50 protein-coding genes and 2 tRNA genes are annotated in these 52,235 nt (G+C 64.0%); 21 read left to right on the forward strand and 31 right to left on the reverse strand.

Features of this window, described 5'->3' with window-relative positions:
• The coding region (locus R3280_RS04575) for a host attachment protein (protein ID WP_318997400.1) at window positions 1–436 on the forward strand (436 nt) is incomplete at its 5' end.
• Between the two features lie 77 nt (window positions 437–513).
• Here R3280_RS04575 and R3280_RS04580 read toward each other — a convergent pair.
• Window positions 514–1,308 carry a hypothetical protein gene (locus tag R3280_RS04580; protein WP_318997401.1) on the reverse strand — a complete coding sequence of 265 codons (795 nt, stop codon included), beginning with the start codon at window positions 1,306–1,308 and terminating at the stop codon, window positions 514–516.
• A gap of 156 nt (window positions 1,309–1,464) precedes the next feature.
• Here R3280_RS04580 and R3280_RS04585 point away from each other — a divergent pair, with 156 nt between their 5' ends.
• Window positions 1,465–3,144 carry an AMP-binding protein gene (locus R3280_RS04585; protein WP_318997402.1) on the forward strand — a complete coding sequence of 560 codons (1,680 nt, stop codon included), beginning with the start codon at window positions 1,465–1,467 and terminating at the stop codon, window positions 3,142–3,144.
• Between the two features lie 53 nt (window positions 3,145–3,197).
• Here the strand turns inward: R3280_RS04585 and R3280_RS04590 are convergent, their stop codons facing one another.
• The 4 genes from R3280_RS04590 to R3280_RS04605 form a co-directional block, all read right to left on the reverse strand.
• Window positions 3,198–3,542, reverse strand: a complete 345-nt coding sequence (locus R3280_RS04590) for a YdbL family protein (RefSeq protein WP_318997403.1) — start codon at window positions 3,540–3,542, stop codon at window positions 3,198–3,200.
• Window positions 3,543–3,571: 29 nt separating this feature from the next.
• Window positions 3,572–3,742 (reverse strand): YnbE family lipoprotein, encoded by a 171-nt coding sequence (locus R3280_RS04595; protein ID WP_318997448.1) that lies wholly within the window; start codon window positions 3,740–3,742, stop codon window positions 3,572–3,574.
• Between the two features lie 108 nt (window positions 3,743–3,850).
• A complete protein-coding gene (locus R3280_RS04600) occupies window positions 3,851–6,445 on the reverse strand; it encodes a YdbH domain-containing protein (protein ID WP_318997404.1) in 2,595 nt (864 codons plus the stop codon).
• An 88-nt stretch (window positions 6,446–6,533) separates the two neighbouring features.
• Window positions 6,534–8,054 carry a BCCT family transporter gene (locus R3280_RS04605; RefSeq protein ID WP_318997405.1) on the reverse strand — a complete coding sequence of 507 codons (1,521 nt, stop codon included), beginning with the start codon at window positions 8,052–8,054 and terminating at the stop codon, window positions 6,534–6,536.
• Window positions 8,055–8,287: 233 nt separating this feature from the next.
• Between R3280_RS04605 and R3280_RS04610 the strand changes: the two genes are divergently transcribed.
• From R3280_RS04610 to R3280_RS04620, 3 genes are all read left to right on the forward strand, one after another.
• Window positions 8,288–8,614: a rhodanese-like domain-containing protein gene (locus R3280_RS04610; RefSeq protein WP_318997406.1), complete on the forward strand. Its 327-nt coding sequence runs from the start codon at window positions 8,288–8,290 to the stop codon at window positions 8,612–8,614.
• 90 nt (window positions 8,615–8,704) lie between these two features.
• Entirely contained in the window at window positions 8,705–9,259 is a 555-nt protein-coding gene (locus tag R3280_RS04615; protein WP_318997407.1) for a hypothetical protein, read from the forward strand.
• A gap of 76 nt (window positions 9,260–9,335) precedes the next feature.
• Window positions 9,336–10,205: a hypothetical protein gene (locus R3280_RS04620; protein ID WP_318997408.1), complete on the forward strand. Its 870-nt coding sequence runs from the start codon at window positions 9,336–9,338 to the stop codon at window positions 10,203–10,205.
• Window positions 10,206–10,215: 10 nt separating this feature from the next.
• On the opposite strand, the gene R3280_RS04625 is transcribed toward R3280_RS04620, so the two are convergent.
• Together R3280_RS04625 and R3280_RS04630 are read right to left on the reverse strand one after the other, a co-directional pair.
• Window positions 10,216–11,163, reverse strand: a complete 948-nt coding sequence (locus R3280_RS04625) for an NAD(P)-dependent alcohol dehydrogenase (RefSeq protein WP_318997409.1) — start codon at window positions 11,161–11,163, stop codon at window positions 10,216–10,218.
• A gap of 114 nt (window positions 11,164–11,277) precedes the next feature.
• Window positions 11,278–11,727: a DUF695 domain-containing protein gene (locus R3280_RS04630; protein ID WP_318997410.1), complete on the reverse strand. Its 450-nt coding sequence runs from the start codon at window positions 11,725–11,727 to the stop codon at window positions 11,278–11,280.
• 145 nt (window positions 11,728–11,872) lie between these two features.
• Between R3280_RS04630 and R3280_RS04635 the strand changes: the two genes are divergently transcribed.
• A complete protein-coding gene (locus R3280_RS04635) occupies window positions 11,873–12,211 on the forward strand; it encodes a hypothetical protein (RefSeq protein WP_318997411.1) in 339 nt (112 codons plus the stop codon).
• Here R3280_RS04635 and R3280_RS04640 read toward each other — a convergent pair.
• From R3280_RS04640 to R3280_RS04650, 3 genes are all read right to left on the reverse strand, one after another.
• The gene (locus R3280_RS04640; RefSeq protein WP_318997412.1) at window positions 12,182–12,853 is read right to left on the reverse strand and encodes a class I SAM-dependent methyltransferase; all 672 of its coding nucleotides are present in this window, start codon (window positions 12,851–12,853) and stop codon (window positions 12,182–12,184) included. The two genes, R3280_RS04635 and R3280_RS04640, sit on opposite strands and share 30 nt — an antisense overlap.
• A gap of 102 nt (window positions 12,854–12,955) precedes the next feature.
• Window positions 12,956–14,599, reverse strand: a complete 1,644-nt coding sequence (locus tag R3280_RS04645) for an alpha/beta fold hydrolase (protein ID WP_318997413.1) — start codon at window positions 14,597–14,599, stop codon at window positions 12,956–12,958.
• Between the two features lie 504 nt (window positions 14,600–15,103).
• The gene (locus tag R3280_RS04650; protein ID WP_318997414.1) at window positions 15,104–15,997 is read right to left on the reverse strand and encodes a methylated-DNA--[protein]-cysteine S-methyltransferase; all 894 of its coding nucleotides are present in this window, start codon (window positions 15,995–15,997) and stop codon (window positions 15,104–15,106) included.
• A gap of 173 nt (window positions 15,998–16,170) precedes the next feature.
• On the opposite strand from R3280_RS04650, the gene R3280_RS04655 reads away from it, so the two are divergent.
• Entirely contained in the window at window positions 16,171–18,174 is a 2,004-nt protein-coding gene (locus R3280_RS04655) for a hypothetical protein (RefSeq protein ID WP_318997415.1), read from the forward strand.
• A 21-nt stretch (window positions 18,175–18,195) separates the two neighbouring features.
• On the forward strand, window positions 18,196–18,714 hold the full coding sequence (locus R3280_RS04660) for a CIA30 family protein (protein ID WP_318997416.1): 519 nt from the start codon (window positions 18,196–18,198) through the stop codon (window positions 18,712–18,714).
• A gap of 26 nt (window positions 18,715–18,740) precedes the next feature.
• Here R3280_RS04660 and R3280_RS04665 read toward each other — a convergent pair whose 3' ends face one another.
• The 8 genes from R3280_RS04665 to R3280_RS04700 form a co-directional block, all read right to left on the reverse strand.
• Complete coding sequence (locus R3280_RS04665; RefSeq protein ID WP_318997417.1) at window positions 18,741–19,091, reverse strand: DMT family protein; 351 nt, start codon at window positions 19,089–19,091, stop codon at window positions 18,741–18,743.
• Window positions 19,092–19,127: 36 nt separating this feature from the next.
• Complete coding sequence (locus R3280_RS04670) at window positions 19,128–19,898, reverse strand: pseudouridine synthase (RefSeq protein ID WP_318997418.1); 771 nt, start codon at window positions 19,896–19,898, stop codon at window positions 19,128–19,130.
• The gene (locus R3280_RS04675) at window positions 19,895–20,860 is read right to left on the reverse strand and encodes a tRNA dihydrouridine synthase (RefSeq protein ID WP_318997419.1); all 966 of its coding nucleotides are present in this window, start codon (window positions 20,858–20,860) and stop codon (window positions 19,895–19,897) included. The genes R3280_RS04670 and R3280_RS04675 overlap by 4 nt, the downstream gene beginning before the upstream one ends.
• 420 nt (window positions 20,861–21,280) lie before the next feature.
• Window positions 21,281–21,502, reverse strand: a complete 222-nt coding sequence (locus tag R3280_RS04680) for a DUF2835 domain-containing protein (protein ID WP_318997420.1) — start codon at window positions 21,500–21,502, stop codon at window positions 21,281–21,283.
• Window positions 21,503–21,509: 7 nt separating this feature from the next.
• Window positions 21,510–23,396 (reverse strand): molecular chaperone HtpG, encoded by a 1,887-nt coding sequence (gene htpG / locus R3280_RS04685; RefSeq protein ID WP_318997421.1) that lies wholly within the window; start codon window positions 23,394–23,396, stop codon window positions 21,510–21,512.
• A gap of 114 nt (window positions 23,397–23,510) precedes the next feature.
• A complete protein-coding gene (locus R3280_RS04690) occupies window positions 23,511–23,945 on the reverse strand; it encodes a PaaI family thioesterase (protein WP_318997422.1) in 435 nt (144 codons plus the stop codon).
• Entirely contained in the window at window positions 23,942–24,412 is a 471-nt protein-coding gene (locus R3280_RS04695; protein ID WP_318997423.1) for a PaaI family thioesterase, read from the reverse strand. The genes R3280_RS04690 and R3280_RS04695 overlap by 4 nt, the downstream gene beginning before the upstream one ends.
• 63 nt (window positions 24,413–24,475) lie before the next feature.
• Window positions 24,476–25,192 (reverse strand): DUF599 domain-containing protein, encoded by a 717-nt coding sequence (locus R3280_RS04700; protein ID WP_318997424.1) that lies wholly within the window; start codon window positions 25,190–25,192, stop codon window positions 24,476–24,478.
• A gap of 197 nt (window positions 25,193–25,389) precedes the next feature.
• On the opposite strand from R3280_RS04700, the gene R3280_RS04705 reads away from it, so the two are divergent.
• From R3280_RS04705 to R3280_RS04720, 4 genes are all read left to right on the forward strand, one after another.
• Window positions 25,390–26,673, forward strand: a complete 1,284-nt coding sequence (locus R3280_RS04705; RefSeq protein WP_318997425.1) for a M48 family metalloprotease — start codon at window positions 25,390–25,392, stop codon at window positions 26,671–26,673.
• Window positions 26,674–26,919: 246 nt separating this feature from the next.
• Window positions 26,920–27,468 carry a hypothetical protein gene (locus R3280_RS04710; RefSeq protein WP_318997426.1) on the forward strand — a complete coding sequence of 183 codons (549 nt, stop codon included), beginning with the start codon at window positions 26,920–26,922 and terminating at the stop codon, window positions 27,466–27,468.
• A complete protein-coding gene (locus tag R3280_RS04715) occupies window positions 27,465–28,652 on the forward strand; it encodes an iron-containing alcohol dehydrogenase (RefSeq protein ID WP_318997427.1) in 1,188 nt (395 codons plus the stop codon). The genes R3280_RS04710 and R3280_RS04715 overlap by 4 nt, the downstream gene beginning before the upstream one ends.
• A 274-nt stretch (window positions 28,653–28,926) precedes the next feature.
• The gene (locus R3280_RS04720; protein ID WP_318997428.1) at window positions 28,927–29,613 is read left to right on the forward strand and encodes a substrate-binding periplasmic protein; all 687 of its coding nucleotides are present in this window, start codon (window positions 28,927–28,929) and stop codon (window positions 29,611–29,613) included.
• Window positions 29,614–29,648: 35 nt separating this feature from the next.
• On the opposite strand, the gene R3280_RS04725 is transcribed toward R3280_RS04720, so the two are convergent.
• Window positions 29,649–32,138 carry an ABC transporter permease gene (locus tag R3280_RS04725; RefSeq protein ID WP_318997429.1) on the reverse strand — a complete coding sequence of 830 codons (2,490 nt, stop codon included), beginning with the start codon at window positions 32,136–32,138 and terminating at the stop codon, window positions 29,649–29,651.
• A complete protein-coding gene (locus R3280_RS04730) occupies window positions 32,135–32,839 on the reverse strand; it encodes an ABC transporter ATP-binding protein (protein ID WP_318997449.1) in 705 nt (234 codons plus the stop codon). Before R3280_RS04730 ends, R3280_RS04725 begins: the two co-directional genes overlap by 4 nt.
• A gap of 72 nt (window positions 32,840–32,911) precedes the next feature.
• Here R3280_RS04730 and R3280_RS04735 point away from each other — a divergent pair, with 72 nt between their 5' ends.
• Entirely contained in the window at window positions 32,912–33,577 is a 666-nt protein-coding gene (locus tag R3280_RS04735; RefSeq protein WP_318997430.1) for an arylesterase, read from the forward strand.
• Here the strand turns inward: R3280_RS04735 and R3280_RS04740 are convergent.
• On the reverse strand, window positions 33,555–34,613 hold the full coding sequence (locus R3280_RS04740; RefSeq protein ID WP_318997431.1) for a YheT family hydrolase: 1,059 nt from the start codon (window positions 34,611–34,613) through the stop codon (window positions 33,555–33,557). The two genes, R3280_RS04735 and R3280_RS04740, sit on opposite strands and share 23 nt — an antisense overlap.
• Window positions 34,614–34,697: 84 nt before the next feature.
• Here R3280_RS04740 and R3280_RS04745 point away from each other — a divergent pair.
• Window positions 34,698–34,773 (forward strand) — tRNA-Asn (locus tag R3280_RS04745).
• Window positions 34,774–34,822: 49 nt separating this feature from the next.
• Here R3280_RS04745 and R3280_RS04750 read toward each other — a convergent pair.
• Complete coding sequence (locus tag R3280_RS04750; RefSeq protein WP_318997432.1) at window positions 34,823–36,121, reverse strand: M18 family aminopeptidase; 1,299 nt, start codon at window positions 36,119–36,121, stop codon at window positions 34,823–34,825.
• 158 nt (window positions 36,122–36,279) lie between these two features.
• On the opposite strand from R3280_RS04750, the gene R3280_RS04755 reads away from it, so the two are divergent.
• Together R3280_RS04755 and R3280_RS04760 are read left to right on the forward strand one after the other, a co-directional pair.
• A complete protein-coding gene (locus R3280_RS04755; protein ID WP_318997433.1) occupies window positions 36,280–36,789 on the forward strand; it encodes a hypothetical protein in 510 nt (169 codons plus the stop codon).
• A gap of 147 nt (window positions 36,790–36,936) precedes the next feature.
• Window positions 36,937–37,554, forward strand: a complete 618-nt coding sequence (locus tag R3280_RS04760; RefSeq protein ID WP_318997434.1) for a porin family protein — start codon at window positions 36,937–36,939, stop codon at window positions 37,552–37,554.
• A 30-nt stretch (window positions 37,555–37,584) separates the two neighbouring features.
• Here the strand turns inward: R3280_RS04760 and rlmKL are convergent, their stop codons facing one another.
• Window positions 37,585–39,759 carry a bifunctional 23S rRNA (guanine(2069)-N(7))-methyltransferase RlmK/23S rRNA (guanine(2445)-N(2))-methyltransferase RlmL gene (rlmKL, locus tag R3280_RS04765; protein WP_318997435.1) on the reverse strand — a complete coding sequence of 725 codons (2,175 nt, stop codon included), beginning with the start codon at window positions 39,757–39,759 and terminating at the stop codon, window positions 37,585–37,587.
• Between the two features lie 333 nt (window positions 39,760–40,092).
• On the opposite strand from rlmKL, the gene rmf reads away from it, so the two are divergent.
• Window positions 40,093–40,302: a ribosome modulation factor gene (gene rmf / locus R3280_RS04770; RefSeq protein ID WP_318997436.1), complete on the forward strand. Its 210-nt coding sequence runs from the start codon at window positions 40,093–40,095 to the stop codon at window positions 40,300–40,302.
• Window positions 40,303–40,477: 175 nt separating this feature from the next.
• Here the strand turns inward: rmf and R3280_RS04775 are convergent, their stop codons facing one another.
• A complete protein-coding gene (locus R3280_RS04775; RefSeq protein ID WP_318997437.1) occupies window positions 40,478–41,512 on the reverse strand; it encodes a quinone-dependent dihydroorotate dehydrogenase in 1,035 nt (344 codons plus the stop codon).
• Between the two features lie 175 nt (window positions 41,513–41,687).
• Here R3280_RS04775 and R3280_RS04780 point away from each other — a divergent pair, with 175 nt between their 5' ends.
• Window positions 41,688–41,882 carry a hypothetical protein gene (locus R3280_RS04780; protein ID WP_318997438.1) on the forward strand — a complete coding sequence of 65 codons (195 nt, stop codon included), beginning with the start codon at window positions 41,688–41,690 and terminating at the stop codon, window positions 41,880–41,882.
• A gap of 44 nt (window positions 41,883–41,926) precedes the next feature.
• Here R3280_RS04780 and R3280_RS04785 read toward each other — a convergent pair whose 3' ends face one another.
• Window positions 41,927–43,432, reverse strand: a complete 1,506-nt coding sequence (locus R3280_RS04785; RefSeq protein WP_318997439.1) for a RimK family protein — start codon at window positions 43,430–43,432, stop codon at window positions 41,927–41,929.
• Window positions 43,433–43,647: 215 nt separating this feature from the next.
• Between R3280_RS04785 and rimI the strand changes: the two genes are divergently transcribed.
• Window positions 43,648–44,760, forward strand: a complete 1,113-nt coding sequence (gene rimI / locus R3280_RS04790; RefSeq protein ID WP_318997440.1) for a ribosomal protein S18-alanine N-acetyltransferase — start codon at window positions 43,648–43,650, stop codon at window positions 44,758–44,760.
• Between the two features lie 17 nt (window positions 44,761–44,777).
• Here the strand turns inward: rimI and uvrB are convergent, their stop codons facing one another.
• Window positions 44,778–46,802, reverse strand: coding sequence for an excinuclease ABC subunit UvrB (gene uvrB / locus R3280_RS04795; RefSeq protein ID WP_318997441.1), 2,025 nt, complete (start codon window positions 46,800–46,802; stop codon window positions 44,778–44,780).
• Between the two features lie 166 nt (window positions 46,803–46,968).
• Here uvrB and R3280_RS04800 point away from each other — a divergent pair, with 166 nt between their 5' ends.
• Complete coding sequence (locus R3280_RS04800) at window positions 46,969–48,159, forward strand: pyridoxal phosphate-dependent aminotransferase (protein WP_318997442.1); 1,191 nt, start codon at window positions 46,969–46,971, stop codon at window positions 48,157–48,159.
• A 99-nt stretch (window positions 48,160–48,258) separates the two neighbouring features.
• A tRNA-Asn gene (locus tag R3280_RS04805) sits at window positions 48,259–48,334 on the forward strand.
• Window positions 48,335–48,393: 59 nt separating this feature from the next.
• Here the strand turns inward: R3280_RS04805 and pyrF are convergent.
• From pyrF to R3280_RS04830, 5 genes are all read right to left on the reverse strand, one after another.
• Complete coding sequence (gene pyrF, locus R3280_RS04810; protein WP_413468740.1) at window positions 48,394–49,101, reverse strand: orotidine-5'-phosphate decarboxylase; 708 nt, start codon at window positions 49,099–49,101, stop codon at window positions 48,394–48,396.
• A 45-nt stretch (window positions 49,102–49,146) separates the two neighbouring features.
• On the reverse strand, window positions 49,147–50,316 hold the full coding sequence (lapB, locus tag R3280_RS04815) for a lipopolysaccharide assembly protein LapB (protein WP_318997444.1): 1,170 nt from the start codon (window positions 50,314–50,316) through the stop codon (window positions 49,147–49,149).
• Complete coding sequence (locus R3280_RS04820) at window positions 50,316–50,618, reverse strand: LapA family protein (RefSeq protein ID WP_318997445.1); 303 nt, start codon at window positions 50,616–50,618, stop codon at window positions 50,316–50,318. The genes lapB and R3280_RS04820 overlap by 1 nt, the downstream gene beginning before the upstream one ends.
• Before the next feature lie 49 nt (window positions 50,619–50,667).
• Window positions 50,668–50,964, reverse strand: a complete 297-nt coding sequence (locus R3280_RS04825; RefSeq protein ID WP_318997446.1) for an integration host factor subunit beta — start codon at window positions 50,962–50,964, stop codon at window positions 50,668–50,670.
• 131 nt (window positions 50,965–51,095) lie between these two features.
• Window positions 51,096–52,235 (reverse strand): 30S ribosomal protein S1 (locus R3280_RS04830; protein ID WP_318997447.1); only part of this gene is annotated, 1,140 nt, incomplete at its 5' end.

Consider the following 52,235-nt stretch of genomic DNA (forward strand, 5'->3'; position numbering starts at 1 on the left):
CAATGTCCGGGTTGTCGTGGCCGATGCCAGCAAGGCCCGTTATTTCCGGGTGGACAGCCCTACCGGTGAACTCATCGAACTGGCGGAGGATGTCAATCCGGAAGGCCGGATGTACTCTCGCGAGCTGGTCAGCGACAGCCGCGGCGAGCAGACCTCTCATGCCAAGGACAGCCGCAGCGTGGTGGATGAAGCCAGTGATCCCAAGGAAGTGGAGATCCAGCGCTTTGCCCGCAGCATCACCGACAAACTGGACAAGGAACGCGCCGAGGGCTCGCTGGAAAAACTCTACGTGGTGGCGCCGCCGAAATTTCTCGGTGAGCTCCGTCACCAGATGAAACCGGCACTCAAGTCGGTTGTGGTGGAGGAAATCAACAAGGACCTGGCCAGCATGGATGCCCGGGAACTTCGCAAGCAGCTCCCCGAGCGGCTCAAGTAGCCACTCCGGAACCCGGTCCGGCGGCATGCCGGGGCGGTGGCTGCCGGCAGAACATCAGCGGGACAGGATCAGTGACCCTACTCCCGGTAGGTGTCCACCCGTTTCAGCCAGCCCGGCAGCCAGCGCTCACGCTCGATGGCCTGGCTGGCGTTTTCGGCCCGCCGGGTCAGAACCTCGGCAGCGGCCTGCCGGAACCGTTGCAGCGCCGTGCCGCTGTCCTGCTCAGCCATGGTTTCCAGAACCTGTTTCAGACCCCAGCCCTGGCCCTGATAGCGCTCGCCCTCCGCCAGACCCTCGCCCTTGAAGTTGACGTAGTCGATCAGCGCGTAGACCCCACCCGGCGTGCTCGCCAGTTCGGCAAGATCCGCCTCGATCGCCGCTCGCTGCCCATCTTCTGTGGCCGACACGACCCGGTCCAGGGCCCGTCTTGCCCGCTGGAACATGAATTCCGCCTGCAGTCCCTGGCTATCCGCCAGGAACCGGCGCAGGGACTCAGCCCGCTCGCCGTCCTGCTCCGCCAGAAACGTATTTCGGTCCGGCCAGGGGGCATCCAGCGGCTCCAGCTGGCTCAACCAGCCCGGTAGCGGCTGCCCCCGGGCGGACAGGAACCGCACAAGATCTGGAAAACTCTCCGTGAAACGGCCGGCCACGCCGGCGGGGTACCAGATGAAATGCCCGATCCCCAGCGAGGGAAAAGCCTCCCCCTGGTTCCAGTGCACCAGGCAGGTACGCTTGCCGGCGCACTCGTTCTGGAAGATCCGGTTGCCGACCCAGACCAGTTGGCGGTCACTGAGAGCAAGGGTTGCCGGGCCAGCCGGAGCCGGGCTTGCGGCCCCGGTCTGCAGCCCCGCGCTCAGGGTCAGGGCGGCCAAAAAAAGCGCCCTGGCCCATTGCCGGCCGGGCCCGGAAAAGCGGGGGAAAATCATGGAAAAGGGCTCCAAATGCTGGCTATACTGGCAAAGATGGCTCTGAAATATCGCGAGTGAACGGGGTTATCCCCGACCATAACAACAAAGAGATCATTATCCATGTCGATTGCCAAAGAAAAGCAGACGTCCGTCCATTGCCTCTACTACTGGGCGGAAAAAACACCGGACCGTCCCTACCTGACCCAACCCTTTCCCGATGGCCATGTTGAAGAGCTGACCTGGCGCCAGGCCGCCGATGAGGTGGCCCGTATGGCGGCCCACCTGATGGCCATGGACCTGCCCAAGGCCAGCAACATTGCCATCCTGGGCCGGAACAGCGCCCACTGGATCCTGTCGGACCTGGCGATCTGGTCCGCCGGCCATGTCTCGGTGCCGCTCTATCCCACACTCAACGGCGAGACCGCCGCCTACGTGCTGGAGCACAGTGAGGCCAAGCTGCTGTTCCTGGGCAAGATGGATGGCACCGCCGATGGCTGGAACGATATCAAGGGCCATCTGCCCGGCGACCTGCCCATCATCTCACTGCCCATGTCACCGCGCCAGGACACCCCGCAGTGGAAGGAAATCACCGGCCGCACCGAGCCCGCAAAACCGGTACTGCCGGACCCGGACAGCCTGGCCACCATCGTCTACACCTCAGGCAGCACCGGCAAACCCAAGGGCGTGATGCACAGTTTCCGCACCATGATCTCGGTGGCCGACGGTCTCCAGCAGCTGTTCCCGGTCAGTCAGGACGAGCGCATGCTGTCCTACCTGCCGCTGGCCCATGTGGCAGAGCGTGCCGCGGTGGAAACCCAGTCGCTCTACTACGGCTTCCACCTCTACTTTGCCAACTCCCTGGACACCTTCCAGGAAGACCTGCAGCGGGCCCGGCCGACCCTGTTCTTCTCGGTGCCGAGGCTGTGGATGAAATTCTATCTGGCCATCAACGACAAGCTGCCGCCCAAGAAACAGAAGATCCTGTTCAACATCCCGGTGCTCAACCGACTGGTGAAGAAGAAGGTACTGAAGCAGCTGGGCCTGGACCATACCCGTGCCGCCCTGACCGGGGCCGCGCCGCTGGCGCCCGAGATCATCGCCTGGTACCGCAACCTGGGCCTGGAGCTGCTGGAGGTCTACGGCATGTCGGAGAACTTCGGCTATTCCCACTGCAACCGCCCGGGCCAGGCCAAGGTGGGCACCGTCGGGGTACCCAACCCGGGTGTCGAGCAGCGCATCGGTGAGGGTGGTGAGGTGCTGGTGAAGAGTCCCGGCCAGATGCTGGGCTACTTCAAGAACGAGGAAAAAACCCGGGAGGACGTGACCGAGGACGGCTTCCTGCGCACCGGCGATATGGGTGAAATCGACAAGGATGGTTTCATGCGAATCACCGGCCGGGTCAAGGATCTGTTCAAGACCTCCAAGGGCAAGTATGTGGTGCCGGTTCCCATCGAGAGCCGCTTCAACCATCCCAAGGTGGAAGTGGTCTGTGTGGCCGGCTCCAACCAGAGCCAGCCCTGCGCCCTGCTGCTGCTTTCCGACGAAGCCCGTGCCGACATCGAGCGCGGTGGTGACCGGGCGAAGCTGGAGCGGGAACTGGCGGAGGAGCTGGATTCGGTCAATGCCGAAAGCGAGGCCCACGAAAAGCTCGCCTTCGCGGTGGTGGTCAAGGACCCCTGGACCATGGAAAACGGCATGCTGACCCCCACGATGAAGATCAAGCGCAACGTGATCGAGCAGCACTACGCCGGCAAGATGGACGACTGGTACAAACGGTCCGGCAAGGTGATCTGGGAGTAACCCTCAGCCAACCCGGCCAATCGCCGGCACCCGGACCCGGGTGCCGGCCTCCTTCACTTCTTCACCCAATTACCGTCAATCTCCACATACTGGCCCTGGGGTGTTTTCTCCACCGCCTTCTTACCCGCCACGGATTCCACCTTGGTCACGGCGATGTCGTGCTTCTCGGCGATGCGGACGTATTCCTGGCGCCGGGCCTGGTTGATGGTCTCGACGATCTCTTTGGCGTTATCGCCCTGTCTCACCACGCCAAGGTAGCCGGTGGGCTTCTCTCCCACCAGACCCTCTCGCTTGACATCGTCCAGCTGTGCCTTGGCTTCTTCCAGGGTCATGGCCATGGCCGGCAGGCTGACCAGAATCATCAGCAACAGTGCGGTCATTCTTGCCAGTGCGTTCATTTGCCACTCCTTCACCGGTCGGATTGTCATCAGAACAGGCCCTTCTCGCTGAACATCTCCTCCACATCCCGGTCCACCTTGACGTAGATCTCGTGCTGGATCTTGACGTTCAGGTTGACCGTAATGGGCTCTTTCGGCGCCGCCATCTGCACGGTGGGCGTGCAGGCCGCCATCAGCAGCGCCAGCAACGGCACCGCCATCACTCGGCCCCGGTGCACGGGATCCCTGGTTTGATTAGATGCCATAAGGCAGACTCCTCCTGGTGGGCGCCGAGGGGCGCCGGCCATCCTGATTCATGGGTCGGGGCCTCAGTTGTTGGGAATGCCGCCCTGCTGGCGTACCAGTTCCCGGACCCGCTCGGTCACCGCCTCGTTGACCCGCCCGCTGAGCTGCAGACTGGTCAGCAGCGCCGGCAGGTTCTCCTGCAAGTCGATGTTCAGCACGATGGGGTAACCATCCCGGACCTCGGGATTGCGACCCTCCAGCCGCAAGCCAAGATTCAGCGACCCATCCTGATCATAGTCTACCGTGCTGTTGAGTACGGAATAGTGGAAGTTTTTTAACGCCTGGGCAATCAGCTCCATGGCCTGGCCACCCTGACCGCCCTGGCCGATGCCGGGTATCCGCTCCGCCGGCAGCTTCAGCACACCGCCGGGCGCCAGCGCCGTCACCCGGCCCTGCTCCACCCGTATGCCCTCGCCGGTGATCAGCACCGGAACCCGGCCGCTCAGGGTCCCGGTTCCCGACAGACCCTCGGCCGGATACAGCTCCATCAGCCGGGACAGTTCCAGGCGCTCCAGCTCCAGCGGAACCCGCAATGGCATGGCGGACAGTGACCATTGCCCCGACGGTACCCGCAGCTGGCCACCGAGAAACTCCGCCACCGCCCGCTCCAGAACCAGCTGCCCCGTTGCGGGCTGATCGGCAGGGCCACTCAGGGTGCCCGCCAGGTCCAGCGGCCCCACCGGCACACCGGGATTGATTTCCCTCGCTGTCAGATCATCACTGCCGATACTGAAACGGCCGGCCTCCAGGTGGCCGTTGAGCTTGCCGGCCAGACCGGTGAAGGCGGTTCGATCCCAGGTGCCCGCCAGACCCTCCAGCTGGAGGTGACCGGAAACCACCTGAGGCCGGCCCGGCCCCTGCTGCAGGCTGGCTTCCGCCACTACCTGACCGGCCTCCAGGGCCAGGGTGTCGGGCCAGTCTGTCAGCAGGCCGGACAACTGCCGTGATGCCGCCGTTGCCGCCGCGCTGGTGCGGGCGTCCAGGACCAGGCTGTCGCCGAAGACGTAGCTGAGGGCAAGATCCGCCGCCAGACCACTGGCGGCCGACAGCCTCAGGGTACTGGCCAGCCGCTCCAGATCCAGCGCCAGCCGCCCTTGCCCCTGCCAGGCCTGGATCTTCAGGACCGGGTGGCGGACCTGGTCAAGTTGCAGGGTGACCGGACCCTTGAGGCTGGCCTGCCCCAGGTGACCGGCCCCGGTATCGTAGCTGGCGGTGAGTTCCTGGCCGGCCAGCGCCAGGATGGTGCGCCCGGCGGCCAGGGCGGAGGCGTGATCAGCTGTTCTCACGCCGCCGAATGTCAGGCGGGAGGACGCCCCCAGCCGCAACGCCAGCTGGCCCTCGTCAATACGGCCGCGGAACCGCAGGTCGACCGCCGGCTGCGCCAGCGTCACGTCCCCCAGAACCAGTTGCGAACGGCTGGCCTGCAACCGGCTGGCGGCCAGCTCCAGCTGCCACGGCGGCTCCGTCGCCAGTGCCAGCTCTGATACCAGGGTGACAGGCGTGGGGCCACCTGTGGTCAGACTCAGTTGCAGCGGCAGGGTCCCGGCCGGTGGTTCATCGCTCTCCCGCGAGTGGAGGGTCATGGCGATCCGCTCCGGACGGATCAGCTCCGGCAGCCGGTTGACCCAGTCCGCCGGCTGATCCAGGGTCAGGTCAGCATCCAGGCTTTGCGCCGCCCACTGGCCTTCGCTGGCCGTCAGATGGGCTGCCAGGTCCCCCTTTACGGCGGCCACGCCGGGCACCGGCCAGGGCTGCGGCAGGCGGAACCGCAACTGCAGGTCGCCGGTCTCGGGCCGGAGCAGTTCCCCCGGGCTTGCCGCCGCCAGTTGCCACTGGGCCGAGAGACTGGCTTCGGTGTTGGTCGGCGGCAGGGCCAGGTCCGGCAGCGGCTGCCATTGTGCCAGCCACTGCAGCACCCAGTCCGCTGTGGGCAGGGCCGGCATATCCGCCACACCGGACCAGTCCACGCCCTGACCGCCCTCCTGCCCCCGGTAGGTGCTGGTGAGATGGAGATAGGGCTCGCCATCGAGTCGGAGACTGGCCTCCAGATCCATCTGTTGCGGCACTTGGCCGGCCACCTTTGCCACAAGCGCCAGGCGGTGGCCGTCGCGGTTGAGGGTCAGGTCCAGATTCGCCGGCAGCAGCGCCTCGGCACGCTCCAGACGGACCGAGCCCGCCAGTTGGCAGTGATCGGTGGCACAGGGTAGCCGGAGCCGGAAATCGTCGATGACCACTTGCCTGGGCAGCCAGAACGGGGCCTTACCGGGCAGCTGCGGCGGCGCGCCGGCGGGCTCCGATGCGGTGGCCGCCGGGTCCAGCGCCATTTCCAGCCGCTCCACCCGCACCGCCATCAATTGCGGCAGCGGCCAGCGCCAGTCCCAGCTCAGCCTGATGTTGCCAAGCTGCGCCGTCCGGGTGCTGTCGCCTTGCTGCTGGTGAACCTCCAGGCGTTCGACGGATAGACCGCCCAGGCCTGCATCCAGACCCTGCCAGTCAAACCGCTCGATGTCGTGGCCAGTCAGCCAGGCGCGCCAGGCCTGATGGCCGGCGAAACCGGCAAGCGCCAGCAGCAGGACCAGACCCAGAAGACACAGAACAATGATCCGTCGAGCCGTCATGCCCTTTCCCGTCTGTTACCCCTGCGGGGTTTAAATCGGTGGCCTATCCTCGCCTGTTCCCGTTGTTTCGACAACGCCGGCGTCGCCGTCAGCGTGAGCCCTCCTCGTCCCGGGCCAGGGCCCGGAACAGCCCCCAGACGGCCACCAGCAGGAACACCGCCATCGGCAGGCCGGTGGTCAGGGAGGCGGTCTGCAAGGCCTGCAGGCCGCCGGCATACAGCAGCACCGCCGCCACTACGCCCTCGGTGATGGCCCAGAACAGCCGCTGAGCCTTCGGTGGGTGGCGGTGGCCGCCGGAACTGATCATGTCGTTGACCAGCGAGCCGGAGTCCGAGGAAGTGACAAAGAAGATCACCGTCAGCACCGTGGCCAGCGCCCAGGTCAGGGGCGCCAGGGGCAGGCGTTCGAGAATCAGGTAGAGGGACAGGGCGTGATTTTCCTGCACCTGCTCGGCGACACCGCCGCCACCAAACAGTTCGGTATGGATGCCGGTTCCGCCCAGCACCGAGAACCACAGAGCCCCGCCCAGGCTGGGCACCAGCAGCGCGGTAAAGACGAACTCCCGGATGGTGCGGCCCTTGGAAATCCGCGCCACGAACACCCCCACGAATGGAGCCCAGGCGATCCACCAGCTCCAGTAGAACAGGGTCCAGCTGGCCTGCCAGCCGCCGTCCACCGTCGGATCGGTCTGCAGACTGGTGAGGGGCAGTTTCTGCAGGTAATACCCCAGCCCCTCCAGGAACACCTCCAGCACGAAGACCGTGGGACCAAAGGCCAGTACGAAGAAGAACATGAAGACCAGCAGCCCGATGTTGAACTGGCTGAGGAAACGGATACCCCGGTGCAGGCCGGTGACCACCGAGATGGTGGCCACAAGCGTAATGCCGGCAATCAGCAGCAACTGGGGCCCCACTCCCTGGGGCAGGCCCAGTAGCTTGGCCAGGCCGGCATTGATCTGCATGGCCCCCAGACCCAGCGAGGTGGCAACACCAAACAGGGTGCCCAGCACCGCCAGGGTATCGACGGCATGACCGATACCGCCATGGATCCGCTCTCCCAGCAGCGGGTACAGGAGCGAGCGGGGTGCCAGCGGCAGGCCGCGGCGAAAATGGAAATAGGCCAGGGGCAAGGCAATGGCGCAATAGATGGCCCAGGGATGCAGACCCCAGTGGAAGAAGGTATACCGCATCGCCTCCTTGATGGCCCCGGGCTGGCCACCTTCTCCTTCCGGCGGATTGATGAAATGTTCCATGGGCTCGGCGGCACCAAAGAACACGATGCCGATGCCCATGCCGGCACTCAGCAGCATGGCGAACCAGGTCAGGTTACCGAACTCGGGGCGGGTGTCGTCGCCCCCCAGCCGGACCCTGCCGAAGCGGCCACAGGCCAGGGCAACCACTGCCACCAGCAGCACAGTGGCGGCCAGGATGTAGAACCAGCCCAGCTGCTGGACGATGCCGGACTGCAACGCCTGGAATACCTGCGCGGCCGTATTGGTAAAGATCGCGGAAAACGCGACGAAGAAGATCGCCAGGGTACCGGCCGGCAGGAATACCCAGGGCTCCATGCGCGCGGTGAGACGCTGGAAAACGGACTTGGGGCTTTGCATACCTTCAGCCTAGAAGATGCCGGCGGCCGGCACAATCGGCCGTCGCGGGTCAGCCGGCAGATGCCCCGGGCGATGACCACCCTCGCTCCTTGCCGGCTGCGGTTGAAATCCGCAAACAAGGAACACAAATCGTCGTATGGCCCGGCTTAGCAGCGCAGTTTCGCGTTGGGCGACGGCTGGGAGATGCCGGCGCTCCGGGTTTGCCATCGATTCGCCAAGCACAGGAGGCCGCCATGAAATCGATCACCCGTGATGACCTGAAAACCATGAACGAAACCGAGCACGAGGATTTCGTCCTGATCAACGTGCTGCCGCGTGAGAAATTCAACGAGAAGCATATTCGGACTTCCATCAATATTCCCGTAGATGACGATGATTTCGTTGATAAAGTGGAATCCATAGCGGGATCCAAACAGCGCAAGATCGTGGTGTACTGCGCCAACTTCGAGTGCGACGCTTCCCCCAAGGCCGCCAAAAAACTCGAGGATGCGGGATTCACCCAGGTCTACGACTACGAGGGCGGCACCAAGGACTGGTTCGAGCAGAAACGGGCCGCCTGACCCATGGAATGCCGGCGCCGGGTTTACCCGACACCCCACGCCGATGACCGGGAGCCGGCCCGCCGACTCGGGCCACGAGTGGTTCTCGGCTTGCTGGTTGTTGGCCTGGTGGCAGGGCTTGCCGGCTGCGCCAACCGGGTAACGGTGCCGGATCAGCCGCCCTCGGCTACCCGCGCCTTCCTGGTCAACCATGGTCGCCACGCCAGCCTGGTGCTGCCGGCACAGGACGAGGGCTGGCTGCGCTACAGCCACGGCGAGTGGCGCTGGTACGCCCTCAATGAAAAAGGCGTCTGGCGGGCTCTTCAGGCCATCCTCTGGCCGACCCGGGCCGCCATTGGCCGTGGCCGGCTGGCAGGGCCTCCGCAGGACAATCGCCCGGTGCCCGGCATTCCGGAGGGCTATGTCGAGGCCACAGGTTTTGCCGTGCCCGCCAGTCGGGTGGCGGCACTGCGCCGCCGGCTGGACGGATACTTCGAAACCGCTGACACCCGCAAGTTCCAGCCCCTGTATCAGCTGGAGTTTGTGCCCTACCCCAAGGACTACTGGTTCATGCACCAGTCCAACGAAGTGATGGCCAACTGGCTGCGGGCGCTGGGCCTGGAAGTCACCGGCCCCACCCTGTTTTCGGAGTGGCAATTCCGCTGACTGGTGTACCATGCAAAGGCACGAGACCCAGAGCCCAAACAGCCCGTGGCTGATACCCAAAGACAGGACTGAGTGAATGATCAAGCCCGCCGTTACCCTGGCCCTTGTTGTGGCCGCCCTGCTGCTGACCGGCTGCAGCCGCCCGGAAACCCCACAGTCCGTCACCGAGAGCTTCTGGCAGGCGGTGATTGCCGGCGATGCCGAGCAGGCCGCCGAACTTTCCACCCTGGTTAACGAAGGCGCCTACGATGCCTTCGAGCGGGACTGGCAGGCCGCCACCGTCACCTATGGCCGGGTGGTGATCGAGGGCGACACCGCCAGTGTCGATATCGTGGTTCAGGGCCTGCCCCAGGCCCCCGCCGATGGGCTGGAGGCCACCACCCACCTGGTCCAGGTGAATCAGCAGTGGCAGGTGGATTATTACCGCACCGGCGACAGCCTCAGCTCCGGCACCGGCTTGCAGCGTTTCATGGGCAGGCTGGAGGCGCTGAGCAAGGATTTGAGCCAGCGTTTCGAGCAGCAGTCAGACCAGGCGGCCCAGGATATGGAAGCCATGGCCCGGGAGCTTGAGCGCCTGGCCCAGACCGCCAATGAGCGCCTTGAGATCCTGATGGACGAGTACAGTCAGCTGCTGGAAGAGACCCTGGAGGATCTGTCCCGCTCGATGGAGGAGGCCCTGAAACAACACCCGGATGCCTCGGCGGAAGACAAGCGCACCCTCAATCAGGCGGTGCTTGAGCTGGAGCAGCAGCGTGACCAACTCCGGGACGCCGACCTCCAGGCCGTCGCCGAAGGCAGCCAGGTACTGGCGCAGACCGGACAGGCGCTGGACGGCCTGGGCCAGGAATTCAGTGCTGAGCGACAGCAGTGGCAGCAGACACTCAGCCGGTGGCACCAGCGCAGCAGCGAACTCCTGGCACAGCTCCAGGGCGATCGCCAGCCCTGAGGCTGCCGGCTCAGAACTCGATGCAGACCTTGCCGGTGGTGTGTTTGGTCTCCACGTGCCGATGGGCCTCGGCGGCGGCGGTCACCGGGAAGGTTTTCTCCACGTGGGGCACCAGATTGCCCTCCTCGATCCAGCCAGCCAGCACCACCAGATCCTCGTGTCGTGACCTCACCTCCACCAATCGGCTGCGGTTGCTGATGCCGGCACGGGCCAGGCCCTCGCCGAGGAACGTGGCCAGCTTGGGCACGGTACTGATGTAGATGCCCCTGCGGCCGAGCTGGCGGGTAAAGGCGGGGCGGGAAAGCTTACCGAAGACATCGAACACCACATCGAAGGCCAGCGACACCTTGTGGGCCGGCTGCTCCCTGTAACTGTAAACCGCATCTGCACCCAGAGACTCCACAAAACCGACGTTGTCGGGACCGCAGACGCCATGGACCTCCGCCCCCAGGGCCTTGGCGATCTGCACCGCAAAGTGCCCCACGCCGCCGCTGGCACCGTTGATCAGCACCCGTTCTCCCGGTTGCAGGTCGGCGCAATCCCGCAAGGCCTGGAGCGCGGTCTGCGCCGCCAGGGGAACAGCCGCGGCGGCGCTGAAGGATAGCCCCTGGGGCATTCGGGCTAGCTCACTGTGGTGGAACCGGCAGACCTCGGCGTGAACGCCACCGGCGAAATGGTTGGTCATGCCAAAGACCCGGTCCCCCACCCGGTAGCCGGAGACGTCCTTCGCCACGGCAATCACTTCACCGGCAGCGTCCAGCCCCGAGATCCGGGGCAGAGGGTCCCGGGCCAGGGTGCGGCTGAACATACCCTTGCGCAGCAGCACGTCCTTGGGGTTGACGCTGCCGGCCCGGGTCCGGACCAGGACACAGCCGGGCGCCACCTCCGGCTGCTGCCAATGGCCGCTCCACTCAAGGCAGTCGGCAGATCCGAATTCCCGGTACACAAGTGCTTTCATGGTGTCATCCTGTTGCTGGCGGTGGCAGCAGTTTAGCGCCTGGCCGGCGAAATGGCAGGAGGTTGGTCGCAAAAGTGGCGACTCGGAGGGGCCGGCAGGAGCGGCGGATCGACGTCAGTGGCTCTGTTCGAAGGCGGCCAGCAGTTCCCGGAAGTCCTGCCAGTCCTCGTCCTCAAAGAAGTGCAGGTCGATGGGAAACCGGGAACGGCCCGACATCACCTGATTGAAGCGGAACAGGAACTCGTCCCGATTGCGCAGGTAGTACACCAGTTCCTTGAGGTGGTTGCCGGTCCGGCTGTAGACGTGGCGAAGGGCGTTGGGAGTGGCCACCTCTTCCTCGATCAGGTCCTCCAGTTCGAACATGCGGAGGTTGTCCTCAGCGCTGGGCATGCCCTCGTTCCCGGAACCGTCGTAGGGCCAGGAAATGACCACCAGCCAGGGTAGGCACAATCGCTCGTAGGGCCCCGGGAGCGGTTGCTCGAGACGATAGAATACCGGCAGGCCATCCTCGTAGGCCCGGCCGGTCAAACCCGGATCTGCCAGATCCCTCTGGGGACTGATCACGTATCTCACTCCCATGGCCGAGAGGTCTTGAGTGCTGAAATCTGAACCCTCATTCACCATGCTAGTGGTTATTGCTCCACGTTTAAACAGATATGAAGAATAATGCTTATAAGGCCTTTTCCCGTTCTTGCACTGAGGGCAAGGCATGTCAGCCCTGAAGACGCCGGATGGGCGCTACATCGTGGTTCGGGGGCGGCTTTGGCGGGCTGCCAACCCACACCTGCCCGAGGCCGAGCGCCAGCAACTGACGCGGGAGCTGATGTCGGCACGGCGGGCGGTCAGGGATGCCAAGTCCGATGACGACCCCGGCGCCCTGGAGCAGGCCCGCAAACGGGTTCACGAGGCCAAGGTGGCCCTGGGGGAACGCGGCGAGGTCTGGTGGCAGGATGGCGCGCCGGACTATAACCGGCACCTGGTCAGGAACACACCCTATGCAGACTGGTTCCGGGAGGTATCAAAGCCCGAGGGTGAAGATGACCGATAGCGGCGGTTCGCCGGCGGCGCGACGGGGTTCCGCCAGCTCAAGGCAGGTATAGCCAAAGCGGTCGAACAGGGCCTGCCAGCCTGCCAGGGTCCGGAAGTACCAGGGCGGCGGATCGACAAAGCCGCCGTCAAAGCCGGCCCAGGAGCCCTCCCGCCAGCCGTCCTGATAGGGCTGGTCGCCGCAGGCGGTGACCGGGTGCAGGGTCTGTACCAACACATGCCCGCCCGGGCGCAGCAGTCCCCTCACCTGTCGGAACACCGCCTCCACGGACTCTTTGCCGATCAGCGAGAAATTGCAGACCGCCAGGTCGCAGACCGGCAGCGCCGCCGCCTCCAGCTCGCCGTAGGCACAGACCAGGAAATCGCCGCCCCCGAGCGCGCGGGCCTGGGCCACCAGTTCCGCGATGGCATCAACGCCGGTGACCCGGACACCCTCGGCAGCCAGCGCCCTCGCCAGCCAACCCTCGCCACAGCCGATGTCCAGCAGGGAGGCGGGGTTTTTCGCCAGAATGGCGGAGACAATGGCCTGATCGGTTACCGTCCGGCGGCTGGCAATACTGCCTTCACGCACCGCCTGCGCCCAGGGCACGGCGTTGCGTTGCCAGGAGGCCAGTACCTGTCGGTCAAGTTGTTGCTCGGTCATCGGGCGCTCCGCGCTGCCGCTTGCTGTCACCTCGCTTTTTATACCATGGTTCGGCCGCAGCTCCGAGATCAACCCGGAACCGCCAGAAATGCCGCCTGCAGGCTACGGCAGCCTGGATTCGATCAGGTTGCCGGCAACCACCGGTAGCTGTACATCCCCCGAGACATTGACGAAAGGTACCAGCGCGTCCCGGGACCAGCTGGCCGGATACTGCGGGTGAAAGCCATAAACCAGCAGGGCCAACTGGTCGCCTGCTGCCAGCTGTTCGGCAACACCCACCAGTTCCACGGCAGCCGCCTGTTTCAGGCCACGGAGCGGTTTGATCTGATCGTCAATCAGGGTCCAGGCGCTGTCATCTTCAGACCGTTTACCCAGGCCAATAAAAATAATCGGATCACAACCCGGGCTGCCCTCCGGCAGGCCATCCGGGCAGGCGGTCCGACCCAGCAGATCGGCTACGGTGAGTTCGGCGCTGCCAATGCCGGCCAGAACGGCACCGTCCGCTCCCGCCTGGCCAAGGACCAGTGCGGTGGGCGTCACTGCTGCGGTGGCAACGGCCTCGTAACCAACGGCTACCGGTGTCGCTGTCGACACAGTCCTGTTCACCGTGAACGGACCCGCCAGCAATCCGCCAGCCTGAGCTGGCGCCGGGAATTGGTCGTAGGCGATCTTGACTGCGTCGCCGCTGTCCGTACTCATACAGGCAGCGGTATCAGAACCGTCGAAATAACCTGGCAAAGCTTCGTCCGCCAGTTTGTGGCGCAGAAAGTCCAGTGTCGCCTGTGAAATGGAAACCTCGCCGCAAGCGAAGGTCCCGGCGGGTCCCTGGAAGCCCGGAATTTCCAGCAGCCCGGCCGTCGGATCCAGATAGGTGGCCGGCTGGGCCTCATCCGGTGCCTCCAGCGGAAGAATATGACCGCTTTGATGGGTCATAAGCCGGACATCACCACCCAAAGCCTTCAGACACTCGAAATTGCGCCAGGCCTCATTGAAATTGAAGAGGGTATCCTTCATGCCCTGTGTCAGCAGTACATCCACAGGTGCGTAGGCCACCGGCGGTACATCGTAGGCCGGCGGATCGATCTGGGCGGCCACCAGTCCAGACAGAGCCGGCGGCTCGATTTCAGTGCCGCTGCAGCGATAGGCCGGGCTGTGGTAATAGAAGAAATCCAGTCCCTCCTGCGGGAAGCGGTTGGTGGCCGCGCCCTGAGCCAGGATTTCGCGGATTATGGGGTCAAGCCCGCTGTTCCCGTTGCCCACTGAACCGGTTTCGCCACCGGCGACCAGCAGCAGATCCCAGCCAGTCTTGATCACGTTCCCGGGGTTGAGGCTATAACGCAGGTCATGCCAGGTGATGTCCGGAACCATGGCGTCCATGCGTTGACGCGGATCCTGGCCATGCAGCAGTAACTGGAAGCCGCCACCATAACTGCCGCCTATGGCGCCCACCACGAGATTGGGATTGAGCTCTGACGGCAGGTCCGGCTCTTCGCGCACCCGCAGATAGTCCAGGTTCGCCTCTGCCCAGTCCAAAATCTGGATCAGGTCCCGCCCCTCGAACTCCGGGTCCATGACCCGTACCGTACCAGTACTCTCGCCAAAGCCGCGCTGGTCTATGGAAATGACCGTAAAACCGGCTTGCCGATAGGCATCGAACCCCTCAAGGCTGCGGGAGCCGCCAAAACCGTGACCATGAAGCACCAGCGGATGGCCATTGGCGCAATCGATACCACCGATCGGTTCCAAGACCTGAAAGGCAATGGTCTCTGCGCTGGCAGACTCCAGGTAAACCGGATAACTGCGGCCTCCAGTCAGATTCTGATCATCGTTACAGGAGATCGCTGGTGGAGTTACAGCCTCCGGAGACCGGGCGGGCTGTGGAGTCTGGCCATCGCCGCACTGTGCCCCGGGATTATCGAAAGAACCGTCAGGACGTCGTTCACAGGCCTGCGCCTGCCCCGCTGCCAGAGCCTGCTCCTCCCCGGCGGGCTCCCCGCCTGCACCACCACAGGCCGCCAGCGAGCCGACCAGCATAATCATGGAAAGGTTCAGCCCTAAACGGGCAAAGGCATGTTGCGATACGCTTGAGGACATGGTGTTCTCCGTTTGTGGACCCGGCCAAGCCACGGCAACGCCCGAGTCGTTCTTGTTATGTTCGACTTACAGAACGTTACAAACAGAAACACGGTTGCAGACTCTGGACCCTGATCAGGGAAAAAGCCTGCTTTTGGCCCAAATCGACAGCTTCACTCAGCAACCCCGACCCTCGGCCGCCAGCAGCGCTCGTTTGCGCTCCAGCCCCCAGCGATAACCGCCTAGCCCGCCATCGCCCCGCAGCACGCGGTGGCAGGGCACCAGAACACTGATCCGGTTGGCGGCGCAGGCCGAGGCCGCCGCCCGTACCGCCCGCGGTCGGCCCAGGCGCCGGGCCAGTTCGCTGTAGCTGATCACCTCGCCCTCCCGGATGCCCTGCAGGCACTGCCAGACCTGGACCTGGAAGGCGGTACCCCGCAGGTCCAGCGGCAATTGGGGACAGGGAGCGCTGGCACTCAGGTGGGCGTCCAGCGCGGCGACCCAGTCATCCAGTTCGGGGGTTGCATCGGCGCCCGCGGGTTCGATCCGGGCGGCGGGAAATTCCGCTGCCAGGCGCTGGCGCAACTCGGTTTCGGTATCGCCGAACTGGGCGAAGCAGACGCCACGGGCGGTGGCTGCCATTAACAGCGGCCCCAGAGCGGTCATACGGCAGGCGTAGTGGACGGTCTCGCCCCTGCCGCCCTCGCGATAGCGCCGGGGCGCCATGCCCAGGGAGCGGGTGGCCTCACCATAGACCCGGCTGACCGAGCCATAGCCGGCGCCAAAAATGGCATCGGTGACGCCCTCCCCGGCCTTCAGGGAGGCTCGCAACCGGGCCATCCGGAGGCCATCCTGGTAGGCCCGGGGCGACACTCCGAATGCCGCCTTGAACCGACGCTGCAGGCGGGAGGCCGACAGCCCCACAAGCGCACCCAGACTGGCCAGGGTGTGGCGCTCATCCGGATAAGACTCGAGGTAGCGGGCCACCCGGGCCAGGCATTCCGTACCCGTGGCCGTGCCCCTCACAGGCATGGCGGCAGTATTGGGGTTGGGATCCCGGTGCGAAGTCATGGCTTGAACTCCTGTTGCTGTATGCCATGGTTTTACCGGGAGCCGGCACGGTTTTCCATCCGTTTCTTGCCGCCTGCGGATTTCGTTTTGTACCGATTGCCATGCCACCATACGGTGGCGCAGGATCTCCACCAAAAGGATGTCACCCATCCCCCGGAAAAGGAGCCCGCCGTATGGGCCAAAGCCAGCGTAACCCATCCCTCAGCCCGGTCCTGCTGCAGTTCGACGCGGCCCTGGGGGAGTTCGCCCTGGCCCGCAAGCGGGACCCCAAGGCCTCCAGCCTTGCCCTGCTGGAGCGCTCACGGCAGCTGATGACGCTGCCCGGCGGCTTCGATGCCCTCTACCGCCGGGTGGCGGCGCTGGAATCCGCCGGTATCTTCGGCACCAGCGACTGGTCCCAGCCCGCCATCCTGCAGCCGGCCCTGGCCCGCTATTCACTGCGGGAGGCAGGCCCGGTCACGACGGTGGTGGAGGCCCTTAGCGAGATCCGCCTGCTGGCGGTGGTGTCCGGGGACTATTTCCACCCCGGCATATCGGCGGAGCAGGCCCGGCATTTCCTGACCCAGGTCATGGCCCTCAACCTGGACCTGCTGTCCGGTCAGATGACGGAAGCGGACCGGGAGCGTCCCAAGCAGCTGGGTATCATTGTCCAGCAGCTATACCAGTACCTGATTTCCCACCTTGGCTACCACGACCTGCTGGACAGCCTGGTGGCGGAGGTCTGGCGCCTGCTGGACCAGGGCCCGGTGCAGGTGGACAGCATCTGCGACATGATCGGGCAGATCGCCAAATGCCTGTACGACCCCAGGCTAAAGACCAGTGCCACCACCGAGGCCAGCCGTCTGGTACGGGCCCTGTTCGCCCCGACCCCGGCCAGCGCCGATGACCCGGGGCTGGCCGTCTATCTGGAGCGACTCCTGGAGATGGACACCAGGGCGCTGGCGGAGGAGGCCCGCCACCTGGCCCGCAACATGCACGAGACCGGCCTGGCCTCCGCCTACCATGCCGTCATGCTTCGGCATCTGCGTCGCATCGGCGACGACCGCCATATTTCCGCGGTGCTGGGGCTGACCATGACCGGGCTTGACGATTTCTACTGCTATCACGAACTGGTGCTGACGCTGATCGACGAGGCCATCTTTCCGGAGACCTGCCAGGCCGTCTACGGCCTCACCATGATGCTGGAGCGGGGCTCACTGTTTAACCAGCAGACGGCACAGGCACTCTGGCGCCAGATCAAGCTGCCGCTGTCCCGGGAAACCTCCGAAGTACTGGCCTCCGCCTTCGGTGATGCCCAGCCGCCGCGGGTCTTCCTGCTGGCGGGTGTGCTCAACCTGCTGGGTCAACCCTTGGGGGTGGGTCAGGGCAACAACCCCAGCTGCCAGTCTGCCATCGGTCTATCCATGTGGGCGGCGCACGAGGCGGACTACCTGCTTCAGGTGCTGGCCTGGGCGGCGCGGGACAACGAGGTGCTGACCCGTTTCGAGGGCCATGCGGTGTCGTCCAAGAACCTGGCTCCGGGTCTGGTGAAGGACACCCCGGTGGATGTGGATCCGGTGTCGCTGATCCTGATCCCCCACATGGACCGCATCTACGGCGAGATGTGGCGCCGCTGCGAGGGTCGTGACGACGACGCCCACCGCTGGATCAACCCGGAGTTCTATGGCTGGTGGGTCAGCCACGGCTTCCGGGTGGTGGCGGACATCCACACCGGTGAGGTGCGGGATTACGAAGGCTTCGTGCGGCATTTCTACGCCAGCTACCACCCCTACTACAATGGCCATATGCCGGTCATCCACCCCCAGCCGGCCGGTATTGCGGTGACCGACAGTGCGGCCCGCTATGTCGGTCGCCATGCCATTACCATCCTGCGGGTGGCGCTCAGCCCCAGCAACGAGATGCGGGTGTACTTCTTCAACCCCAACAACGACAGTGGCCAGGACTGGGGCCAGGGCATCACCTGCTCCATCCGAAGCCACGGCGAGCTGCGGGGCGAAGCCTCCCTGCCGATCGCCGAGTTTGCCTCCCGGCTTTACGCGTTCCACTATGACCCGCTGGAGTTGGGTGACCTGGCAGCGGTGCCGGAGGCCGACATCCAGCAGGTGGTGGCCCTGGGCCGAGGCAGCTGGGCGTCGCCGGTGGAAAAACCCAGGGCCGGAGGGGGCCATCGTCCCTGACCATTCGTTTGCGGGAGCACCATGTTGGGCGATACTTCGGAGACAATCCTGTGCCGCTTTGACGGCAGTGCCAACGAGCCCCGGTGGCGGGCCATCAATGACGAGGTCATGGGCGGCGAGTCCGAAGGGGAGCCTCTGGTTCACGATGGCCGGCTGATATTCCGGGGGGAGACTTCCCTGGCCAACAACGGCGGGTTCTCCTCGATCCGGGCCAGTGTCCGGCATTACGACCTCAGCGCTTTCAACGCCATCAGCCTGGCGGTCAAGGGCGACGGCCGCCGTTACCAGTTCCGGCTCTACACCAGCGCCCGCTATGGTTCCTCCCGAATCGCCTACCGCGGCCAGTTCGACACCCGGGCGGGCCAGTGGCAGACCATCACCCTGCCCTTCACGGATCTGCAGCCGGTGTTCCGCGGCCGGCGCCTGAGCGGCCCGCCCTTCGATCCATCGGACGTGGTGGAGCTGGGATTCCTGATCGCCGACCGGCGGGAAGGCCCGTTCGAGCTTGTGATTGATCGCATCGAGGCCACCACCGGTTAGAAAGCCTCAATGTTTACCAGCGCGGCTCAGACAAGCTTGCTGCGGAACATGAAATAGACCGCTCCCACAAGGCAGAGTCCGGCCCAGAGATAGTCCAGTTTCAGCGGCTCCTTCAGGTACATCACCGAGAAAGGCACGAATACGGTCAGGGTAATGACTTCCTGCAGGATCTTGAGCTGGCCTACCGACAGCACCGTGTAGCCGATCCGGTTGGCGGGCACCTGGAACAGGTATTCCAGCAGGGCCACACCCCAGCTTACCAGCGCCGCAATGATCCAGGGCTTGTGGTTGAGCTCCTTGAGGTGGGCGTACCAGGCGAAGGTCATGAACACATTGCTGACGATGAGCAGCGAGATCGAGATCAGTACGGGGTGCATGGATGTCCTTCACGGCGCCAACGAGCTGGCGCCAGTTTAATCGCTTTGGCCCCTGCAAGCAGCTTCCATTGCAGCAGGGTCGCCGAATACCGATAGCACCTGCCGGAAACTGGCCTCAGGCTCCGAGTACAGCGCCAGCGGCTCGCCGGTGACCGGATGCTGCATGCTCAACGCGGTGGCCGCCAGCATCAGCCGACCGGGTGGGAAGCGCTCCGCGAAATAGCGGTTGTGACGACCCCGGCCGTGGTTGGCGTCACCGATGATGGGATGGTGGATGTGCTTCATATGGCGGCGCAGCTGATGCTTGCGGCCGGTTTCCGGATGCAGTGCCACCAGGCTGTAGCGGCTGCTGGGGTAACCCTCGATGGCCACCGGGAGTTCGGTGGTGGCCAGGCACCGGTAGCGGGTTCGGGCCTCCCGGACCGGCTGGGGCTCGCCCTTGCGCCTGCGGTCCTCCGGCTCCTCCCGCAGGGGATGGTCGATCAGCCCCAGCGCCGGCACCCAGCCCCGCACCATGGCCAAGTAGGTCTTGGTGACCCCGCCCGCCATCAGGGTCTGGCCGAGGCGGCGGGCGGCCTCCGGGTCCCGGGCGAACAGCAGCAGCCCCGAGGTGGGCCGGTCCAGACGATGTGCCGGGTAGACGTGCTCGCCGCCATTCAGGGCGCGGGCGTACTGCAACGCGAATTCGGTCTCGTGACGGTCGATGGGACTGCGGTGCACCAGCAGGCCGGCGGGCTTGTGCACCGCCAGCAGCCAGCGGTCACGGTAGACCTCGGTGAGCGGATTGGGCCGCGGGGTCTCGCTCACGCCGCCTGGCGCTTGGCAGCGGCACCGGCCAAGGTGGCATAGAGCGCGTCCAGTTCCCGGATCTTGCGGGCCTGGGGCCACACCGCCTCGGCCTCGGCAAAGCCCCGGCGCAGGTAGTTGAGCCATTGCTTGATGCGCCCGGCCACGTACTTGTCTTCGAGATGACCCTGCAGCGCCTGGCCATAGCCGCGCACCAGCTCCACCGCCTCGGCCCAGGTCATGGCCGGCAAGGTGGCGCCGCGCTGGCTGGCTTTGATCTGGGCTGCCAGGTCCGGTCTTGAGATCAGGCCCCGGCCGATCATGATGTCGTCACAGCCGGACACTTCCCGGCAGCGCCAGTAATCCTCTACTGTCCAGATCTCGCCGTTGGCAATGACGTGGGTCTGGACCGCCTCGCGGACCCGGCCAACCTCCTCCCAATAGGCTGGCGGCCGATAGCCATCCACCTTGCTGCGGGCGTGGATGACGATCTCGGCCGCACCGGCGGCCTCCAGGGCCTGGCCGCAAGCCACGCCCATGGACCGGTCGTCGTAGCCCAGGCGCATTTTCGCGGTCACCGGGATGTGGTCCGGCACCGCGGCGCGCACCGCGGCGGTGATTCGATACAGCAGGTCGGGCTCCTTCAGGAGCACCGCCCCTCCCTTGTGCTTGTTGACCGTCTTGGCGGGGCAGCCAAAGTTGATGTCCACCTGGGGCGCGCCCAGCTCGGCGGCGCGGGCGCCATGCAGGGCCATCTGATGGGGGTCCGAGCCCAGCAGCTGGACCGCCACCGGCACGCCGCTGCGGGTGCGGCACTGGTTGGGCAGCTCAGGGGCGTACTTGAGGAAAATACGGGGCGGCAGCATGCCGTGGGTGACCCGGATAAATTCCGTCACGCAGCGGTCGATGCCCCCCACCTGGGTCAGGGTTTCGCGAATGGGGGCGTCAACCAGACCCTCCATGGGCGCAAGAATGATGCGCATGAACTCTCCGGAGTAGCTGCAATTACATGGTATCGGGCCGGCATTCTAGCGGTTTTCTGATCAAAAAAAAGCCGGCCGTAAAAACGGCCGGCACTCTCTCACCAGGATCGCCGGGCGGGAATCCCGCCCCCCGGTCGTACTGGATGCTTTGCTGGTCGGAACGCTGGTGCTACTGCCCCAGGGCGTAGTTGCCGGCGTATTCGAACCAGGTCTCGAGCCTGAGACGGTAGCGCCGCCCAAGCCCGCGGATATGTATCGACATGGCCACCTCCTCCTCTGAGGATCTATCTCTCAATCTAGTCCAGAAAATGCCGGCTGGTAAATCAATTATTCGAGGGGCCGTGAAAGAATTTGGCTATCGACCGGGACGCCAAGTGGCAGGGGCTATGGAAAGGCGAAGGAGAGACCGTGTGGGGGGCGTCAGTCCAGACGTTCGATACGTGTGAACTTGCCGGTGCTGTCAAAGTGAATCCGGAAACTGCCGCGTATCCCGTCACGCAGGTAGAAACGGGACAGGATACGGGCCGGGAAACGGACACTGCGCCCGTCCCGGGCCGTGGCGTGAACATCGCGGGCCACCCCCTGGTAGAGTTTCACCCACTCATCCGGGGTGATCGCGATGTCCACGTCCAGGTGCTGCATGGGCCTGTCAGTTGCTCAGGTCCAGCAGCAGGCGGTTGAGCCGGCTGACGTAAGCACCCGGGTCTTCCAGCTGCTCGCCGCTGGCCAGGGTGGCCTGGTCGAACAGCACCGCGGAGAGCTCGTCGAAGCGCTCGTCACTCTTCTCGTGCTCCAAGCGCTGCACCAGCGGATGGTCGGTGTTGAGCTCAAAAATGGGCTTGCTTTCCGGCACCTTCTGGCCGGCCGCTTCCATGATCTTGCGCATCTGCAGGCCCATGTCGTGCTCGGCCACCACCAGGCAGGCCGGCGAGTCGGTCAGGCGCTTGGTCACCCGCACGTCCTGCACCCTGTCACCCAGGGACTTCTTGACCTGTTCCAGCAGGTCCTTGTGGGCCTCAGTGGCCTCCTCCTGGTGCTTCTTGTCCTCTTCGGTCTCCACCTCGCCCAGGTCCAGATCGCCACGGGCCACATCCTGGAACTGCTTGCCGTCGTATTCGTTGAGGTAGCCCATCATCCACTCGTCGATGCGGTCGGACAGGATCAGCACTTCGACGCCTTTCTTGCGGAAGACCTCCAGGTGCGGGCTGCTCTTGGCGGCGGTGAAGGTATCGGCGGTGATGTAGTAGATCTTCTTCTGACCTTCCTTCATGCGGCCGATGTAGTCGTCCAGGGACACGTTCTGGGTCTTGTCACCGGTGTGGGTGCTGGCAAAGCGCAGCAGCTTGGCAATCTTTTCCTGGTTTGAGAAATCCTCCGCCGGACCTTCCTTCATCACGGTACCGAACTCATTCCAGAAGGTCTGGTACTTGTCGGGGTCCTTGTTGGCCAGTTTCGACAGCATGTCCAGGACCCGCTTGGTGACGGCGGAACGGATGCTCTCCACGGTGCTGTCGTTCTGCAGGATCTCCCGGGACACGTTCAGGGACAGGTCGTTGGAATCGATCACACCCTTGGTGAAACGCAGGTACAGCGGCAGGAACTGCTCGGCATCGTCCATGATGAACACTCGCTGCACGTACAGCTTGAGGCCACGGGAAGCATCACGCTGGTACAGGTCGAACGGCGCCCGGCCCGGGATGTAAAGCAGGCTGGTGTAGTCCAGCTTGCCTTCCACCTTGTTGTGGGACCAGGTCAGCGGGTCCTCGAAATCGTGGGCAATGTGCTTGTAGAACTGTTTGTACTCTTCGTCCTTGATCTCGGTGCGCGGCAGGGTCCAGAGCGCGGTGGCGTCGTTGACGGTTTCTTCCTTGGCTTCGGACTCCGGGTCCTCGGACTTCATTACCACCGGGAAGGAGATGTGGTCGGAGTACTTCTTGACCAGATTGCGCAGGCGGTAGCCGCTGGCAAACTCTTTCTCTTCCTTCTTGAGGTGCAGCACGATCTGGGTGCCGCGGGCTTCTCGCGTGACCTGCTCGATGGAGAACTCGCCCTCACCGGCGGATTCCCAGTGCACGCCCTCCTCGGCGGGCCGGCCGGCCTTGCGGGTGAAGACTTCGACCCGCTCGGAGACGATAAAGGCGGAGTAGAAGCCGACACCGAACTGGCCGATCAGCTTGCTGTCCTTTTTCTCGTCACCGGTGAGCTGGCCGAGGAATTCCGCGGTGCCGGACCGGGCGATGGTGCCCAGGTTCTCGATCACCTCGTCCCGGGTCATGCCGATGCCGTTGTCGGTGATGGTGACCGTGCGCTTCTTCTCGTCGTAGTCGAGACGGATCTTCAGGTCCGGGTCGTCCTCGAACAGGCTGTCGTCCTTGAGGGCGGCGAAGCGCAGTTTGTCCTCGGCGTCGGAGGCATTGGAGATCAGCTCGCGCAGGAAGATTTCCTTGTTGGAATACAGCGAGTGGATCATCAGGTGGAGCAGCTGCTTCACCTCGGTTTGGAAACCCAGGGTTTCTTTCTTGGATTCGACCGTCATGGCTTGAGGTTCTCCTGACTGCTTGTCTTGGTCATGGACCGGGTCGGTTGGCTGTCAGGAGAAATGGGGCCCGGGTCGGGGTTTTCAAGTGCCTTCAAGCCGGGAAACCCGTGCTCAGTCGTTCAGCAGGAAATGCGCCCGGGCGGTGGCAATCGGCTGACGCCGGGATTTCTGCCAGGCGGTGACCTGGACGTTGGCGACACGGTTGCCCTGACGGGTGAGATGACACTCGGCGAAGGTCTCCCGGTCCAGACCGGCCCGCAGATAATCAAGGGAAAAATCCACGATCTTGGGCACCCGGAAAGTGTCCTGGGACATCATCAGGTAGATGGCGGCGGAGGTTTCCATGAAACCGCCGATCACGCCCCCGTGAATGGCCGGCAGGATGGGGTTGCCCAGGTTCTCGGGCTTGGTGGGCAGGCGGAAGATGAGGTCGTCCCCGAAGCGGTCGCACTGCAGGCCGATAAAGCGGGCGTAAGGAATGCTCTCCAGCATGCGGCTGAAGTCACCGGTCTGCTGGGTGTGGTTGAGGATCTCCGGCGAGGTCATTCGGCACCTCCGGTGATCAGGTCCCGATAGGCCTTGGGTGTCGCCTCGCGGCCGATCCGCATGAAGGTGCCCACGCACTGGGCCACGGTTTCGCCCTCCGCCTGGTAGGCCTCGCAGCGGGTGAACACGATGTTGCGGGTCATCCGGTAGACCTCGGCCCGGGCATACACCGGCAGGTCGGGTTCGGCCGGGCGCATGTAGTCCACCCGCAGGTCGAGGGTCGGGCAAAGCTCGAACTCCGGCAGCGCGCAGATCATCACCGAGCCGGAAGTGGTGTCCATCAGCGTGGTGATGGCGCCGCCATGGATGACCCGGGTCTGGGGATTGCCGATGATTCTCTCGCTGTAGGGCAGGCAGAGCACCAGATGCTTGTCGCTGGCGTCGGTGACGGTCAGGCCCAGCTCCCGGGCCTGATTGAGGGTCTGTATAAACCGGTTGACCCGGTCCATGCGGTTGGCGTCAGTCATCAAATCAGCCTAGCAGTTGGTTTCGGGTATTTCACAGTGGCCCGGGCAAACGCCTGACGGTTTTCAGGCGGGCTTTTCCGGTTCTTCGAAAACCTTGCCCGAACGCAGGGCCTCCAGCGCAACCGACCGGAATTCGCGCCGGTAGAGCACGTACACCACCCAGGTGGAGGCGACGATGCAGAACAGCGGATGGATGAACCAGGTCACCACCGCCAGGGCGTAATAGTAGGAGCGCAGTCCCAGGTTGAAGGCGTCTCCGGCCTGGTTGCAGACCCTGGCGGCGCTGACGGCAAAAGCCTCCCGGGCCGCCGGGCTGGTCTTGCCGTCCTCCGGGCTGGGCGCGCTGCCGATCAGCACCGCCACGAAATTATAAAGCCGCATGGACCAGGTGAACTTGAAGAAAGCGTAGACGAACACCAGCAGCAGGGTTACCAGCCGCAGCTCCCAGATCTCCCGGCTGGGCACAGTGCCGAAGGGCAGCGCCGCGAACACTTCCATGACCTCCTGGGTGTAGCCCAGCGCGGTGATGATACCGGCCAGGATCAGCAGGCAGCTGGAGGCGAAAAAGGCGCCGTTGCGCTCCAGGTTGCCCACCACCGATGCGTCGGAAATCCGGTTCTCACGGCGGATCATGTACCGCATCCAGTCCTCCCGGTACAGATCCAGGGTGTTGGAGAGGCAGGGCCGGCTGCCGGCACGGCGTCGGGAATATTCGCTGTAGCCGATCCAGCAGACCAGGAACCAGGCAAGAGCGATCAATTCGAGGACGGCAGCGGCCATGAAAGGGGTCCGGCGTTAGGTCAAACGGGGCACAGATAATACCCCATCAGCCGGGGGCCCTCCACCGGCAAGGCGGTGATCGTATCCGCCGCAACTGTGTTATAACATCTGGAAAAACCGGGCCAGGGCCGCTCGCATCCTTGCTTGACGCTGTCCATCCCTGATCCTGGCCATGCTTGAAACTACGGGAGCCGAATGTGATCACCCGAACCGCAACCCAGTGTGTCCTCCTTGTTGGTCTGCTTGCTGTGCTGGCGGGCTGTTCCGTCAACCCGGTCACCGGCGAGAAGCAGCTGTCGCTGATCCCCGAAAGCCAGGAAATGCAGATCGGCAAGGAGCAATACCAGCCCACGCTGCAGATGCAGGGGGGCAAGTATTACCTGGACCCGGAGCTGACGGTTTACGTCAATGAAGTCGGCCAGAAGCTGGCGGCGGTAAGCGACCGGCCCGACCTGCCCTATGAATTCGAGGTCATCAACAGCAGCGTACCCAACGCCTGGGCCTTGCCCGCCGGCAAGATCGGCATCAACCGGGGCCTGCTGCTGGAGTTCGACAACGAGGCCCAGCTGGCGGCCGTGCTGGGGCACGAGATCGTCCACGCCGCCGCCCGCCACAGCGTCCAGCGTATGCAGCAGGGCATGATCGTCAGTGCCGGGCTGGCCGGGCTTGGCCTTGCCCTGTCCGACAACGAGTGGGCCGGCCTGGTGATGGGCGGGGCCGCAGTGGGCAGCCAGATCGCCCTGGCCCAATACAGCCAGAGCAACGAGCTGGAGTCGGACCATTACGGCATCCGCTACATGAAGGAGGCCGGCTACGATCCCCAGGCGGCGGTGGAGCTGCAGAAAATCTTCGTCCGGCTGTCGGAGGGCCAGACCCCGCCGGGATTCCTGCAGGGCCTGTTTGCCACTCACCCGCCCTCCCAGAAACGGGTTGAGGAGAACCAGGAACTGGTCAACAAGATCGGCGCCGGTGGCTACCTGGGCCGCGAGGTCTACCAGGAGAAGCTGAGTTACCTGCGCAAGCATCAGCCCGCCTATGAGGCCGAACAGGAAGCCCAGAAACTGGCCAAGGACGGCAAGATCGACGCCGCCATGGCCAAGATCAACGAGGCCATCCGGATCGAGCCGGACGAAGCGGGCTTCTACGCCTTCCGCGGCTACCTTCACGAGCAGAAGAATGCCACCAGGCAGGCCAAGGCGGATTACGACAAGGCGGTCTCCCTGTACCCGGAGATGTTCAGTTACCGGCTCCAGCGCGGGCTTCATGAAATGGAGCTGAACAACCTGAGCCAGGCCCAGCAGGACTTCAAGGCCGCCAACGACGTGGTACCCACCTCCATCGCCTTTCTCAAGCTCGGGGATATCGCCGTCGCCCAGGGCCGCCGCCAGGATGCCCTGCAGTTCTACAGCCAGGCCGCCAAGGCCGAGGGTGAGATTGGCCAGGAAGCCCAGCGCAAACTGGCCGCCCTGACCCAGGGATAGCGGTTCTCCAGGCCCCGGCAGAATGGTGTGCCAACCTGCGCACACCGTCCTGCCCACGGCCACCACCTTGTCAGGTTTTCTCGACTGCCAGCACGCCGCTGGGGCTTCTGCCTGCCATGAATTCGGGCTTTGGCCGCAGTGACGGCGTATTTGTGTCAGGGACTGCATTGACTTCTAGAGCAATAACTCTAAAAATCAGCCTAGCCCGAACCCAAACCGTTCCCCAACCAAAGGCGGACCGAACTCATGCTAACCCGACGTATCAAACCCATGGCCCTGCAGGCGCGCCGTCTCTATGTGGAGGTCATGTTCCAGGTCATGGGCCAGGCCCTGCAGGCCATCAGCGAGGTGGACGACAAGGTCCAGGCCGAGGCTCGGACCCTGCCCAACGGTTTTCTGTTCGAAATGATGGTGATGCCCAACGGCCCCAGGCTGGTCATCGAGCATCTGGGCGCCGGCGCCTTCCAGTATCACGGTGACACCGCCCCCCGGTCGGTGGACCTGTCGATCCAGTTCAAGCATATCGCCCACGCGTTCCTGGTGCTGTCGTTCCAGGAAAAGACGTCCGTGGCCTTTGCCAACGACCGGATGCTGGTGGACGGCGACCTGGGCTACGCCATCCGCATGACCCGGATTCTCAACCGCCTGGAAGCCTTCATCCTGCCCAAGCTGGTGGCCTCCCGGGCGGTCAAGGAGTACCCCAAGGACCTCAACCTGCCCAGCAAGGTGATCAGCGCCGCCCGCATCTACCTGAAAGTGGCCAGCCAATTCTTCGATACGGTGAGAGCATCATGAGCAACCAATATTACGAGTTTTTCTGCCCGGTCAAGGTGATCGCCGGCAAGGCCGCCCTGGAGCACATTCCCTACGAACTGACCGGCCTGGCCGCCAAGCGCCCGATGATCATCACCGACAAGGGTGTGCGGGCCGCCGGCCTGCTGGATCCGGTGATTTCCGCCTGCGAGGAAAGCGGGCTGGAAATTGTCTCCATCTATGACGACGTGCCGCCGGACTCCTCCACCGCCGTGGTGAGGAACATCACCGGCGTCTACCGGGCCGAGAAGTGCGACTCCATCATCGCCATCGGTGGTGGCTCTGCCATCGACACTGCCAAGGCAGTCAACATCCTGGTGTCGGAAGGCGGTGACGACATCGGCGAATACGTCGGCGCCGGCGTGCTCAAGCGCCCGCTGAAGCCTTTCTTCGTGGTGCCCACCACCGCCGGCACCGGCTCGGAAGTGACCGCGGTGGCGGTCATCGCGGACCAGGACAAATCCGTCAAGCTGCCGTTCAGCTCGTCGTTCCTGCTGCCCAATGCGGCCATCATCGACCCCCGCATGACCCTGACCCTGCCGGCCCATATCACCGCGGCGACGGCCATGGATGCCATGACCCACGCCACCGAAGCCTTCACCTGCATGGCCAAGAATCCGCTGAGCGATGCCTACGCCACCTCGGCGATCAAGAAGATCAGCACCTCGCTGCTGACGGTGATGGACAACCCCAAGGACGCCGACGCACGGCTGGAACTGGCCCAGGCCTCCACGATGGCGGGCATCGCCTTCTCCAATTCCATGGTGGGACTGGTACACGCGCTCGGTCACGCCACCGGCGCCATCTGCCATCTGCCCCACGGGCTATGCATGAGCCTGTACCTGCCTTACGTGCTGGAGTACAACCTGGAGACCATCCGTGGACCGCTGGGCGAACTGCTGCTCTATCTGGACGGCCCGGAAGCCTACGCCAACACGCCGGCCAGCCGCCGGGCCGAAGCCTCGATCTCCGCGATCCGGCGCCTGCGGGATGCCCTCTACAAGCGCTGCAAGCTGCCCCGGACCCTCAAGGAAACAGGTAAAGTGGAGGAAAGCCAGCTGGACCGGATCGCCGCCGCGGCGCTGGACGACGGCTCGATCATGTTCAACCCGAAGGAAGTCAGCCTCGAGGATGCCCGCGCGGTACTGCAACGCGCCTGGTCCTGACGGGGCCGCCCGGTGGCCGGCACCCGCCGGTCACCGGGCTACTTGGCGATTTCTGATTGAAAAACCTGTCTAGAAAAGCAACAATCCAGATTCAGTTTTCCAAACAAAAGTTGCGGACGGACCTGCCCTCTTTGGCTGTGAGGCTTTCCAGTCAGCGGCTTTCTGAGTCGGACCTATGCCCCATCGCCCAACGCCAAGCCTGCTTTCAGCCCTTCTGTTTCTGTGCCTCGCCCTGACATTCCAGACATCGGCGCAGGCAACCGATCCGAACCAAATGCGCGAAGCCGGTGTTCTGCGCCTGAACGTGGGTCCCAACGGCTACCCGCCCTATATGATCATCGGCAGGGACGGCCAATACTCCGGGATTGTCTGGGATGTGGTTACCCGCATAGCCAGGCGGCTGGACTACCGCGTGGTGCCCCACAAGATTCCCCGTAAGCGGGTGGACCAGATGATCCTGGAAGGCTACATCGACGCCACCCCCCGGGCCAAGGAGTGGACCCAGAAGCCCGAGCGTTTCCTGTTCACCCAGCCCATTACGCGGATCCGGGAGGTTTTCTTCACCACCCGTGACCACCCGATCTTTTACCGCGTGCCTTCAGACATCGAGGGCGAGACCGTGGTCACCCACCTGGGCTATCGTTACCCGGAACTGGAGCCGGTATTCCAGTCCGGCAGGGCCAAGCGCTTTGACGTCACCAAGGACAGGGACATGTTCCGCCTCCTGCTGGATGCCGATCACTTCGAGGTGGCGGTGGCCGATGAGGCGGTGGGCCTCTGGATCATCCGCAACAACGACTGGCAGGACCGGATCAAGGTCAGCGACGGCGCCATTTCCAACTTTGGCTATCGCCTGATGCTGGCCCCGGGCTGGCAAAGCTTCGTTGAGAATTTTGACCGTGAGCTGGCCATCATGAAGGACAGCGGCGAGCTGTCCGACATACTGCACCAATACCGGTAAGCCGGCGCCGCCCGGGGGCGGCTACCCTGTCTGCCCTACTCCAGACGCCGCAGCAGCAGCATGGGCGATACACTGAGCACCGGCCTGAGTTGCCACCGGCCCAGCAATGCCAGCACCAGCGCGCTGATCAGCGGGATCACGGTGACGATCTGCCAGTGCCAGCGGAACTCGCCCTGGAACATGCGGTATTGGAGGGCCCACACCGCCACTTCCGCCGCCAGCACCCCCAGGATGCCGGCAAACAGGCCCAGCAGGGCAAACTCCAGCATGGTGCTGCGCACCAACAGGGATTGCCGCCCGCCAAGGGTGCGCAGCAAAGCTCCCTCCCGCTGGCGGTCCTGCAGGGTGGCGCTCACCACCGCCGCCATCACCACCAGCGCCGCCGCCAGGATCAGCGCAAGTATGGCCTCGATGGCCTGCGCCACCTGGCGAACGATGCCCTGGATGCGCTCGATGATATGGTCCAGCTCCAGCACCGAGATGGTGGGGAATTCCCGGGCAAAACTGTTGAGGTCGGACTTCTGTTCCTCGGGCAGATAGAAGCTGGTGATCCAGGTGGCCGGCATGCCCTCAAGCGCGCCGCCCGGCGGGAAGGCCATGTAGAAGTTGGGCTTCATGCTGTCCCACTGCACCGTGCGGATGCTGGTAATGGGCTCGGAGATGGTATCCGAGCCTATGGTGAAGCCCAGGGTATCCCCCACCTGTACGCCCAGCTTTTCCGCCAGTTCGGCCTCCACAGAGACTCCGCGGGTCTGGCCCTGGTCGAACCATTCCCCAGCGACGATGCGGTTGTCCTCCGGCAGGTCCTCCATCCAGGTCAGGTTCAGTTCCCGGTTCAGGGCGTTGACGTTGTTTTCCTTGCTCACCGCCTGGCGTACAGGCTCGCCGTTGATCTCGGTCAGGCGCCCGCGCACCATCGGATACAGTGTGTCCAGCGGCAGGTCCCTTTGCGCCAGGAACTGCTCCACATCGTCCACTGCTTCAGGGGCGATGTTGATCAGGAAATGGTTGGGCGTGTCCTCCGGCAGCTGGGCCTGCCAGTCCTCCAGCAGTGACGAGCGCACCAGGATCAGGGTGGTTGCCAGCATCAGGGTCATGGCGAAGACCGCAATCTGGGAAAGGCTGGCCCGGCGATGGCGGTAGAGCCCCACCAGCGCCAGCCGCCAGGCGTTGCCGCCGCCGGAAAGGCGCCGCAGCGATGCCACCAGGGCCCAGCCCAGCACCAGCAGGATGGCCATCAGGGCGGCCAGGCCACCCAGCAACGCCAGCACCAGCTCGATCTGCCGGGCGTAGAGCCACACCAGGCCGAACACCGCCACCACTGCGATCAGGATATCCAGCCAAGCTTTCTGACCGGACTCGCCGGGCTGGCTGCGCAGCACCCGCATGGCGGGCACATCCCGTAGCCGCCGGATCGGCGGGAAGGCAAAGGCGAACAGCGACACCACCGCGGTCAACAGGGCCGGGCTCAAGGCCAGCAAATCGATGCTGGGGTCCACGGCGCGGTCCAGGGCCTGGGCCATCAGGTGGGTGAGCAGGTAGAACAGCGGCAGCGCCACCAGCAGTCCACCGGCCAGGCCCACCAAGCCCCAGAGCGCCAGGCGGGAGAGATAGAGCCGGCCAATGGCCCGGCTGCTCACCCCGAGGGTCTTGAGCAGTGCCACCGTGTCACGCTGACCCAGGGCGTACTGCCGGCTGGCGACCGCGACAGCCACCGCCGCCAGCAAAACCGCCAGGCTGCCCCCCAGCAGCAGGAAGCGCTCGGCCCGCTCCAGCGAATCCGACAGAGTCTGGCCGTCGCGGATGCTCTCCCATTCATGGCTCGGGCCCAAACGGGGTTCCAGCCACTCGTAATAGGCCTGCAGCGCGGCCTCGTCGCCGGCGAACAGGTTAACGTACTCCACCCGGCTGCCTTCCTGGATAACGCCGGTGGCCGGCACATCCTCGGAGTGCATCATGATCCTGGGCGCCAGCGCCGACATGTTGAAACCGCCGTCCGGTTCCCGAATCAGCAGACCGCTCACCTCCAGGGACCTGGCCCCCACGTCGATGGAATCCCCCACCGACACGTCCAGCAGTTTGAGCAGTCGCGGATTTAGCCAGACCTGGCCCTGCTCCGGGCCTCTGGTCAACATCTGCCGGGGCGCGTCCAGCGCGGTCTGGAACTCGATTTCGCCACGCAGGGGGTAATTGCTGTCAACGGCCTTGACCGCCACCAGCTGGAACTCCTCGCCCCCGAACACCATGGTGGAGAACTCCACCATTTGCGCGGTTTGCAGGCCCCGGCTACGGGCCTCCTGGCGCCACTCGGCGGGAATCTTCTCGCCGTTCTCGGCCTCCAGCTGGCGGTCACCGGCCAGAAAGGCGCTGGCGGAGGTGACCAGGGTCTGCTGCAACTGGCTGGCGAACAGCGCGATGGTTGCCACCGTCGCCACCGCCACGATCAGCGCCGACAGCACTACCCGGACGTCGCGCTCGCGCCAGTCCCGGCGCACGGAGGACAGTTTGCGGGTGGCGCTGCTCATTGCACTGCCTCCGCGCGGGCCTCGGCCTTCCCGGCAGGCGCCGCCTCCGAGAGCCGGCCGGCCTCGATCTGGAACTGGCGCTGGCAGCGGGCCGCCAGCTGCTCGTCGTGGGTGACCATCACCAGGGTGGTGCCCTGCTCCTTGTTGAGATCCATGAGCAGATCGGATATGGCCTGGCCGGTGTGGTTGTCCAGGTTGCCGGTGGGCTCGTCGGCAAACAGGATGATGGGGTCGGCGGCAAAGGCCCGGGCAATGGCCACCCGCTGCTGCTCACCGCCGGACAGCTGCCGGGGCGAGTGCTGCAGGCGCTCCCCCAGGCCGACCCGGCGCAGCAGCTCCCGCGCCTTCGCCTCGGGGTCGTCGCTGCCGCCAAGCTCCAGCGGCAGCATGACGTTCTCCAGCGCGGTAAGGGCCGGCAGCAGCTGGAACGACTGGAACACGAAACCCACCCGCTGAGCCCGCATCTGGGCCCGCTTGTCCTCGCTGAGCTCACTGATTCGGGCGCCGTCCAGCTCCACCACGCCCTCGCTGGGCAGGTCCAGGCCCGCCAGCAGGCCCAGGAGAGTGGTCTTGCCGGAACCGGAACGGCCCACAATGGCGACGGATTCGGAGCGCTTGATTTCAAGACTGACCCCTTGCAAGATCGTCAGCGTATCACTGCCCAGGTCCACGGTGTGGGTCAGATCGGAAACCCGCAGCATGGTGTCTCCGACGTTTCGGTCGATTCGAGCTTGGTCGTTCACAGGCACTCCTGGCACGAGAATAGAAGAGAGATGGTTATCAATACGGCAAAGACTTCCCTGAGATCAATCCTTTTCCTGGCTCTGCTGGTGCTCAGTGCCCAGGCACTGGCCGGTTCCGGCGCCATCCTGATCATGGGCGACAGCCTCAGTGCCTCCTATGGCGTCCAGACCGAAAGAGCCTGGGTGGCCCAGCTGCGGGAGCGCCTCGACAGCCGCGTTGAGGGCGACTGGACGGTAGTCAACGCCAGTATCAGTGGCGAGACCACCGATGGCGGCCTGCGCCGGCTGCCGGACCTGCTGTCCCGCCACCAGCCGGATATCGTGGTGATCGAGCTGGGCGGCAACGACGGCCTGCGGGGCTTTCCGCCGGGTGTCATTGAGAACAACCTGGCCACAATGATCGAGTTGAGCCAGGAGTCCGGTGCCCGGGTTCTGCTGGTGGGCATGCAGATGCCGCCCAATTACGGCCCCCGCTACACTGAGGCTTTCGCCGACATCTATCCCGACCTGGCCGAGGCCAAGGAGACCGAACTGGTGCCCTTCTTTCTGGAGGGCATCTACAACCAGCCCGGCATGATGCAGGACGACGGCATCCACCCCACCGGGGACGCCCAGGCCCGGCTGCTGGACAACCTCTGGCCCCATCTCGAACCCATGCTGGAACAAACCGGGTCTAGGAGCGCGCAAGCTGACTGAAGAACACCGTGGCCCGGCGTTCGGACCAGTAGTAGCCATCCTGTGACTGCTCCACAAAACCCACGTGGCCGCCCCAGCGGGGTGCCTCCAGGGTAACGTGCCGGCCAAGCTGCTTCGGTGAGTCCGGGAAACAGGCCTCCGACAGGAAAGGATCGTCCTCGGCACTGACCATCAGCGCCGGCACCCGGATGTCCCGCAGGCGACCCAGCGCCGAGCACCGGGCCCAGTAGTCCCGGGCACTGGCGAAGCCGTGCAGGGGCGCGGTGTAGAGGTCGTCAAACTGGTGAAAGTTGCGAATACTGTCAAATCCGGTGATATCGATCAGGTCCGGAAACCGCTCCGCCTTGGCCTGCATTTTGACCTTCAGGTCCCGCAGAAATCGCTTCATGTAGATCCGCCGGCTGGGCCGGGCCAGCATATCGGCACTGCCCGCCAGGTCACAGGGTACCGAGAAGGTCACCGCGCCCCCGATGCGGCTGTCCAGCTGCTCCCCCTGCTGGGCCAGATAGAGCAGCGTCAGGTTGCCGCCCATACTGAAGCCGGCCAGCCCCAGGCGGCGGTAATCTCCGGTCAGGGCGTGACGCACTACCTGGTCCAGGTCCTCGGTGGCGCCACTGTGGTAGAAGCGGGGCTGGTGATTCATGACACCACCGCAGGAACGGAAGTTCCACGCCAGCACGTCCCAGCCGTCCCGCAGCAGGGCCCGGGCAAGCCCGATCATGTAGGAGCGGCGGCTGTGACCTTCCAGGCCGTGGCAGAGGATGGCGAGGCGGTCGCTGCCCTGGCGGTACCAGTCCAGGTGAAGCTCGTCGTTATCCGGCGTGGCGATTACCTCCACCTCCGGCTCCTCCAGCGCCACCCGGCGGAACAGCGTCGGCCATACCGACTGCAGGTGGCCGCCCCGAAGCCAGACCGGCGGCCGGTAGTGCAGGGCCCGCTGGCTGTAACCGGCGGGTACCGGATGGGGTTCATGGCCAATGTGAGACGGGTCGGAGGGACCGGGGCGGGAGCTGCGGTCAGGACCGGCTTGGATCATGGACTGGGGGACCTTTAATCATTCATTTCATGGGCTTGACCGGCGTCATCAAACTCCTTAATATGCCGGCCTCAACGACGCTGTTCCCCGATAGCTCAGTTGGTAGAGCAACGGACTGTTAATCCGTTTGTCGCTGGTTCGAGCCCAGCTCGGGGAGCCACCTATTCTGAAAAGCCGCTGCCGGACAGCGGCTTTTCTGTTTTCCGGCCTCAGCCGTTTACCTGCGGCCACTGCAGGAATTCCCGCAGCACCCGGTAGAGGTTGTGGCCATCCGCCACACCCGCCATCTCCCGAATGGAATGCATGCCCCACTGCGGCACACCGATATCCAGGGTGGTAATACCCAGGTTGCCGGCGGTTACCGGGCCGATGGTGCTGCCGCAACCCATGTCGCTACGTACCACGAAGGTCTGGCTGGGCAGCCCCAGCTCCTCGCTGATGTGTCGATAGAGCGCCGCCGAACGGCTGTTGGTGGCGTAGCGCTGGTTGTGATTGACCTTGATCACCGGGCCCTTGTTCAGCAGGGGGCCGTGATTCTCGTCGTGCTTGTCGGCAAAATTCGGATGCACGCCGTGGGCATTGTCCGCCGACACCATCATGGAGCGGGCGATGACCCGGCTGCGCGCCTGCGCCCCCACCCAGCGGTCCAGCACCGAGGCCAGGAAGGGCCCATGGGCACCCTCCGCCGACATGCTGCCCACTTCCTCATGATCGTTGCACACCAGCAGCGCCGGCTGGTCGCCGGAGGTGTCGATCAGAGCCTGCAGGCCGATGTGGCAGCTGAGCAGGTTGTCCAGCCGGGCAGAAGCCACGAAGTCCTGGTTCAGGCCGATCAGCGCAGCTGGCTGGCAGTCGTAGAAGTTGAGCTCGTAGCCCAGTAGCTTGTCCACCTTCAGTTCCGGCGACTGCACCAGCATCTGGTTCCGTACCAGGTCCTGGAAGCGGGTGGCGTCCTCCTCGCCCACCTGCATCAGCACCGGCGGCAGATCGGTCTGGGCGTTCACCGACCGGTTGCTGTTGGCTTCCCGGTCCAGGTGGATCGCCAGGCTGGGAATGAAGGCCACCGGCCTGGCGAAGTCCACCAGGGCGTCCCGGACCTCACCGTCGGCATCGCGATAGGTCACCCGGCCGGCCAGGGACAGGTCCCGGTCGAACCAGGGATTCAGCAGGACGCCCCCGTAGACTTCCACCCCCACCTGGAAATAGCCCTTGCGGCGCAGCTCCGGGTTGGGCTTCACCTTCAGGCAGGGGCTGTCGGTATGTGCACCCACCATGCGCACCCCGCTCTCCAGCGCCGGCTTGCGCCCGGTCTGGAAGGCCACCAGGGAGGAGCCGTTGCGCACCACGTAGTAGCCCCGGCCCTGCTCCAGTTGCCACTCGTCCTTTTCGTCCAGCTCGGTGAAACCGGCGGCATCCAGCCTGGCGGTCATCTGCCGCGTGGCGTGCCAGGGGGTCGGGGAGTGGGTCAGGAAATCGAGCAGTGACTGGTTGAAATCCGCGTGTTCCATGGTGTCCTTGCTTGGCTGATAATGAGGCCGACAGTATGGCATGATGCCGCAGCCGCGATAAGCCACCCTGTCGCAATCCCGGCTCCGGAATTCCGGACCGGCGCCACGGCAATGCAGCCTTACAGGCTATCCCACAGGCAAGCTCACAGGAGAGACCCTTGGCCTACACCTCCGTGCCCCGATTCCTTGACATCGAGTACAGCGAAACCGAAGACGGCCTGCTGCCCACGGCCATGAGCTGGTCGCTGGCGGACGGCCGGATGAAAGTGGTGGTGATCGAGCCGGACGAGGCCTGGCTGGCGTATGACGAGATGCCGGACGTGGATCTGCGCTACCTGCAGGAACAGGGCGTGCCGCTGATCGAACTGGCCCGCGCCCTGCACGAGGACCTGCCGGACCAGGTGGTCTATGTGGACGGTCTGGACCCCGACGACGCGCTGGTGGAAATGATCTTCGAGGCGGTGGGCATGGAGCAGCCGTTCGAGCTGGCACCGGTATCGGAACTGATCACCGGCCTGCACCGCGCCGACATCGAGGATGCCCGTCAGGCCCTGATTTTCCAGGAGGGGCTGGACCCGCTGCTACCGGAAACCGGCGTCTACGCCCTGCTGCTGCTGGCCCATCAGGCGGGGTTGGTGGAAACCGGGGAGGACTCCGGGGATTTGTGACCCAGGTCGACGTAACAAACCGTTACACGAGGCAGACTTCAGCTGACCCAAGCCCCCCGCCGGGGCCGGACCCCTCGCCTACTCCGACATCAGCTGGGACCCACAACAAGAATGACACTGCCTAGACGACTCCGTGCCGCGCTTTCTTTGACAACCGCCCTGCTGGTGGCCCAGGGCGCGCCGGCGCAGGAAACCGCCGCCCCGGCGGAACCGGCCCGGGAAGACCTGTACTACGTGGGCCTGATCGGCAGCCTGGTGCAGCTCCGCAGCCTGGAGTCCGCCATCACCGACGACCAGGACGAAATCACCGACGTCGTGGCCGACAGCGCCGACCTGAACACCGCCAGCCTGATCATCGGCGGCCACATCTCCGAGCTTTTCCACGCCGAGATCCGCCTGGGCGGCGGCCTGTCCGAGGCCAAGGTCCGCAACGATCTGACCATCAGCCTGGACTACTTCGCCAGCTGGTTCTTCGGCATCCATTACCCCCTGACCGATTTCGCCCACGGCTATGCCCAGTTCGGCTTCACCCACCTACAGGGTGAGGCCGAGCTGACCAATCCGGACGCCAACCGCAACAGCCGCTATGACGACCTGGCGGGGGACTTCCCGGACAGCTCCTTCAGCGCCAGCTGGCTGATCGGCCTGGACCTGGAGCTGTTCGACAACGCCTACCTGGTGCTGGAGGGCGGCAAGCTCTTTGAGGACACGGTAACGGACGTTACCGGCTATCAGTTCTCTTCCGGCCTGCGCTACGAGTTCTAGCCCAAACGCCCTGCTGCGGCGGAGCTCACCTCAGCCGGGATGACGGATGTGCCAGCAGCGATGGATACGGGCGTTGCGCTGAAAATCCCGGTCGATGGTGTCCCGGCTCACCTCGGTGACCTGGAATTGCTGCTCCAGTGCCTCCTCGAGCCGGAAGCGGCGGAAGTTGTTGGAGAAGATCAGCAGCCCGCCCGGCGCCAGTCGGGCCATGGCCTGCTCCACCAGTTGCCGGTGGTCCCGCTGGATATCCAGCACGCCTTCCATTCGGGCCGAATTGGAGAAGGTCGGCGGATCCATGAAGATCAGGTCGAAGGTCTCACTCAGGTTTGAGCGGTTGGCCAGCCAGGTCAGGCAGTCCGCCTGCTCCACCCGGTGCCGGCGGCTGTCGGCATTGTTCAGGGCCAGGTTCTCCCGCGCCCACTGCACGTAGGTCTTCGACATGTCCAGGCTCAGCGACGACGCCGCTCCGCCGACGGCAGCGTGGACGCTGGCCACCCCGGTGTAGCAGAACAGGTTCAGGAAGCGCTTGCCCGCCGCGTGCTGCTGGATCCAGTGGCGAACCGGCCGGTGGTCCAGGAAGAGCCCGGTATCCAGGTAATCCTTGAGATTGACCCGGAGCTGGCAGCCGTATTCCTGCACCGTGAAGAATTCGCCGGTGGCGGCCTGCTTCTCGTACTGGCTGGTGCCCGCCTGGCGCTGGCGCTGTTTGCATACCATCGCCTCCCGCGGCAGATCCAGGGCCTCGGGAATCACCGCCAGGGCCTCCGCCAGGCGCTCCCGGGCGGCCCGTTCGTCCACCGACTTGGGCGCGGCGTATTCCTGGACATGGACCCGGTCACCGTAGAGGTCGATGGCCAGGGCGAATTCCGGCATGTCGGCGTCGTACAGCCGATAGCATTCGATGCCCTGCTTGCGGGCCCACTGGCCCAGGGTCTTGCGGTTCTTGCGCAGGCGGTTGCGCAACATGTCTGCGCGCTCCTGGTGGAAGATGTGGGGCATGACCTCACCGGGGGCGCCAATCTCCCGGGATCGGGTCTCACTGGCCTTGTCCACCTGGAACAGCAACAGCTGGGCGGGCAGTTTGCCGTTGTAGAGCTTGTACTGCTTGTAGCTGCGCAGGCCGATGGCGTGGCCGGCTTCCGGCGCCCCGGTGAACACCCCCAGCCGCCAGCCCGGCAATTCCGCCTTGATGCGCTCCCCCAGCAAGCGGTAGAGCCCCCCCAGAGTCTTGCGTTCACTGAGACGTTCGCCGTAGGGCGGGTTGACCAGGACCAGGCCCTGCTCCGACCAGCCGGTCGGACGCTGGAACTCCGCCAGCTCCCGGCATTCCACATGGACCACGCCTTCCAGCCCGGCCCGTTTGATGTTGCGCCAGGCGGTGGCGATCACCTCCCGATCCTGGTCGAAGCCGTTGAAATTCGGCAGCGGCCCCTGGCGGCCCTGCGCCTGACGGGTCCGGGCCTCGGTCAGCAGGGACTGCCAGAGAGCGCCGTCGTGCCCCAGCCAGCCGGCAAAGCCGAAGCCATCCCGCAGCAGACCCGGCGCCTGATCCATGGCCATCAGCGCGGCCTCGATCACCAGGGTGCCGGAACCGCACATTGGGTCGACGAAATCGCCGCCCTCGGCGGCAATGGCCGGCCAGCCGGCCCGCAGCAACAGCGCCGCCGCCAGGTTCTCCTTCAGCGGCGCGGCGCCTTTCTCGGTACGATAGCCCCGGCGATGAAGACTGTCGCCACTCAGGTCGATACCCAGTTGCACCAGGCCACGGTGCAGCCGCGCCGAGACGATGATGTCGGGGTTGTCGGTGTCCACCGAAGGCCGGCTGCCGTCGGGTTGCCGGAGGCGGTCGACCACGCCGTCCTTGACACGCTGGACGCCGTACTGGGTGTTGCGGATGGCGTCGTTCTCACCCACGAAGGCCACCTTGAAGCGACCCTCCACCGCCAGATGCGCCGACCAGTCGAGCGCCCGTACGCCCTCGTACAGCTTGTCGCCGCTGGTGGCATCCAGCTCCGCCAGATGCAGAATCACCCGGTTGGCCAGCCGCGACCACAGGCAGGCGCTGTAACCCGCGGCCAGCGGCCCCTGAACCCAGACCCCTGCGGGGGCATTGCGCACAGGCTCCAGACCCAGTTCCCGGAGCTCGTCGGAGAGCAGGTATTCCACGCCTTTGGGACAGGTTACAAAAAAGTTAAGGGTGGACAAGGTTTCCTCCATTTTCGGGCGTTCGGGTCCAGCCTGCGTTCTGGCAGGGCGGCCAAGAAAGACAGTCACTGTTTATGTCACACAAACATAAGCGCAGCTTCATATAGATGAAATAAATAGTGTACATGGGCAGAGTTTTCATCTTACCTTGTTCGAGACGCGTCTTTGGGAGGCCGAGGTTTCCCTTACACAGGATCCTGAACGGTTCGGATTGGTAAAGGCAAGCGGATCAATGTCCCTGGTGCTACGGAAAGGGCCCGGACAACGCTGCTGACACCGATCGGACTGGTGTGTACACACTTGTTCTGTTCAATCCATGATGTGAGGAACGGCATGAAAAGACAGAAAAGAGACATGTACGCTCGTGCATTCAAGCGCGGATATCTGGCCGGTGTGTCCGGAAAATCCAAAGACAGCTGCCCGATTGACCAGGTGGAAATCAGACAGGAGTGGCTCAGCGGGTGGCGCGAAGGGCGCACAGATCACTGGGAAGGCATGACCGGCGTTTCCGGCATTCACAAACTGGCGAATGTCACGGCGTAGCCCTCTTCGTCTCGGGGCGCTTCGGCTCCCCGCCTGATCGCTGACATCGGTTTCAGCGAACTCACTAACGGGTCCACCCGACCCGGCCCATAAGGAAATGCGCCACGGGGTTCTTTCCCCGTTCGGGCCCGCTCAGCGGGCCCTTCCTGTTTTTGGCGCTGCCCTTTCCCAGCCCTTAGTCCTGACGCCCCTTTTCAAGTTGCGCGATCGCCGCCACCGCCTCTCGAATCAGCGCTGGCCCCCGGTAGATAAAGCCGGTATACACCTGAACCAGTTTGGCGCCGGCCCGGATCTTCTCGGCGGCACTGGCGCCGTCACTGATGCCCCCCACCCCGATGATGGGCAGCGAGTCCCCCAGTTCCGCCGCCAGGGCCTGGATCACACGAACCGAGGGCGCCCGCACCGGGTCGCCACTGAGGCCGCCGGCTTCCTGTGCCTGCGGATGACCGGCCACTGCCTCCCGGCTGATGGTGGTGTTGGTGGCAATGACACCATCCATACCAGACTCCTTCAGCGCCCTGGCGACAAAGGCGATGGCGGCGTCGTCCATATCCGGCGCGATCTTGACGGCAACGGGCACGTAGCGCTTCTGCCGCTCCGCCTGCAGGGTCTGCTCGTCCTTGATGGCCGCAAGCAGCCGGGCCAGGGAATCACCGAACTGCAGGTCACGGAGCCCCGGGGTATTGGGGGAAGACACGTTGACGGTGATGTAGCTGGCGTTGCCGTAGACGGCAGCGATGCCGCGGCGATAGTCGGATTCGGCCTGGTCCACCGGCGTGACCGCATTCTTGCCCACGTTGATGCCCAGGATGCCGTCGTACTTCATGCCTTCGACACGGTCCAGCAGGTGCGGCAGGCCCTCGTTGTTGAAGCCCATGCGGTTGATCAGGGCCTTATGTTCCGGGAGCCGGAACATACGGGGCTTGGGATTGCCCGGCTGGGCCAGGGGTGTCACCGTGCCCACCTCGATAAAGCCAAAACCCAGGGAGGCCAAGGCATCCACATGGTCGGCGTTCTTGTCCAGCCCCGCAGCCAGCCCCACCGGATTGGGGAAACGCAAACCCATAACGTCCACCGGGTGGTCCGGTACGTTCGGCGACAGCGATTTCAGCAAGCCGGTCGCCTCCGCCAGATCCAGACACTTCAGGGTCAGGTCGTGGGCACGTTCCGGCGGCAGTCGGAAGAGCAGTGAACGCAGCAGGCCGTACATGAACAGATTCCTCAGAAAGCTCGGCGGTTTTCAGGCGCGCTTTTGACGCCCGCGCAACGGCTGCCGAGTATAACGGAAGTTGTCCACAGACGCTGTTACGACATCAAGATGACGGCTAAATGACTGTGCCGTGAAGACCTTGTGACCTTTTCCACGGAATCTGTGGATAACCCTGTTGAAAATCCCCGATTACAATTTGCAATCCCTTGGGAAACAAGCCGGCCTACAGATTGATCATTTTTTGATCAGTTTATTTTCTTATTTATTTCAACTACTTGCAAAAGCCTTTTCGCCTGAGGAACGCAAAGAGTGGCAAACAGGAAAATGTGAATCCGGCCTCACTCATGTGCATAAATCGCTTCAATATTGACCGCATTTGTGCTCAGGAGGAGGCTATGGACGCCCTTGGGTCTGTTATTTGCGCCGCTTCTCCTCCATGCGGGTGAGAAACTCCTGCATGATGAGGGTGTAGAGTTCACCACCGAGGAAGCGGTCCTCAACGTCCCCATCCACGTTGGGATTGTCGTTGACCTCGATCACCGCCACCCGGTTACCGGCCTGCTTGATGTCCACTCCATAGAGACCGTTGCCGATCAGCCGGGTGGAGTTCAGGGCCGCCTGAATAACATTGCGGGGTACTTCGTAGGTAGGCAGGGTTTCGAAACCGCCGCTGTCCACTTTCTGGTCGGCGCCATGCTGGTAGATCTGCCAGTGGTCCTTCACCATGTAGTACTTGCAGGCAAAAATGGCGCGGCCACCGAGGACCCCTATCCGCCAGTCGTAATCGGTGTAGAAGTACTCCTGGGCCAGCACCAATGCCGACTGCTTGAACAGGGTCTTGAGGGCCTCCCGCAGCTCCTTCTCGTTCTCCGCCCGGATCACCCCCCGGGAAAACGCGCCGTCGGGAATCTTCACCACCGCCGGCAGGCCCAGGTGCTCGATGACCTGCGCCACTGCATCTTTCTGGTCCTTGGACAGGATCAGGGTCTTGGGGGTCGGGATCTTGTTGTTCTTCAGCAGGTCTGCCAGGAACACCTTGTTGGTGCAGCGCAGGATGGACACCGGATCGTCGATAACCACCATGCCCTCGGCCTCGGCCTTGCGGGCGAAACGGTAGGTGTGATGATCAATGGCGGTGGTCTCCCTGATGAACAGGCCATCGTATTCCGGCAGCCGCATGTAGTCCCGCTTGGTGATGCGCTCCACGTTAATGCCCAGTTTCTTGCCGGCCTTCTCGAAGCACTCCAGGGCGTCGGCGTCACTGGGGGGCAGTTTTTCCTCGGGATTCACCAGCATGGCCAGGTCAAAGCGATAGCGCCTGCGGGAGCGCGGCTTGCGCCAGACGATGCTGGAAAAGCGATCCAGGGCGGCAGCAAAGGCGTCCTGCTCGGTATCGCTCAGGTCCGCCGGTGACGCCGGCTTCATGGACTCGATCTGCCAGGCCTTGTTGCGACGCTTGAACACCACCTCCAGAATCGGGCATGGAAAACGGTCAAACAGGGCCCGGGCCACGGGCTTGAGGGCGGCGTGCTCGGCCTGGCCGAAATAGGTCCGGATGCTGACTTCGTGGGTAGCGTCACGATCGTCCTCTCCCGGCTTGAGCGCCGCACCGGCGGCATCCAGCCACTCCAGCACACTGGCGTCCAGCTCTTCCAGCTCCAGCGAGAACAGGCCCTTGCGGCTGAGATCGTTCAGGGTAGTGACCGATGGCACCACGTTGTGACCCCGGGCTTCCGCCAGCAGCGAGCAATAATAGCCCCGGCTCAGGTAACGTGCGCTCTGGCAGAGATTGATGACCCTGACCCGTGCCGAGGCCGGCGCGGTGAATTGCAGGTACTGGTCAAAGGTGAGTACGTCTTCGCTGGGGTAGTATGGCGCCCAGTCCTTTGCCCGGTCTACAACGATCAGCAAACGTGACATCTACGGCAATCCTCCATGGGTGGTGCCTGAACCCACGCTCCCCCTTTTGAACCCGGAAAACGCGGAAAATGATAGAAACGCGACAATAGCGTCAGCCCCGCCCCGGCACAATAACGCAGAAGTGCGTGATTTTACGCATGATTGGGCGCTGTTCACTGGCCTGACTGTCTCTCATAATAGGGTTCATTTTCAATCCTGCCCAAGGCACTGGCTGTATGTCCGATTTTAGTTACCGTCTGGCGGTCATCTCAGACCTGGACGCCCTGGTTGCTCTGGAAAAGCGCTGCTTCAGCGAAGACCGGATTTCCCGGCGCAGTTTCCGCCGCTTTATCGAGGTGCCCCGGGACCGCCTGGTGGTGGCCTACCAGGGCGAGCAACTGCAGGGCTACTGCCTGGTGCTGATGCACGCCGCCACCCGGCTGGCCCGGATCTATTCCATCGCGGTGGCCCCGGAAACCCGGGGCCAGGGCCTGGGTGAGCATCTGGTGCGCGAGGCCGAGAAACACGCCGTGGCGGCAGGCCGGATCATCATGCGGCTGGAGGTGCGGGAAGACAACGCCGGTGCCATTGCCCTTTACCGGCGGCTGGGCTATCGCCAGTTCGGCACCTACCGGGACTATTACGAAGACCACGGCAACGCCCTGCGCTTCGAGCGCCGCATCCTGTTCTACGAGCCCCGGGGCCAGTTCCCTGCGGTGCCCTACTACCCCCAGACCACCGATTTCTCCTGTGGCCCGGCGGCCCTGCTGATGGCCATGGCGGCGCTGGACGATTCCATGTCGCTGACCACCCTGGATGAGCTGCGGATCTGGCGCGAGGCCACCACCATCTTCATGCTGGCTGGTCACGGCGGTTGTGGCCCCCACGGCCTGGCCCTGGCCGCCTGGAATCGGGGCTTTCACGCCTCCGCCTACGTCAGTCAGGAGGGCGCCCTGTTCAAGGACACGGTCCGCAACGACAACAAGAAACGGGTGCTGGAGCTGGTGCACGAAGGCTTTCTGCACGACATGGGTCAGACCGAGATCGAACTGCACCATGCCCCCCTCACCCTTGCACTGGTCGAGGATGCCTTCAAACAGGGCCGGGTGCCGGTGATCCTGATCAGCACCTGGCAGCTGAATCGCAGCCGGGTGCCCCACTGGGTGACGGTCTGCGGTATCGACAGCCAGTTCGTCTACCTGCATGACCCGGAGATCGACATCGCCGAGGGCGAGACGGTCGCCGACAAGCAGCACCTGCCGGTGGACCGTCGGGTGTTCGACCAGATGGCCCGCTATGGCAAGAACCAGCCGCTGCAGGCCGCGGTCATCGTAGGCCCGAAGCGCTAGCCTGAACGACCGCCCGGTCAGGCGGTCCGGATGGCGGCTTCCTTTAGAGTGGCAATCTGGTCCCGCAGGCGGGCAGCCTGTTCGAAATCCAGGTTGGCGGCGGCCTTGTACATGTCGTCTTCCAGCTTGTCGATGTCCTTGAGCAGTTCCTGGGGCGACCGGCCATGGGCCTCGCTCAGGTACTGCTCGGCTTCCTCCGCCGCCTTCTGACCGGGCCGCTCGGCGCGGCGCCGGCCACCGGCGCCACCCCTGGTGGCACCTTCCATGATGTCGGCCACCCTCTTGTTGAGACCGGTGGGGGTAATGCCGTGCTCCTCGTTGTGGGCGATCTGCTTGGCCCGGCGGCGTTCGGTCTCATCGATCGCCCGCTGCATGGATCCGGTTATCCGGTCGCCGTAAAGAATGGCCTTGCCGTTGACGTTACGGGCGGCCCGCCCGATGGTCTGGATCAGTGAGCGCTCAGAGCGCAGGAAGCCTTCCTTGTCGGCGTCCAGGATAGCCACCAAGGAAACCTCCGGCATATCCAGGCCCTCCCTCAGCAGGTTGATCCCCACCAGCACATCGAACACCCCCCGGCGCAGATCCCGGATGATCTCTACCCGCTCCACGGTGTCTATGTCCGAGTGCAGATAGCGCACCCGGATGTCGTGTTCCATCAGAAAGTCGGTGAGATCCTCCGCCATGCGTTTGGTCAGGGTAGTCACCAGCACCCGCTCATCGACGGCGGCACGCTTGCCGATTTCCGACAGCAGGTCGTCCACCTGCGTGGAGGCGGGCCGCACTTCCAGCTCCGGGTCCAGCAGGCCGGTGGGCCTTACCACCTGCTCCACCACCTGGCCGGCGTGACGGGCCTCATAGTCGCCCGGTGTGGCGGACACGAAGATCATCTGCGGCGCGATACGCTCCCATTCGTCGAACCGCATGGGCCGGTTGTCCAGCGCAGAGGGCAGCCGGAAGCCGTACTCCACCAGGGTTTCCTTGCGGGAGCGGTCGCCCTTGTACATGGCGCCGATCTGGGAAATGGTGACGTGGGACTCGCCCACCACCAGCAGGGCATTGGGCGGCAGGTAGTCGAACAGGGTCGGCGGCGGTTCCCCGGGAGCCCGTCCGGACAGGTAGCGGGAATAGTTCTCGATGCCGTTGCAGTAGCCCAGCTCCAGCATCATCTCGATGTCGTAGCGGGTGCGCTCCTCCAGGCGCTGGGCCTCCACCAGGCGGTTGTTGTCCCGAAGCACCTTGAGGCGCTCCTCCAACTCCAGCTTGATGTTCTCGATGGCGTCCAGCACCTTCTGGCGGGGCGTGACATAGTGGGATTTGGGGTAGATGGTCACCCGGGGCACCCGCCGGAACACCTCACCGGTGAGCGGATCGAAGTAGCTGAGGTTCTCCACCTCGTCGTCGAACAGCTCGATCCGCACCGCTTCTTTCTCCGATTCCGCCGGGAAGACGTCAATCACGTCGCCCCGCACACGGTAGTTGGCGCGGTGGAACTCGATGTCGTTGCGGGTGTACTGCAGCTCCGCCAGCCGCCGCAGGATGGCGCGCTGGTCGATCTTGTCGCCCCGGTCCAGGTGCAGCATCATCTTCAGGTAGGACTCGGGGTCTCCAAGACCGTAGATGGACGACACGGTCGCCACGATGATGGCGTCGGAGCGTTCCAGCAGGGCCTTGGTGGCGGACAGCCGCATCTGCTCGATGTGCTCATTGATGGAGGCGTCCTTCTCGATGAAGGTGTCCGACGAGGGCACATAGGCCTCGGGCTGGTAATAGTCGTAGTACGACACGAAGTACTCTACCGCGTTGTCGGGGAAGAACTCCTTGAACTCACCGTAAAGCTGGGCCGCCAGGGTCTTGTTGTGGGCCATGACGATGGTGGGCCGCTGGATCTCCTCCACCACGTTGGCAATGGTGAAGGTCTTGCCGGAGCCGGTAACCCCGAGCAGCGTCTGGTGCGCCAGCCCGGACTGGATACCGTCCACCAGACCGGCGATGGCCTTGGGCTGGTCGCCGGCGGGGCGGTAGGGCGAATCGACTTTGAACATGGGGTCTGGCGTCCTCCCGAGAGGGTTGGGGTTGGCTACAACCACCTTATCGTTGTGGCGGCTTCATGATAACATCTGTGCCATGACAGGCAGTGACGGATTGCCGTGGCAACACCGCCACTACGCCGGATTGGCCTCACCCGTCGCATCGTATAGGAGCGCAAGTTTGGACCTTCAACTTTCCAGCCGTGTACAGTCAATCAAGCCTTCACCCACCCTGGCCGTCACCAACAAGGCTGCGGAACTGCGGGCTGCCGGCCAGAACATCATCGGCCTGGGCGCCGGCGAGCCGGACTTTGACACCCCGGACCACATCAAGGACGCGGCGGTGGAGGCCATCAAGAAGGGTCAGACCAAATACACCGCGGTGGATGGTACGCCGGCGCTGAAGAAGGCGATCATCGGCAAGTTCAAACGGGACAACGGCCTGGATTACGAGCCCAACCAGATCCTGGTGTCCGGCGGCGGCAAGCAGAGTTTCTTCAACCTGGCGCTGGCCACCCTGAACGCCGGTGACGAGGCTATCATTCCGGCGCCTTACTGGGTGTCCTACCCGGACATGGTGCTGGTGGCCGAAGGCAAGCCGGTGATCATTGAAACCACGGCGGAAACCCGCTTCAAGATCACCCCGGAGCAGCTGGAAAAGGCCATCACCAGCCGCACCCGCCTGTTCGTCATCAACAGCCCCTCCAACCCCAGCGGCATGGCCTACTCCATGGAGGAGCTCAAGGGCCTGGCGGAAGTGCTCAAGCGCCATCCGGAGGTGATGATCGCCACCGACGACATGTATGAGCCAATCCTGTGGACCGGCCAGCCGTTCTGCAACATCCTCAATGCCGCCCCGGAGCTCTACGACCGCACCTTCGTCCTCAACGGCGTCTCCAAGGCCTACTCCATGACCGGCTGGCGCATCGGTTACGCCGCCGGCCCGGCCCGGGTCATTGGCGCCATGAAGAAGATCCAGTCCCAGAGCACCTCCAACGCCTCCTCCATCTCCCAGGCGGCGGCTCAGGCCGCGCTGGACGGCCCGCAGGAGTGCGTGGGCGAAATGGTCAAGGCCTTCAAAGAGCGCCACGACTACCTGGTGGCGGCCCTGAACGAGCTGCCCGGGGTGGAGTGCCTGTCCGGTGACGGTACCTTTTACGTCTTCCCCAGCTTCAAGGACGCCATCGAGGCCAAGCCCGGGGTGGACAACGACGTGGAGTTTGCCGAAGTACTCTTGCGTGAGGCCGGTGTCGCGCTGGTTCCGGGCTCCGCTTTCGGCGCCCCTGGCCATATGCGGCTGAGCTTCGCCACCAGCCTGGACACCCTGAAAGAAGCGATCAGCCGCCTCAAGAAGGCGCTGTCGGAAAGCTGACCCCCAGGGGTTGACGGGGCGCGGTGGCCACCGTAACATACGCGCCTCGTTGACACGCTGCCGCCACCGCAAGGACGGCACGAGCGCCCGCAACGATGTTCCCCGATAGCTCAGTTGGTAGAGCAACGGACTGTTAATCCGTTTGTCGCTGGTTCGAGCCCAGCTCGGGGAGCCACTATTCCGGAAGGCCGCTACCTGGCATCAGGCAGCGGCCTTTTTCGTTGAGGGGTCGCCTCAGCGACCGCCGATTTCCTTGTGAATCGCCGCCAGCGCCGCCATCGGGTCTTGCGCCTGGGTAATGGGACGACCGATGACCAGGTAATCGCTGCCCGCCGCCAGCGCCGCCGCCGGCGTCATGATCCGCTGCTGGTCGCCGGCACTGGCACTGGCCGGCCGGATGCCCGGCGTCACCAGCCGGAAACCACTGCCCTGCTCTCTCTTCAGCCGGCCCGCTTCCTGCGCCGAGCACACCACACCGTCGAGCCCGCAACGGGCGGTCAGCGCCGCCAGCCGGGCCACCTGATCCTCCGCCGTACCCTGCAGGCCGATGTCGGCAAACTCGGCGTCGGTCATGCTGGTAAGCACCGTGACCGCGATCAGCAGCGGGCGGTCGTCACCGTAGCTCTCCAGACGGCGCCGGCAGGCACTCATCATGGTCTCGCCACCGGAGGCGTGGACATTCACCATCCAGACCCCAAGGTCGGCAGCGGCGGCAACCGCAGCGGAGGTGGTGTTGGGAATATCGTGGAACTTGAGGTCCAGGAAAATCTGGAAGCCCCGGTTCTGAAGTTCACGCACCAGGGCCGGGCCACTGCGGGTGAACAGCTCCTTGCCTACCTTGAGCCGGCACTGCGAGGGGTCGAGACGGTCGGCCAGCGCCAGCGCCGGCTGCTCGGACGGGAAGTCGAGGGCAACGATGATGCGGGGGTCGTTGTTGGTGATCACGTGACAAACGTTTCCTGATAGCGATGAAAGAACCCGGGAGGCTTATTCGGCTTCGACGCCCTGAATCGGGCGAACCGTCTCCCACTGTTTGCAGCTGGGGCAGTGCCAGTGCAGTTGCTGTCCGCCAAAACCGCAGCTGACACAACGATAGACCGGGCGGTTGACCAGTAGCAGGTGGCCGATCCGGCTCACCAGCCGGCCCTCGTCGGTGGTCATGCCCTTCTCGTAACCGGCCATCTCCACCAACCGCAGCAGGCCGCGCACGCTGGGCCGGATTTCCAGTTCCGCCCGCAGCAGTTCGATGGCGGCCGGCCGGCCAGAGGCACGCTCCACCGATTCCACCAGCGCCAGAAGCAGACTGGTACTGGGCCAGGTCTGGTAAAGCTTGCGCAGCTTCCGAACCAGGCGGCTGATATCGCCGTGCTCGCGCTCCAGCCGCATCAGCCGGTCGACGGCCTCGGGCCCGAACTCCGGGTTCTGGTCGAACACTTTCAGCAGCGTGGTGACGGCGTCCCGGTAACTGCCCTGTCGGCGCTGCAGACTGGCCAGAATAAAGGTGGCCCGGACACAGTTGCGATCGCGCTCCAGCGCTTCCCGGGCCAGCTTCTGGGCGCCCCAGCGATCATCCTGGCGCAGCGCCTCGTCGGCCTTCTCGCAGGTCAGATAGGCCAGCTGGGTGTCCAGATTGGCATCGTCCGAGCCGCTTCTGAGGGTGCTGGCCACCCGGATCGCCTTGTCCCACTCGCGCTCCTGCTGGTACAGCTCGATCAGCTGGGAGGCGGCCTTGCGACCATAGTCCCGATCCCCCAGGAGCTGGTTGAACAGGGCCTCGGCCCGATCCAGCAGACCGGCGGCGAGGTAGTCCAGAGCCAGTTCGAAGGTGACCTGGGGCGAGAAGCGGGGCGGCAGCTCCGGCCGAGCCAGCAGGTTCTGGTGGATCAGGATGGCCCGGTCGCTCTCGCCCTTGAGCCGGAAATGGGCGCCGATGGACAGGTGCAGGCTGACGGTGTCCTTGGTGACCGCCAGGGACTGGACGAAATTCTCCACCGCCTGATCGGAATAATTTGTAAACAGGAACTGCAGGCGGTCGCGAACCGAGGCCTCATCGGAAATGACCGTGCCGGAGGTGGCCGACGAGCGTCCATAACGACCGACAAACCAGCCAGCAGCCACCGCTACGGTGACAAGCAGCCACTGAAACACAATATCCATCAGATCGTCCGGTCAGTAGGATTCCTGGATTTCTCCAACGCCTTTTCTGCCCGGTCGAGGCGCTTCTGGATATGACGCTTCGAGACCGACTGTCTCAGGGTTGCAAGCAAGGTAAGGAGGATGCCGACGACGGCGCCGACGACAAAGGCAAGAATGATCCAGATCGCCACGCCCCGGGGCGCGGTTTCAAACAGCAGGAAATCCAGTGGCACAGCCACCTGGTTGTTGAGGGAGAAGACCACCACAACAAGAATAAGAAACAGGACCAGCAGAATGAGCAGGATTTTCTTTATGCCGGCCATAAGCCAATGTGCTCCCTTAGTCACTCATGCTGATGAATCGGTGTTGCGGTCAAAAACCTTTCTTCATGCTGTCGTTCACCTGTTCCCGAAGTTCCTTGCCGGGCTTGAAATGGGGAACAAACTTGGCCGGTAACTGCACCGCTTCCCCGGTCTTGGGGTTGCGGCCGGTTCGGGCGGCACGATGATGCAGGGAAAAGCTGCCGAAGCCACGGATCTCTATGCGCTGGCCCTCAGCCAGAGACTGGGACATGTGCTCAATGATGGTCTTGACGGCCAGCTCGACATCTTTCACGGACAGTTGCGTCTGCTTTGACGCAATCAGTTCGACCAGTTCAGACTTCGTCATGAGGTTTGATCCTTTTTCGTTCTTATTGCAGTGCTGCAATGCAACGCCTTGTCCGTAGTTTAGCTAAACCCCAAAAAAAGACAAAAAAAACGGGCTGTTACAGCCCGTTTTTTTCCACCGTCGCGGACTTGTCAGTCCTTGTTGGCGTTTTGCTGCTGCATCTGCTCCTTGATCAGGTCACCGATGGTGGTGGCACCTGAGCTCTCGGAGGCTTTTTCACGCACATTCTGCAGCGCCTGCTTGTCATCTTCCACGTCCTTGGACTTGACGGACAGGTTGATGATGCGGTTCTTGCGGTCGATGCTGATGATCTTGGCTTCTACTTCGTCACCCTCGTTCAGCACGTTGCGGGCGTCTTCGACCCGGTCACGGCTGATTTCGGAGGCCTTCAGGACCGCTTCCACTTCGTCGTTCAGGGCAATGGTGGCTGCCTTGGCGTCGATGGAGGATACGGTGCCCTTGACGATGGAGCCCTTGTCGTTCAGCTGTACGAACTCGGCGAAGGGATCGCTCTCCAGCTGCTTGATGCCCAGGGAGATACGCTCACGCTCCGGGTCCACAGACAGGATAACGGTCTCGACTTCGTCGCCCTTCTTGTACTCACGAACGGCTTCCTCGCCAGTCTCGTTCCTGCTGATGTCAGACAGGTGCACCAGACCGTCGATGCCGCCGTCCAGACCAATGAAGATACCGAAATCGGTGATCGACTTGATCTTGCCGGAAATACGGTCGCCCTTGTTGAAGTTGCTGGAGAAATCTTCCCACGGGTTGGACACGCACTGCTTGATACCCAGGGAGATACGACGACGCTCCTCGTCGATGTCCAGAATCATCACTTCAACTTCGTCACCAACCTGCACCACCTTGGAGGGGTGGATGTTCTTGTTGGTCCAGTCCATCTCGGACACGTGTACCAGGCCCTCGACGCCCTCTTCCAGCTCCGCGAAGCAGCCGTAGTCGGTGAGGTTGGTCACGCGCGCCTTGACGCGGCTGCCCTCGGGGTAACGGGCCTTGATATCGACCCAGGGATCTTCGCCCAGCTGCTTCAGGCCCAGGGAGACGCGGTTGCGCTCACGGTCGAACTTCAGGACTTTGACCTGGATCTCGTCGCCCACATTCACGATTTCGCTCGGATGCTTGATGCGCTTCCAGGCCATGTCGGTGATGTGCAGCAGGCCGTCAACACCGCCCAGATCCACGAACGCGCCGTAGTCGGTCAGGTTCTTGACGATACCCTTGATTTCCAGACCTTCGGTCAGGGTCTCGAGCAG

Source organism: Marinobacter sp. (assembly GCF_033722195.1).
In the GTDB taxonomy this organism is placed as follows: Bacteria; Pseudomonadota; Gammaproteobacteria; order Pseudomonadales; family Oleiphilaceae; genus Marinobacter.

Coding starts and splice junctions, on each gene's coding strand:
- R3280_RS04585 (WP_318997402.1), top strand. CDS start 1,465: ATGTCGATTGCCAAAGAAAAGCAGACGTCCGTCCATTGCCTCTACTAC.
- R3280_RS04590 (WP_318997403.1), bottom strand. CDS start 3,542: ATGAACGCACTGGCAAGAATGACCGCACTGTTGCTGATGATTCTGGTC.
- R3280_RS04595 (WP_318997448.1), bottom strand. CDS start 3,742: ATGGCGGTGCCGTTGCTGGCGCTGCTGATGGCGGCCTGCACGCCCACC.
- R3280_RS04600 (WP_318997404.1), bottom strand. CDS start 6,445: ATGACGGCTCGACGGATCATTGTTCTGTGTCTTCTGGGTCTGGTCCTG.
- R3280_RS04605 (WP_318997405.1), bottom strand. CDS start 8,054: ATGCAAAGCCCCAAGTCCGTTTTCCAGCGTCTCACCGCGCGCATGGAG.
- R3280_RS04610 (WP_318997406.1), top strand. CDS start 8,288: ATGAAATCGATCACCCGTGATGACCTGAAAACCATGAACGAAACCGAG.
- R3280_RS04620 (WP_318997408.1), top strand. CDS start 9,336: ATGATCAAGCCCGCCGTTACCCTGGCCCTTGTTGTGGCCGCCCTGCTG.
- R3280_RS04625 (WP_318997409.1), bottom strand. CDS start 11,163: ATGAAAGCACTTGTGTACCGGGAATTCGGATCTGCCGACTGCCTTGAG.
- R3280_RS04635 (WP_318997411.1), top strand. CDS start 11,873: ATGTCAGCCCTGAAGACGCCGGATGGGCGCTACATCGTGGTTCGGGGG.
- R3280_RS04640 (WP_318997412.1), bottom strand. CDS start 12,853: ATGACCGAGCAACAACTTGACCGACAGGTACTGGCCTCCTGGCAACGC.
- R3280_RS04650 (WP_318997414.1), bottom strand. CDS start 15,997: ATGACTTCGCACCGGGATCCCAACCCCAATACTGCCGCCATGCCTGTG.
- R3280_RS04655 (WP_318997415.1), top strand. CDS start 16,171: ATGGGCCAAAGCCAGCGTAACCCATCCCTCAGCCCGGTCCTGCTGCAG.
- R3280_RS04660 (WP_318997416.1), top strand. CDS start 18,196: ATGTTGGGCGATACTTCGGAGACAATCCTGTGCCGCTTTGACGGCAGT.
- R3280_RS04665 (WP_318997417.1), bottom strand. CDS start 19,091: ATGCACCCCGTACTGATCTCGATCTCGCTGCTCATCGTCAGCAATGTG.
- R3280_RS04675 (WP_318997419.1), bottom strand. CDS start 20,860: ATGCGCATCATTCTTGCGCCCATGGAGGGTCTGGTTGACGCCCCCATT.
- R3280_RS04680 (WP_318997420.1), bottom strand. CDS start 21,502: ATGCAGCACCTGGACGTGGACATCGCGATCACCCCGGATGAGTGGGTG.
- htpG (WP_318997421.1), bottom strand. CDS start 23,396: ATGACGGTCGAATCCAAGAAAGAAACCCTGGGTTTCCAAACCGAGGTG.
- R3280_RS04690 (WP_318997422.1), bottom strand. CDS start 23,945: ATGACCTCGCCGGAGATCCTCAACCACACCCAGCAGACCGGTGACTTC.
- R3280_RS04695 (WP_318997423.1), bottom strand. CDS start 24,412: ATGACTGACGCCAACCGCATGGACCGGGTCAACCGGTTTATACAGACC.
- R3280_RS04700 (WP_318997424.1), bottom strand. CDS start 25,192: ATGGCCGCTGCCGTCCTCGAATTGATCGCTCTTGCCTGGTTCCTGGTC.
- R3280_RS04710 (WP_318997426.1), top strand. CDS start 26,920: ATGCTAACCCGACGTATCAAACCCATGGCCCTGCAGGCGCGCCGTCTC.
- R3280_RS04715 (WP_318997427.1), top strand. CDS start 27,465: ATGAGCAACCAATATTACGAGTTTTTCTGCCCGGTCAAGGTGATCGCC.
- R3280_RS04720 (WP_318997428.1), top strand. CDS start 28,927: ATGCGCGAAGCCGGTGTTCTGCGCCTGAACGTGGGTCCCAACGGCTAC.
- R3280_RS04725 (WP_318997429.1), bottom strand. CDS start 32,138: ATGAGCAGCGCCACCCGCAAACTGTCCTCCGTGCGCCGGGACTGGCGC.
- R3280_RS04730 (WP_318997449.1), bottom strand. CDS start 32,839: ATGCTGCGGGTTTCCGATCTGACCCACACCGTGGACCTGGGCAGTGAT.
- R3280_RS04735 (WP_318997430.1), top strand. CDS start 32,912: ATGGTTATCAATACGGCAAAGACTTCCCTGAGATCAATCCTTTTCCTG.
- R3280_RS04740 (WP_318997431.1), bottom strand. CDS start 34,613: ATGATCCAAGCCGGTCCTGACCGCAGCTCCCGCCCCGGTCCCTCCGAC.
- R3280_RS04750 (WP_318997432.1), bottom strand. CDS start 36,121: ATGGAACACGCGGATTTCAACCAGTCACTGCTCGATTTCCTGACCCAC.
- rmf (WP_318997436.1), top strand. CDS start 40,093: ATGAAAAGACAGAAAAGAGACATGTACGCTCGTGCATTCAAGCGCGGA.
- R3280_RS04775 (WP_318997437.1), bottom strand. CDS start 41,512: ATGTACGGCCTGCTGCGTTCACTGCTCTTCCGACTGCCGCCGGAACGT.
- R3280_RS04785 (WP_318997439.1), bottom strand. CDS start 43,432: ATGTCACGTTTGCTGATCGTTGTAGACCGGGCAAAGGACTGGGCGCCA.
- rimI (WP_318997440.1), top strand. CDS start 43,648: ATGTCCGATTTTAGTTACCGTCTGGCGGTCATCTCAGACCTGGACGCC.
- uvrB (WP_318997441.1), bottom strand. CDS start 46,802: ATGTTCAAAGTCGATTCGCCCTACCGCCCCGCCGGCGACCAGCCCAAG.
- lapB (WP_318997444.1), bottom strand. CDS start 50,316: ATGGATATTGTGTTTCAGTGGCTGCTTGTCACCGTAGCGGTGGCTGCT.
- R3280_RS04820 (WP_318997445.1), bottom strand. CDS start 50,618: ATGGCCGGCATAAAGAAAATCCTGCTCATTCTGCTGGTCCTGTTTCTT.
- R3280_RS04825 (WP_318997446.1), bottom strand. CDS start 50,964: ATGACGAAGTCTGAACTGGTCGAACTGATTGCGTCAAAGCAGACGCAA.